This window comes from Pseudomonas sp. 2hn, assembly GCF_019646095.1.
GTDB classification, from domain to species: Bacteria; Pseudomonadota; Gammaproteobacteria; order Pseudomonadales; family Pseudomonadaceae; genus Aquipseudomonas; species Aquipseudomonas peradeniyensis.
The window spans coordinates 5,366,423-5,421,329 of record NZ_CP081016.1 but is presented as its reverse complement, the minus strand read 5'-3'; the positions used below and the strand labels follow the sequence as shown (position 1 = coordinate 5,421,329).

Below are 54,907 nucleotides of genomic sequence, written 5' to 3'. Positions count from 1 at the left end.
CCGCGCTGGTCCTGGTGGGCCTGGCGTTCAGCCTGTACCTGGCCACCTCGATGATTTCCTACGAGTGGCGCTGGAACCGTGTTCCGCAATACTTCGCCTACAAGGCCGAGGAAACCCAGCGTGCCGCCAACCCTGGCACGGTCGAGGAAATCGTGGTGTCCGGCGACAACGCCCGGGTCACCCTGAAGGATGAAAGCGGCGACACCCAGGTCGTCGAAGTGGCCAAGGACAGCATGTTGCTGGCCCGTGGCGACGATGTCGCCGAGGGCGATGCCATCGGCGTCAACCGTCACTGGGCCGCCGGCCCCTTGGCCTGGGGCCTGTGGACCACGTTGTGGATCTCGGTGATCTCCGGCGCCCTGGGCCTGGTGATCGGCCTGTTCGCCGGGCTGTGCCGGCTGTCGAACAACCCGACCCTGCGTGACCTGTCCACTGTCTACGTCGAGCTGGTGCGCGGCACGCCGCTGCTGGTGCAGATCTTCATCTTCTACTTCTTCATCGGCACCGTGCTCAACCTGTCCCGCGAGTTCGCCGGGGTGGCGGCGCTGGCGCTGTTCACCGGCGCCTACGTGGCCGAGATCGTCCGTGCCGGCGTGCAGTCGATCGCCAAGGGCCAGAACGAGGCGGCGCGTTCGCTGGGCCTGAACGGCGCCCAGTCGATGCGTCATGTGATCCTGCCCCAAGCCTTCAAGCGCGTGCTGCCGCCACTGGCCGGGCAGTTCATCAGCCTGGTCAAGGACACTTCGCTGGTGTCGGTGATTGCCATCACCGAGTTGACCAAGAGCGGCCGCGAGGCCATCACCACCTCGTTCTCGACCTTCGAGATCTGGTTCTGCGTGGCGGGCCTGTACCTGCTGATCAACCTGCCGCTGTCGCACATTGCCAGCCGGCTCGAGCGGAGGCTTGCGCAAAGTGATTGAAGTCCGTGACCTGCTGAAAGTCTTCGACACCCGTGGCCAGGTAGTGCGCGCGGTGGACAACGTCACCACCCAGGTGGCCAAGGGCGAGGTGGTGGTGGTGCTGGGGCCTTCGGGCTCGGGCAAGTCGACCTTCCTGCGCTGCCTGAACGGCCTGGAGCATTTCGACGAGGGGCATGTGTCCATCGGCGGTTTGCAGCTGGACGATCCGAAAACCGATATCAACGCCTATCGCCGGGAAGTCGGCATGGTGTTCCAGCACTTCAATCTGTTCCCGCACATGACCGTGCTGGAGAACCTGTGCCTGGCGCAGAAGGTGGTGCGCAAGCGCAACAAGGCCGAGCGCGAAGCCAAGGCCCGGGCGTTGCTGGAAAAGGTCGGTATCGCGCAGAAGGCCAACGAGTATCCTTCGCGCCTTTCCGGCGGGCAGCAGCAGCGAGTGGCCATTGCCCGGGCCCTGGCGATGGACCCGAAGGTGATGCTGTTCGACGAGCCGACCTCGGCGCTTGATCCGGAGATGGTCGGGGAGGTGCTGGATGTGATGAAGACCTTGGCCCAGGAAGGCATGACCATGGTCTGCGTGACGCACGAGATGGGTTTTGCCCGGGAAGTGGCGGATCGGGTGTTGTTCTTTGACCACGGGAAGTTGCTGGAAGATTCGCCACCGCAGGCGTTCTTTGCTGCGCCGAAGGATGTGCGTGCGCAGGCGTTCTTGCGGCAAGTTCTGTGATTGTGTTTAGACCTGCGTAAACCGTGGGTGCAATGTATGTGGTCAAACTGTTCAGGCCTCTTGCTATATGTTGGCGAGGGGTCTGATCACTGAAATAACACCACCCTCCAATCAAGAAACGCTCATCTCTTGATCTTGATCTTGATCTTGATCTTGATCTTGATCTTGATCTTGATCTTGATCTTGATCTTGATCTTGCTTCTAAGTGCGCGATAGTTCAGGCGCCGCCAATTGCGACTTCAGGAGGCCGAGCGGAGTTCTTGCGGAGGGAGGTGACGGGCATGGATGCCCGTCAAGCGCTGCGCCCCAGGATGGGGCGTTCAGCGCGGTCCTCCCGGGAGCAAGAACGGAGCGAGGGAACCCCGGAGCGAAGCGTAGGGGCCGGATGAATGGAGCGAGGATTTTTTGGTGACTTTTTGATCCTTCAAAAAGTTACCCGCCGTAAGGGCGGAAAGGTGACTTCGCGTCACCATCGCGAATGAATGCGCATATAGCTTTCAAAACACATGCTTTAAAAGTCAAAGTCAAAGTCAAAGTCAAAGTCGGTCGGCGCTGGTTTTAATGGTTGTAAGCGCATTCATTTGCGATGTCGACGCATAGTCACCTTTTCGCCCTTACGGCGAGTTCCTTTTTGAAGGATCAAAAAGGAACCAAAAAATCCTCGCTCCATTCATCCGGCCCTCCGCTTCGCTCCGGGTTCCCTCACTCCGGCCTTGCTCCCGGGAGGACCGCGCTGAACGCCCCATCCTGGGGCGCAGCGCTTGACGGGCATCCATGCCCGTCACCTCCCTCCGCAAGACCTGCGTTCGGCCTCCTGAAGTCGCGAAGTTACGGGCGGCGCCTGGGATGGCGCAGCTGTCGCTAGTGAGCTGCGGTGTTAATCTTCTGATCGCCAAAGCCAAAGCCAAAGCCAAAGCCAAAGCCAAAGCCAAAGCCAAAGCCAAAGCCAAAACCAAAGCCAAAGCCAAAGCCGTCGGTCTGGTTTCAGGTCCTGGCTATCTGGGCACGCCTGCAAGGCTTAAAGATTGAACCGCCCCACCATGCCCCGCAACTGCTGCCCCAACTGCTCCAACTCCCCACTCGAAACCGCAGTCTGTTCACTGGCCGCCCGCGTCTGCTCCGACACATCCCGCACATTGATCACGCTACGGTTGATCTGCTCGGCCACCACGCTCTGCTGTTCACTGGCCGTGGCAATCTGCTGGTTCATTCCCTGGATCGTCGACACCGTCTCGGTAATCTGCCCCAACGCGGCGCCGGCCTTGCGGCTGAGCTCGACGCTTTGCCCGGTCAGGCGCTTGCTGTCGTCCAACAGACCGGTCACCTCATCGGTGCCACGGTGCAGGTTGTCGATCAGCAACTCGATCTCCTCGGTCGACTGCTGCGTACGCTGGGCCAGGCCGCGCACCTCGTCGGCCACCACGGCGAAACCGCGCCCGGCCTCACCGGCCCGGGCCGCCTCGATGGCAGCATTGAGCGCCAGCAGGTTGGTCTGCTCGGACACCGACTTGATCACATCGAGAATCGAGCCGATGCGCTGGCTTTCACCGGCCAGGTGCCCCATGGCCGCCAGGCAGTGGTCCATCTGCCCGGCCAACTGCTCGATACGGGCAATCGCCTCGGCCACCACCTGGTCGCCCAGCTGTGCCTGATGGTCGGCAGCGGTGGCCGCCTGCGAGGCCTGCTCGGCGTTCTGCGCGACCTCCTGCACCGTGGCGCTCATCTGGTTCATGGCCGTGGCCACCTGGTCGGTCTCCTCTTGTTGCTGGCCAATGCGCTCGCGGGTGTCCACGCTGGCGCCGGCCAGCGCCGTCGCGGCCCGGGACAGGTGACCGACACCCTGGTCGATGCCGCCGAGCAGCTCGCGCAGGCTCAAGGTCATCTCACGCATGCTCGTCTGCAACTGGCCCATCTCGTCGCGGCGCTGCACCGTCTGCACCTGGCTGAGGTCGCCACGGGCGATGCGCGCGGCCTGGGCCAGCACCTGGCGCAGGGGCTGGGTGACCTGCCGGGTGATCAGCCAGGCGGCCAGGATGCCGAACACCAGCGCCAGCGCAGCCACGCTGGTCAGCAGCGAACGGTCGGCCAGGGCCTCGTTGTCGCGCTGCTCGACCTTGCGCTCGCTCAGTTCACGGCTCACCGCCTGCAGTTCATCGCCCATTTTCTCCATGCCGTCCTGCAACTGCTCGACCTTGAGCGCGGTGTCGCGGTATTGGCGCAGGGTGTCGCGGTAACGGTCCAGTTCCACCTGTGGGCGTTGGGTCAGCGTAGCGGGCAGCTCCAGTGGTGCGATGGCCCGCAGCAACTGACCCAGGCTGGTGTCCGCCGCCTGCAGCGCGGCATCGCCCATGCTGGCGAAACTGTCCCGGGGCGAGAAGGCATAGGCCGGCACCAGGCTTTGCTGGCTGGCGGATTCGATATGGCGGCCCAGGGTATCCATGAGACCGACCACGCCGCCCTGCCGATCATCGCCCGGCAGCTTCAGCAAGGCCTGGGTCTGCAGCTCGTCGATCACGGCTTCGAGCACGCCTGCCTGCGCCTGCATCGCTGCACGCAAGCCTTCGCGGCTGTCCACGGTGCTCTGCAGGCTGGCGAAGTCGGCCTTCAGGCGCTGCAGCAACTGGAGTTTCTGGTTCAGCATCTGTCGTGACGTATCGACGCCGCTGCGTTGCAGCAGCAGGGTCAGGCGGTCGTGCAACTGCTCCAGGATGGTCGCGATGCGGGTCTTGCTGACGTCGTCGGCGAGTACCCGGTAGGTGATGCGCTCGGCGCGCAGGTCACGGGTCAGGTCGTCGAGTTGGCCGATGTCGCCGAGCTGCTCCGAGCGCTCGATGGCGCCGTCCAGGGCGCTCCAGCCGCTAAGGGTGGTGGCCAGGGTGAGCAGCAGCACCACGGCAAAACCCAGGGCGAGCTTGAGCCCGACGCCAAGGTTGCCGAGCTGGCGGTCAAGGTATCCGAACATGGCAGGTCTCCGTCCAATTGAGAAAAGGCCATGGCGGCAGAATGCCGCCATGGCCCTTGCTCATCGGCCGGAAGTCCGTCGGACTGGACCTGCAAATTGAGTAGGAAAATTCGCGGCGGGCTGAAGGGCAGTGCCTACAGCCCGCAAGCCTTGAATTAGAGCCTGAAGCGCCCCACCAGGCCCTGCAGATGCGTCCCCAGTCGGGCCAGCTCGACGCTGGAGCTGGCGGTCTCCTCGCTGGCCGCCGAGGTCTGGTCGGAGATATCGCGCACGTTCATCACGCTGCGGTTGATCTCTTCGGCCACGGCGCTCTGCTGCTCGGCGGCGGTGGCGATCTGCTGGTTCATCGACTGGATCGACGACACGGTGCGGGTGATGGTGCCCAGCGAGTCGCCGGCGCGGCGGGTCAGTTCGACACTGCTGTCGGTCAGGGCGCGGCTGCTGTCCATGACGCTGGCCACCCGTTCGGTGCCGTTCTGCAGGCTGGCGATCAGCTCCTCGATCTCCTCGGTGGACTGCTGGGTGCGCTGGGCCAGGCTGCGCACCTCGTCGGCGACCACGGCGAAGCCACGGCCCGCCTCGCCGGCGCGGGCGGCCTCGATGGCGGCATTGAGCGCCAGCAGGTTGGTCTGCTGGGCCACCGACTTGATCACATCGAGCACGCTGCCGATCTTGTCGCTCTCGGCCTTGAGCTGGCTCATCGCTTCGCTGGAATTGACCACCTCGCCGGCCAGGCGCTCGATCTGGCTGATCGCCTCGCCCACCACCTTGTCGCCTTCGCGGGCCTGCTGGTCGGCCATCAGCGCCGCTTCCGAGGCTTGCTCGGCGTTGCGCGCCACCTCCTGGACCGTGGCGGCCATCTCATTCATGGCGGTGGCGACCTGGTCGGTCTCGACCTTCTGGTTGTTGACCCCGGCGCTGGTCTGCTCGGTGACCGCCGACAGTTCCTCGGCGGCGCTGGCGATTTGCGTCACGCCGTCGCCGATGCCGCCGATCAGCTCGCGCAGGCCCTGGGTCATGCGCTGCATGCTGGCCTGCAACTGGCCCAGTTCGTCGCGTCGATCGGCCTTGAGGTCCTGGCGCAGGTCGCCGCCGGCGACGCGCTCGGCGGCGGCGAGGGTCTGGCGCAGTGGCACGATGATCTGCCGGGTGATGGCGAAGGCGGCCAGCACCCCCAGCACCAGGGCCAGGGCGGTGGCGCCGGCCAGCAGGGTCTTGGCCTGCTGGGTGCCCTGGTCGCGCACGGTGGTTTGCGAAACGGTCATTTCCTGGCTGGCGGTCAGCAGCAGCTGGCCTTGCGCGGACATGCGCGTCAGCGCCTGCTCGCTGGCGGCCTGGGCGTTGCCGAACTGGTTCACCGCGTCGCGGTAGGCGGCCAGTGCGCCAGCGGCGTCGTCGAGGCTGGCGGCGAACTCGGCCGGAAGCTTGCCCGGCAGCGCCTTGAGCACGGTCATGGCCTGGTCGATGGCGCCGAGGGCGGTCTGCTGGAACTCGGCCTTGCCGCTGTAGGTGTAGCCGCGCACCTGGAAGCGCGCCTGTTGCAGCAGGGCGGCGACCTGCACCACCTCCTGGTACTGCTGGATATCGCTGCCCTGCAGCAGGCGCTGCTGGACCTTGGCAATCAGCTCGGCGGCCTTGTCGGCGCTGTCGCCCAGGGTGGCGCGGCTGGCCTCGCGGCGCTGACCGGCCTGCTTGAGCTCGGCGAATGCCTGCTGGTACTGGCGCACGGCATCCTGCTGCTTGTCCAGGCGCTGGCGGTCGGCGGGGAGTTCGATCTGGCCGAGCATGAACTGCACCTGGCGCTCGAGGTTGGCCAGGGCCTTTTCCATTTCCGCCACGGCGGCGTCGTCTCGGTTGCGCTCATAGCCCAGGCGGGCCAGGCGCAGGTCCTGGGTGTACTGGTGGATCACCGAGATGTTGCCGAGCTTGTCGCCACGGCTGGTGACGCTGTCGATGCCCAGCCAGCCGGTGAAGGTGATGCCGAGGGTGAGCAGCAGCACCAGGCCGAAGCCGATCCCCAACTTGCGATTGACGCTTACATTTCCCAGTGACTGGGCAAACCAACGGTACATAGACGACTCCCCGGCGCGTGGCAGTGCGGATTATTGTTCTGTTGCACAGGCCATCGGCGCGGGGCGGGGAAACTTGATGGTAAAAACCTGACTCTTGTGTCAGAAAATTCGCGAGAGCAGGGCGGTGACCGCCGTTTCCACCCGCAGGATACGATCGCCCAGTTGCACCGGGGCCAGTCCGGCCTTGCCGAGCAGTTCGACCTCGTAGGGGATCCAGCCGCCTTCGGGGCCGATCGCCAGGGTCACTGGGCCTTCCACGGCGCGCGGGCAGGCAGGGTAGGGGCCGGGGTGGCCGACCAGGCCCAGGGTGCCTTCGGCGATGGCGGGCAGGCGGTCTTCGACGAAGGGCTTGAAGCGCTTCTCGATGATCACCTCCGGCAGCACCGTGTCACGGGCCTGCTCGAGGCCGAGAATGAGGTTTTCGCGGATGGTTTCGGGCTGGAGGAACGGCGTCTGCCAGAAGCTCTTTTCGACCTTGTAGCTGTTGACCAGGATCAGCCGCGGCACGCCCAGGGTAGCGACCGTCTGGAACAGCCGGCGCAGCATCTTCGGCCGCGGCACGGCCAGCACCAGGGTCAGCGGCAGCTTGGCCGGCGGCGGCTGGTCGAAGGCCACCCGCAGTTCGGCCTCGTGGCCTTCGAGGCGGATGACCTCGGCCTTGCCCATCAGGCCGCCGATGCGCCCGACGCGCAGGCTGTCGCCCACCGCCACGCGGTGGATCTCCTGCATGTGGGTGAAGCGGCGATCGGCCAGGACGACACGGTCGGCCGACACGAAGTCGGCCTCTTCAAGAAGCAACAGGTTCACGGTTGGGTCGCAGGCGGCTGGTCGTTGTGGTCGTTGCTCGCTTCGTCCGGCTCGTGGCTGCGCTTGCGGATCAGGCTGCCGCACAGCACGCCGACCTCGAACAGCATCCACATGGGCACGGCCAGCAGGGTCTGGGAGAAGATGTCCGGCGGGGTGAGGATCATGCCGACCACGAAGCAGCCGATGATCACGTACGGGCGGATCTTCTTCAGGTACTGCACGTCGACCACGCCGATCCACACCAGCAGCACCACCGCCACCGGGATCTCGAAGGCGACGCCGAAGGCGAAGAACAGGGTCATGACGAAGTCGAGGTAGCTGGAAATGTCGGTCATCATCGACACGCCCTCGGGGGTGGCGCTGGCGAAGAAGCCGAAGATCAGCGGGAACACCAGGAAGTAGGCGAAGGCCATGCCGGCATAGAACAGGAAGATGCTCGATACCAGCAGCGGGATGGCGATGCGCTTTTCGTGGCGGTACAGGCCCGGGGCGATGAAGCCCCAGATCTGCTGCAGGATGAACGGGATCGCCAGGAACAGCGAGACGATCATGGTCAGCTTGAACGGCGTCAGGAACGGCGAGGCCACGTCGGTGGCGATCATCGTCGCGTTGGCCGGCAGGTGCGCGCGCAGCGGCGCCGAGACCAGGGTGTAGATCTGCTGGGCGAAGGAGAACAGCCCGGCGAAGATCAGGAAGATGGCGGCGACGCAGCGCAGCAGGCGGGTGCGCAGTTCGGTCAGGTGCGAGACCAGCGGCATCGGCTGGTCATGTTCCGGATTCTCGCTCATGGGGCTCGTGGCGGTTGGGGCGGCTCGGAGGGTGGCGTCGCGGTCGGCTGCGTGGGGGCGGCTTCGACGGCGGGTGTGGCGGGCGTTTCAGCGCTGGCCGGCGGCTGCGCCGGTGGCGTCAGCGGATTGAGGATGCGCTTGGCCTCCTGCTCCATCTGCAGGATGTGCTCGTTGTGCAGCTGGCGGCGGATGTCGTCGGCGCCGATCTCGCGCTCGACCTCCATCTTGATCGCGTTGAAGCTGCGCTTGAGGCGGCCGATCCACAGGCCCGCGGTGCGCGCGGCCCCCGGCAGGCGCTCGGGGCCGAGCACCAGCAGGGCGACCAGGCCGACGAGCAGCAGCTCGCTGAAACTGATGCCGAACATGGGTCAGTCTTTCCGCTGCGGCTCTTGGACCGGCTGGGCCTGGCCCTCGATGGTGTGGCCCTGGGCCTGCTGCGCGGTGTTCTGCACCGGCGGAACCGGTTGCGCCGGCGGCGGGGTCTGCTCGGCGGGCTTGGTTTCTTCTTCGTTCATGGCCTTGCGGAAGCCCTTGATCGATTCGCCCAGGTCGCTGCCGAAGTTCTTCAGTTTCTTGGTGCCGAACACCAGCACCACGACGACCAGCAGGACGATCCAGTGTTTCCAGTCAAAAATGCCCATTTCAAGCTCCTGAAAATGTGTGTCTGTCTTTCGGACCCTGGGCTGCGTTGCAGCCTTTCGCGGCACAAGGCCGCTCCTACACAGGGTATTGCGAATCTGTCAGGCGACGCGGGCCCCTGTAGGAGCGGCCTTGCGCCGCGAAAGGGGCGCAACGCGCCCCCGCAATTATTCAGGCAGAAGGCTGACGCGCAGCCTTCTCGTCATGCCCGGAAAGCCCGAACCGACGCTCCAGCTCGTCAAGCACCGCCTGCGGATGCTGGCCCAGCGCGCTGAGCATGACCAGGCTATGAAACCACAGGTCTGCGGTTTCATAGATGACATCGCTGTAATCCTTGCTGGCGGCGGCATCCTTGGCGGCGATGATGGTCTCGATGGACTCTTCGCCGAGCTTCTCGAGGATCTTGTTCAGGCCCTTGTGATACAGGCTGGCCACGTAGCTGCTGTCCGGCGCCGCGTGCTTGCGTTCTTCCAGCACCTCGGCGAGGCGGTTCAGGGTGTCGCTCATGTCAGTGTCCTGCGCTGTAGATGGCGTCCGGATCCTTCAGGACCGGGTCGACGGTTTTCCACTGGCCGTCCTCGAAGACGCGGTAGAAGCAGCTTTCACGGCCGGTATGGCAGGCGATATGGCCCAGTTGCTCGACCATCAGGATGATCACGTCGGCGTCGCAGTCCAGGCGCATCTCATGCAGTTTCTGCACATGGCCCGACTCTTCGCCCTTGCGCCACAGCTTGCCCCGCGAGCGCGACCAGTAGATGGCGCGATGCTCGGCGGCGGTCAGGGCGAGGGATTCACGGTTCATCCAGGCCATCATCAGCACGCGCCCGGTCTTGTGGTCCTGGGCGATCGCCGGCACCAGGCCATCGCTGTTCCACTTGATCTCGTCCAGCCAGTCTTTCATCGTCGACTCCAAACCGGGCCCGCTCCCGTACCGAGCCCCTTTGCGCTAGTGTGCCAGCCGGCGGCGCGGCTGGCTATCGGCGCACGATCAGGTACAGGCCTGCGGCCAGCATCAACCATGCGGGCCAGGCGGCCGGGGCGCTGAGGCTGACGGCACCGGCGGCCAGGGTGGCGCCGCCGCCGAGCAGGCCGGCGCCGAGCAGGCGCAGCGCCCAGTTGTCGCCGGCACGGCGCCGCTCGGGCAGTTGCGCATCGTGCAGGTGAGGTTGCGACAGGCGTTCGAGCAGGTCGCGGGTCATGTCGGCCAGGTGTGGCAGCTGCTCGGCCTGGCTGTACAGGTTGCCGATCACCGCCTTCGGGCTCATGCGCTCGCGCATCCAGCGCTCGAGGAACGGCTTGGCGGTGCTCCACAGGTCGAGGTCGGGGTACAGCTGGCGGCCCAGGCCTTCGATGTTGAGCAGGGTCTTCTGCAGCAGCACCAGCTGCGGCTGGACTTCCATGTTGAAGCGCCGGGCGGTCTGGAACAGGCGCATCAGCACCTGGCCGAAGGAGATGTCCTTGAGCGGCTTTTCGAAGATCGGCTCGCACACGGTGCGGATCGCCGCCTCGAACTCGTTGACCTTGGTCTGCGCAGGCACCCAGCCCGAATCGATGTGCAACTGGGCCACGCGGCGGTAGTCGCGCTTGAAGAAGGCGATCAGGTTGCGCGCGAGGTAGTCCTGGTCCTCGGCCGTCAGGCTGCCGACGATGCCGCAGTCGATGGCGATGTACTGCGGGCTCCACGGCTTGACCGTGCTGACGAAGATGTTGCCCGGGTGCATGTCGGCGTGGAAGAAGCTGTCGCGGAACACCTGGGTGAAGAACACTTCCACCCCCCGCTCGGCGAGCATCTTCATGTCGGTGCGCTGGTCGGCCAGGGTGGCCATGTCGGTGACCGGCACGCCGTAGATACGCTCCATCACCAGCACCTTGGGACGGCAGAAGTCCCAGTACACCTGGGGCACGTACATCAGCTCGGAGCCTTCGAAGTTGCGTCGAAGCTGGCTGGCGTTGGCCGCCTCGCGCAGCAGGTCGAGCTCGTCGTAGATGGTCTTCTCGTAGTCGCCGACGATCTCCACCGGGTGCAGGCGGCGGGCATCGGCCGAGGCCCGCTCGGCGGCCTTGGCGATCAGGAACAGCCAGGCCAGGTCCTGGGCGATGACCGGCTTGAGGCCTGGGCGCACCACCTTGACCACCACTTCCTCGCCGCTTTTGAGGCGCGCGGCGTGGACCTGGGCCACCGAGGCCGAGGCCAGCGGCTCGACGTCGAAGCGGCTGAACACCTCGGCCACCTTCGCCCCGAGCTGTTCCTCGATCAGCGCCACGGCGTGCTGCGGGTCGAATGGCGGTACCCGGTCCTGCAGCAGCATCAGCTCGTCGGCGATGTCGGTGGGCAGCAGGTCGCGGCGGGTGGAGAGCAACTGGCCGAACTTGATGAAGATCGGCCCCAGGTCCTGCAGCGCCAGGCGCAGGCGTGCGCCGCGGCTCAGCTCCAGGGGCTTGCGCGGCAGCCAGCGCCAGGGCATCAGCAGGCGCAGGCTGGCCAGCCACCAAGGCAGCAGGGGCTGTTCGAACAGCAGGTCATCGAGGCGGTAGCGGATCACGACGCGCTGGATGCGCAACAGACGGCGGACGGCGAGCAGCTTCATGCGTTATCGCTGGTATCAAGAATGTGGGCGAGGCGGCGCAGGCGCGCCTCGAGACGTTCGATGTCGACCTTCAGCGCATCGAGCTCGCTGAACGCCGCTTCGGCTTCGCGTTTGCCGACCAGGGTACGGGATTCCTCGGCCAGGTACTCGGAGAGGTTCTCGCCGAAGCGGGCCAGGCCCTGGCGGGTCCAGCGCGCGCGCAGGCGCAGGTGGCCGGCGATCAGCGCGGTGGGCACCGGGCCCAGCCAGCGTTGCAGCTCGTACTCCCAGTCCAGCTCCAGGTCCTGCACGATGCCGAACAGGTCGAGCAGCACGGCGCTGTCGCCATGCAGTTCGACCTGAGGGCTGTGCAGCACGGCGGTCTTGTCCTTGGCCAGGGCCAGCTGCGCCAGGCGCCCGGCGGGGGCGCGCAGGGTGCAGTCGACCTCGCCCTCCCAGTGGGCGGCGAGCATCAGGCCTTCCTCGTCGGGCAGCACGAACAGCTTCAGGGCCGGCTGCACGCAGTCGATCTCGATCACCCGGCCCTCCAGCGCCGCCAGGCGTGGGAGGGCGGTGCTGTCCAGGCGCAGGACACGGTTGAGCCCGTGCTCGGCGCTGGCGAGCAGGCCGGCCAGGAGCATCAGGGCTTGATCCCCCGGTGCACGGCGACGATGCCGCTGGTCATGTTGTGGTAGGTGACGCGGTCGAAGCCGGCCTCGACCATCATGCTCTTGAGCGTTTCCTGGTCGGGGTGCATGCGGATCGATTCGGCCAGGTAGCGGTAGCTTTCCGAGTCGTTGGTGATCAGCTTGCCGGCCAGCGGCATGAAGGCGAACGAGTAGGCGTCGTAGGCCTTGGACATCAGCTTGTTGGTCGGCTTGGAGAACTCCAGGATCAACAGGCGGCCGCCGGGCTTGAGCACCCGCAGCATGGAGCGGATGGCTTCGTCCTTGTGGGTCACGTTGCGCAGGCCGAAGGCAATGGTCACGCAGTCGAAGTGGTTGTCCGGGAACGGCAGCTTCTCGGCGTCGGCCTGGACGAACTCGATGTTGCCGGCAACACCACGGTCGAGCAGGCGGTCACGGCCGACCTTGAGCATCGAATCGTTGATGTCGGCCAGCACCACCTGGCCGGTCGGGCCGACCAGGCGCGAGAACTTGGCGGCCAGATCGCCCGTGCCACCGGCGATGTCCAACACCCGGTTGCCGCTGCGCACGCCGGACAGCTCGATGGTGAAGCGCTTCCACAGGCGGTGCATGCCGCCGGACAGCACGTCGTTCATCAGGTCGTACTTGGCGGCCACCGAGTGGAACACCTCGGCGACTTTCTTCGCCTTCTGGCTCTCCGGCACATCCTGGTAGCCGAAGTGGGTAGTGGGTTCGGCGTGGTCGCCTTTGCGCTGGTCGGTCATATCGCTTCACCAGAAAAAAATTACGGCCATTCTAGGGGCTGCGGGCGGATTTGTCTTGGCGGGGTGTGTCATGCAGAGGGGGCGGGCATAATGGCGATTATGTATTCATATCCAGGATCACCCGCATGACCCAGATCAGCGTCGAACGCAAACACTCCCTCGGCCGTGACGCCGCCCGTGCCAAGGCCGAGGCGCTGGTCGACAGGCTCAGCCGCGAATACGACCTCAAGGCCACCTGGAATGGCGACCGCGTCGATGTGACGCGCAGCGGCGCCAACGGCAGCGTGCACATTGGCGAGGACACCATCCGCGTCGAGCTGAAGCTGGGCATGATGCTGTCGATGATGAGCGGCAGCATCAAGGGCGAGATCGAGCGGGCGCTGGACAAGGCGCTGGCCTGACACTGCGCGCTCCTTGCTGTTTACGGGCGCGGGCCTTGTGGGAGCAGGTATTGTGGGAGCGGGCTTGCCCCGCGATAGCGCCAGCCCGGGCAATAGCTATCGCGGGGCAAGCCCGCTCCCACGCAAACGCTGCATGACCTCACCTTAGGATGAGGATTCTAATTTTTCCGCCTACCTTCACGCTCAAGCCCTGCCTCCCAGGGCAGTTCCTCCCTCCCCTTGAACGAGCATGAGGTGCAGAGCATGGCCAAAGTGAATCTCAAGCAGAAAGACGACGCCCAAGGCAGTACCCTGGGCGAGGTGCGCGGCTACGCCCGCAAGATCTGGCTGGCGGGCATCGGTGCCTACGCCCGCGTCGGCCAGGAAGGTTCCGACTACTTCAAAGAGCTGGTGAAGGCCGGCGAAGGCGTCGAGAAACGCGGCAAGAAGCGCCTGGATAAAGAGATCGAGGCCGCCAACGGCCATCTCGACGAAGCCACCCAGGAAGTCAGCCGGGTACGCGGCAAGGTCGAGGTCCAACTGGACAAAATCGAGAAAGCCTTCGACGCCCGTGTCGGTCGCGCCTTGAATCGCCTCGGCATTCCGTCTAAACATGACGTTGAGGCGTTGTCCATCAAGCTTGAACAGCTGCATGAGCTGCTCGAGCGCGTCGCGCACAAACCATAAGGAGAGCAGGATGGCTGGCAAGAAGAACACCGAGAAAGAAGGCAGCTCCTGGATCGGCGGAATCGAGAAGTACTCCCGCAAGATCTGGTTGGCTGGCCTGGGTATCTACTCCAAGGTCGACCAGGATGGTCCGAAGCTGTTCGATTCGCTGGTAAAGGATGGCGAAAAGGCCGAGAAGCAGGCGAAGAAAACCGCCGAAGACGTGGCCGAAAGCGCCAAGTCGTCGACCAACTCCCGGGTGTCTGGCGTGAAGGACCGTGCGCTGGGCAAGTGGAGCGAGCTGGAAGAGGCCTTCGACAAGCGCTTGAACAGCGCCATCTCGCGTCTGGGCGTGCCCAGCCGCAATGAGATCAAGGCCCTGCACCAGCAGGTCGACTCGCTGACCAAGCAGATCGAGAAGCTGACCGGTGCGTCGGTGACTCCGATCTCCAAGGCCAGTGCCAGCAAGACCGCGGCCAAGCCCCTGGCCAAGGCGGCAGCCAAGCCTGCGGCCAAGACCGCCGCGGCAAAACCGGCGGCCAAGCCTGCGGCGAAAACCGCGGCAGCCAAACCAGCAGCCAAACCAGCAGCCAAATCAGCGGCGGCCAAACCGGCGGCAAAACCCGCTGCGGCCAAGAAACCGGCCGTGAAGAAAGCGGCTCCGGCCAAGCCTGTGGCAGCCAAGCCGGCCGCTCCGGCGCCTGCCGCCACCGCAGCTCCGGCCCCGAGCGCGGCCCCGGCCAGCAGCACGCCGTCGGCACCGGTGAACGCGGCCACCCAGGCCTGACACCGCGTCGCCCTGATCGCGGGGCAAGCCCGCTCCCACGAAGCCTGTACAGGACGCGTGGGGGTGGGCTTGCCCCGCGATCGTTTCAGCCTTCCAGATACCGCATCGCCAACTGCTCCGCCGCGCTGCGCGCCGGTGCCTGCAGATGTGGCGCCACCAGCATCATCACCTGGTATACCACCACCCCCACGTCGCCCTCGCGCCCCAGCACCCGCTGGTAGTCCAGCGAGCACATCAGGGTCAGGGTGATCTGCTCCACCAGTTGCCCCAGCGCCTGGGTCTCACTGGTCACCTGGCCCTGGCCCTTGAGGCTGGCCAGCAACGCGGCCAAGGTGCGCTTGAGGGCGTTGATCAGGCTGCGCATGCCCCGCGCCAGCTTGGGCAGGCGCCCGGTGAGGTTGGACAGGTCCTGGAACAAAAAGCGGTACTGGGCCATGCGCTCGACGATCAGGTGCAGGAACAGCCAGTAGTCCTCGGCGTCCAGGCGCACATCCAGGGGCGGATCGAGCAGTGGCATCAGCTCCTCTTCGAAGCGCTCGAACAGGCCGATCACCAGCGGTTCCTTGCCGTGGAAGTGGTAGTACAGGTTGCCGGGGCTGATCCCCAGTTCGTTGGCGATCTCCAGGGTCGAGACGTTCGGCTCGCCCTGGCGGTTGAACAGCTGCAAGGCACATTCGAGGATACGGTCGCGGGTCTTCATCCGGTCAGCGCGCCAATACGTAGCTGCCCGGCGCGGGGCCCAGCGGTGGGTAGGTGGCGTTGCCCAGTTCCTCACGGGGTGTCTTCAACGTACCTGAGCGCTCGGTGATCCATTCCAGCCACAGTGGCCACCAGCTGCCGTCGCGGCGCTGGGCATCGTGGAACCAGGCCCGTGGGTCGCTGGAGAGCTTGGGGTTTTCCAGGTAGTAGGCCTTGGGGTTGCCGGGCGGGTTGATGATGCTCTGGATATGGCCGCTGTTGGCCAGGATGAATCGCCGATCGCCGCCGAGCAGCAGGGCCGAGCGGTAAACGGCGTCCCATGGTGTGATGTGGTCGTTGCTGCCGGCGACGGTGAAGCTGTCCAACCCGACCTGCTTGAGGTCGATCGGCGTACCGCACACTTCCAGCCCTTCGGGGAAGGTCAGCGGGTTGAGTTTGAAGAAGTCCAGCAGGTCGCCGTGCAGGGCGGCGGGCAGGCGGGTGTTGTCGGCGTTCCAGTAGAGAATGTCGAACGCCGGTGGGGTCTTGCCCATCAGGTAGTTGTTGACCCAGTAGTTCCAGATCAGGTCGTTGGGGCGCATCCAGGCGAAGATCCGCGCCACTTCGCCGCCGTCGAGCACGCCGCGCTGGTACGAGCGGCGCTTGGCCGCCTCCACGGTCTGCTCGTCGGCGAACAGGCTGGCTGGGCTGTCGAACTGGCTGTCGAGCAGGCTCACCAGGTAAGTGGCGCTGCGCACCTTGCGCAGCTGTTTCTTGGCATGCAGGTGGCCTTGCAGGGCTGCCATGGTCAGGCCGCCGGCGCAGGCGCCCATCAGGTTGGGATCGCGGCTGCCGCTGATGCTGCGGCAGGCGTTGAGCGCTTCCTCCAGGGCCTGCACGTAGCTGGACAGGCCCCATTCGCGGTGACGCGGGTCAGGGTTGCGCCAGCTGACCATGAACACCTGCAAGCCCTGCTTGAGCATGTACTGGACGAAACTGTTGGTCGGGCCCAGGTCGAAGATGTAGAACTTGTTGATCTGCGGCGGTACCACCAGCAACGGCCGGGCGTACTGTTTCTCGCTCATGGGCTTGTACTGGATCAGCTCCAGCAGCTCGTTGCGAAACACCACCGCGCCGGGGGTGGCGGCCAGGTTGCCGCCGACCTCGAAGGCCCGTTCGTCCACCTGGCGCGGCAGGCCGTCGTTGTGGCGCAGGTCGTCGAGCAGGTGGCTGACCCCGCGCAGCAGGCTCAGGCCGCCGGTATTGAACAGCTCCTTGACCGCCAGGGGGTTGAGCAGCGAGTTGCTGGGGGCGAAGGCATCGCTGACCAGGTTGAACAGGAACTGTGCCCGGGCGCGATCATCGTCGGCCAGGCTGCTTTCCTCGATCCACAGGCGGGTCTGCTTCTGCCAGGCCAGGTAGGCCTGCAGGCCGCGACGGTAGAACGGGTTCTGGCTCCAGGTCGGGTCGCTGAAGCGCGTGTCGCGGGGATGGGGCTGATAGCCGCTGTCGCCGATCAGCACGCGGCCCAGTTGGCCGCCCAGGCTCAGCAGGTGGTGGGCGGTGTGCAGCGGGTTGCGCAGGCTGATCCTGCCGACCTGGCGCAGGGTCGAGATGAGGTCGCGACCGCGCAAGCCGGTGATGGCGTTCTGCACGTTCATGCTGGTGACGGGCACCGGTTTGTCTTTCATGCCAACACTCCATCGTTTAGCAATCGGACCGATCGCGGGGCAAGCCCGCTCCCACGCCAGCTTTTCCGGGGCGGTGGGTGCGGGCTTGTCCCGCGATCGGCATCAGGTGCGCGCAGCGGGCCGGGGGTGCATGACCGCGCGTTGGCGTTCCTGCTCGAGGAATTTCATGATGATCGGCGCGACGGCCTCGGCCCGGGTGATCAGGAACAGGTGGCCGTCGTCGATTATGTGTAGCTGGGCATTGGGAATTCGCCAGGCCAGCAGGCGCATGTTGATCAGGGGGATCAACGGATCGTCGTCGCCGGCCAGCACCAGGGTGGGCTGGTGGATCTTGTGCAGCCAGTGGATGCTGGTCCAGCCGAGCCCGGCGAACAGCTGCCAGTAGTAGCCCAGCTTGCCGCCCGAGCGGACCTTGGAGGCGTGGTGCATGGCCAGATCCGGGTCGCGCCGGAAGCCGCCGCCATAGATCAGCGGGGCGATGCGGATCACATGGGAGGGCTGCACGTAGCGCCGTGGGCTGGCCATCATCCACAGCACCTTGGGCTTGCCCGGCACCATCACCGCGCCGGCGGCTGTGGCGGCCAGCACCAGCTTCTTGCAGCGCTCGGGGTAGTCGTGGGCGAACTGCTGGGCCAGGGCGCCGCCCCAGGACACGCCGATGACATTGACCTGGCCGTAGTCCAGGTAGTCGAGCATGCGCGCGGTCAGCTTGGCCAGGCCGGGAAAGCGGTAGGGGTGGCGGGGCGTCGACGAGCCGCCGACCCCGGGCACGTCGAAGGCGATGACCTCCAGGTCCGGGTCCAGTGCCTCGATGAACGGGAACACCAGCTCGAGGTTGGCGCCGATGCCGTTGAAGATCAGCAGCGGCGTCAGGTGTGGCTTGCCCGGGCGGACCGCGGTGCGGATGGACTGCTCGTCCAGCTCTACGGTCCTGAAGATGTACGGTTGCGGCATGCGCGTGACTCTGTGGTGAAGGTAGCGCCGCGATGCACCGACAGGCCCATCGCGGCGGTTCGGTTCAACGCTCGTGCACGTATGTTCCCGGTGCGGCCTCGCCTGCGGTATAGGTGCGGTTACCCAGCTTTGTAGGCGCCTTCTTGAGTTCGCCGGCGCGCTCGCCCAGCCAGGCCTGCCAGTGCAGCCACCAGGAGTCGGCATGCTTGATGGCGTTCTCCTGCCAGGCCACCGGATCGTCCGGGCGGTCCTCGCCGGTCATGAAGCGCGCCTTGGGGTTGCCCGGCGGGTTGAGGATGCTCTGGATATGGCCGCTGTTGGACAGCACGAACTCGATCTTGCCGCCGAACAGGTGCGCCGAGCGGTAGCACGACTGCCACGGGGTGATGTGGTCGGCGGTGCCGGCGACGCTGTAGATGTCGCAGTCGACCTTCTTCAGGTCGATGGCGGTGCCGCACACTTCGAGGGCGTCGGAGCGGGTCAGCGGGTTGTTCTTGAACATCTCGATCAGGTCGCCGTGGAAGGCGGCCGGCAGGCGGGTGGTGTCGTTGTTCCAGAACAGGATGTCGAACACCGGCGGCTCGTTGCCGAGCAGGTAGTTGTTGACCCAGTAGTTCCAGATCAGGTCGTTGGGGCGCATCCAGGCGAACACCTTGGCCATGTCGCTGCCTTCGAGCACCCCGGCCTGGTAGGAGTGGCGCTTGGCCGCCTCCAGGGTCTGCTCGTCGACGAACAGCGCGACCTGGGTGTCGACGGTGGTGTCGAGCACGCTCACCAGCAGGGTGAGGGCGTTGACCTTCTTCTCGCCGAGCGCGGCGTAGTGGCCCACCAGCGCGGTGCAGGTGATGCCGCCGGAGCAGGCGCCGAGCATGTTCAGGTCCTTGCTGCCGGTGATCGCCAGCACCGCGTCGACCGCCTCCTTGAGCGCGTCGATGTAGGTCGACAGGCCCCACTCGCGCTGGGCCTTGGTCGGGTTGCGCCAGCTGACGATGAAGGTCTGCTGCTGGGAGCGCAGGCAGAAGCGCGCCAGGCTCTTTTCCGGGCTCAGGTCGAACACGTAGAACTTGTTGATCTGTGGCGGCACCACCAGCAGCGGACGGCTGTGCACCTGCTCGGTGATGGGGCTGTACTGGATGAGTTCCAGCACATCGTTGCGGTACACCACCGAGCCTTCGCTGGTGCCGAGGTTCTTGCCGACCTCGAAGGCCTCCATGTTCACCTGGCTGGGCATGCCGCCGTTGTTGACGATGTCCTTGGCCAGGTTGGACAGCCCGTCGAGCAGGCTCTTGCCGCCGGTCTCGAAGAAGCGCTTGACCGCGGCGGGGTTGGAGAGGGTGTTGGTGGGGGCCATGGCCTCGGTCACCAGGTTGATGACGAACTGCCCGCGGCTGATGTCCTGGGGCGACAGGTCGCTTTCGCCGATCCAGTCGTTGAGCTCCTTGCGCCAGGCCAGGTAGGTCTGCAGGTAGCGGCGGTACAGGGGGTTCTTGCTCCATGCCGGGTCGGCGAAGCGACGGTCGTCGCCTTCGGGCTGCAGGGCCGACTTGCCCAGCAGCACGTTTTTCAGCTCCAGGCCGAAATGCGCCACGTGCTTGGCGCTGTGCAGGGGCTGGCGTACCGCCTGGCGCAGCACAGTGCGCGCCGATGTCAGCAGATCCTTGCGGCGAATGCCGATGACCGGGTTCAGCCCCAGGGTGTTTTCCGAGGCCTGCCGCTGCAACTCATCGTTGTTCTTGTTACTCATCTACGACGCTCCGTTGTCCTGAGACGAGTACCGGCGTGCTGTGACAGCCCGGTACTGCTACTCGGGTGACCAGTGATAAGGAACAGCGGTGCTGCGACCGGATGCGTGCCGATGATGAGCTGCGTGGGTTTCTGCGTGTGAAGACAACCTGCTTTCGCTCGCGACCTCTACATACCGGCCTGGCCCTGCCTGCCATCAAGGCAATGCAGGGAACTTGCCAGCTCCATTGGTTACCCGACTTTCGTGTAATGCGCAAGACAGCCAATCTTTGGCAGTCATCAAGGCATTCAAGCAGATGAGATTAGAAAATGCGCTCTAAAGCCTGCGAGCCTTGAGCTAGAGCATCAATTTCACCACCGATTCGGATGGGTCGCGGGATTTGCCGGCCTTGTGCAATTCGTCGAGGTAATCGGCCCACAGCTGCTCCTGGCGCAGGCATAACTGCTCAAGGTACTCCCAGGTGAACAATCCGGAGTCATGGCCGTCGTCGAAGGTCAGTTTCAGTGCATATTGACCGGCTGGTTCCAGGCCGCTGAGACCGACGTTGATCTTGCCAAATTGCAGGATGGGGTTGCCGTGGCCCTGGACCTCGGCGGAGGGGGAGTGCACGCGCAGGAATTCGGCGGGCAGGTGGTAGACCTCGCCGGGGGCGTAGGTGAGGGTGAGGGTCTTGGAGGCTTTGTGCAGGTTGATGGCGGTGGGTAGGCGGGCCATGGGCGAATCTCTCTTTGGCTTCAAGCTGCAAGCTTCGAGTGATTCCAGGCATTGTGCAAGGGGGCTGCTCGCAGCCCATTCGCGGCACAAGGCCGCTCCTACAAGGAGAATGCAATCCCCCTGTAGGAGCGGCCTTGTGCCGCGAATGGGCCGCGCAGCGGCCCCCAGCGGTCTTACAGGATGTAACGCGACAGGTCTTCGTTCTGCGCCAGCTCACCCAAGTGGCTGTTCACATAGGCGGCGTCGATGTGGATCGGCGTCTCGTCGTGGGCGCTGGCCAGGTCGCCGGCGCTGAACGACACCTCTTCGAGCAGGCGCTCAAGCAGGGTATGCAGGCGGCGGGCACCGATGTTCTCGGTCTTCTCGTTGACCTGGTAGGCGATTTCGGCCAGGCGCTTGAGGCCTTCGTCGGCGAACTCGATGTTCAGGCCCTCGGTCTTGAGCAGGGCGCTGTACTGTTCGGTCAACGAGGCGTGCGGCTCCTTGAGGATACGCTCGAAGTCTTCCGGGGTCAGCGCCTTGAGCTCGACACGGATCGGCAGGCGGCCCTGCAGCTCGGGTACCAGGTCGCTCGGCTTGCTCAGGTGGAACGCGCCCGAGGCGATGAACAGGATGTGGTCGGTCTTGACCATGCCCAGCTTGGTGTTGACGGTGCAGCCCTCGATCAGCGGCAGCAGGTCGCGCTGCACGCCTTCACGGGAGACATCGGCGCCGCCGACATTGCCGCGCTTGGCCACCTTGTCGATCTCGTCGATGAACACGATGCCGTGCTGCTCGACCGCTTCCAGGGCCTTGGCCTTGAGCTCTTCCTCGTTGACCAGACGGCTCGCTTCTTCGTCGCGGACCATCTTCAGCGCTTCCTTGACCTTCAGCTTGCGGGTCTTGCGCTTGCCCTTGCCCATGTTGGCGAACAGGCTCTGCAGCTGGTTGGTCATCTCTTCCATGCCGGGCGGCGCGGCGATCTCGACGCCCATGTTCTCGGCGACTTCGATCTCGATTTCCTTGTCGTCCAGCTGGCCTTCGCGCAGGCGCTTGCGGAACAGCTGGCGGGTGTTGGAGTCGGCACTGCTTTGCTGGGCTTCCTCGCTGAAGCTGCTGACCCGCGCCTGCGGCAGCAGGGCGTCGAGAATGCGGTCTTCGGCGGCGTCCTCGGCGCGGTGGCGCACGCGGACGATTTCCTGCTCGCGCAGCATCTTCAGCGCGGCGTCGGCCAGATCGCGGATGATCGACTCGACGTCACGGCCAACGTAGCCGACTTCGGTGAACTTGGTCGCTTCGACCTTGATGAACGGCGCATTGGCCAGCTTGGCCAGGCGGCGGGCGATCTCGGTCTTGCCGACACCGGTGGGGCCGATCATCAGGATGTTCTTGGGCGTCACTTCGGCACGCAGCTCGGCTGGGAGCTGCATGCGCCGCCAGCGGTTGCGCAGGGCAATGGCGACGGCGCGCTTGGCGTCATCTTGGCCGATGATGTGGCGGTTGAGTTCGTGGACGATTTCGCGGGGGGTCATGGACATGATGAATGTGGTCCTCGAGCAGAGTAATCAGTGTGGAAAAGTCCCGCTGGGAGCGGGGCGCCAAAACAACTGATTCACTCGGCCAGGTCCTGCTCCTCGATGGTCAGGTTGTGGTTGGTGAACACGCAGATGTCGCCGGCGATGTTCAGGGCGGCCTCGGTGATTTCACGGGCCGACAGGTCAGTCTTGTTCAGCAATGCGCGGGCAGCGGCCTGGGCGTAGCCACCGCCGGAACCCATGGCGATTAGGCCGTCCTCGGGTTCGACCACGTCGCCGTTGCCGGTGATGATCAGGGAGGCGTCCTTGTTGGCCACGGCCAGCATGGCTTCCAGGCGGCTCAGGGAGCGGTCGGTACGCCATTCCTTGGCCAGCTCGACGGCAGCACGCACCAGGTGGCCGGAGTGTTTCTGCAGCTGGGCTTCGAAGCGCTCGAACAGGGTGAAGGCATCGGCGGTGGCACCGGCGAAGCCGGCGATGACCTGGCCGTTGTACAGGCGACGGACTTTCTTGGCGTTGCCTTTCATCACGGTGTTGCCGAGGGAAACCTGGCCGTCGCCGCCCATGACGACTTTGCCGTTACGGCGGACAGAAACGATGGTAGTCAAGGGAGAGTCTCCACGCAGCGGGGCGAAAATGCCTGATGCAGACTCATATGGGGGGAGGGGGGAAGGATTTCAACCGCAGGGGATGAGCGGCGAGCAAGACAGGATGTTTCCGAAACGATCGCGGGGCAAGCCCGCTCCCACGCGAGCGCGTGGGAGCGGGCTTGCCCCGCGATGGGCGTTACTCAGGCCTCAAAGCAGACGTGCCCGTCGACCAAGGTATAACGCACCGCGCCCGGCAGGCAGTGGCCGATGAACGGGCAGTTCGCGCCGCGAGAGAACCACTGCTCGCCGGCAACAGTGGACGCTTTCGGATCGAACAGCACCAGGTCCGCCGCGCCACCCACCTTCAGCTCGCCGGCTGGCAGGCGCATCGCAGCGGCCGGGCCGCTGCTCAGGCGCGCCAGCAGGGTCGGCAGGTCGAGCAGGCCGTCCTCGACCAGGGTCATGGCCAGCGGCAGCAGCAGTTCGACGCTGCTGATCCCCGGCTCGGTGGCACCGAACGGCGCCAGCTTGGCATCACGCTCGTGGGGCTGGTGATGGCTGGAAATCGCCTGGATCACCCCGGACTTCACCGCCTCGCGCAGGCCGTCGCGGTCGGCGGCGGTGCGCAGCGGCGGTTGCACGTGGTACAGGCTGGAGAAGTCGCGCAGCGCTTCATCGGTGAGGATCAGCTGGTACAGCGCCACGTCGGCGGTGACCGGCAGCCCCAGCGCCTGGGCCTGGGCGATCAGCCGGGCGCCGCGGGCGCTGGTGATCTGGGTGAAGTGGGCGCGCACGCCGGTCTGCTCGACCAGCAGCAGGTTGCGGGCCAGGGCGACGGTCTCGGCGGTTTCCGGAATGCCCGGCAGGCCGAGGAAGCTGGCCATCGGGCCTTCGTGGGCCAGGCCGCCTTGCGACAGGTCGCGGTCCTGGGAGTGGAACACCACGGTCAGGTCGAAGGTCGCCGCGTATTCCAGGGCTCGGGCCAGGGTGCGGTTGTTGGGGATTTCCTTGAGGCCGTTGCCGAAGGCCACGCAACCGGTGTCGCGCAGGGCCACCAGTTCGGCCAGTTGCTCGCCTTCCAGGCCCTTGGTCAGGGCGCCGATCGGGTAGACCTTGCTGTTGGCCGCCTCGCGGGCGCGGTCGAGGATCAGTTCGGCGACCGCCGAGGTGTCCAGCACCGGCTTGGTCTGCGGTGGGCAGCACAGGCTGGTGACACCGCCGGCCACGGCGGCACGGGTTTCGCTGGCGATGTTGCCCTTGCGGCTGTAGCCCGGCTCGCGCAGGGATACGCCGAGGTCGACCAGGCCCGGGGCGGCCACCAGGCCGTCGGCCTGGATCGTGCGGCTGGCGTCGAAGCCGGCCGGCGCCGCGCCGATGGCGGCAATACGGCCGCCGTCCAGGTGCAGGTCGGTGATGCGGTCCAGGCCGCTGGCAGGATCGATGACCCGGGCGCCAATAATGCTGATGGTCACTGGGCGTTCTCCTGGTCGAATTGACGTTGCGCGTTCTGTCCGCTCATGGCCATGGACAGCACGGCCATGCGCACGGCGATGCCATAGGTGACCTGGTTGAGGATCACCGAGTGCTGGCCGTCGGCCACCGCCGATTCGATTTCCACGCCGCGGTTGATCGGGCCCGGGTGCATGACGATGGCATCCGGCTTGGCCCCGGCCAGGCGCGCGGTGGTCAGGCCGAACAGGCGGTAGAACTCGCCCTCGCTGGGCAGCAGGCCACCGGCCATGCGCTCGCGCTGCAGGCGCAGCATGATCACCACGTCGACGTCCTTGAGGCCTTCGGCGAGGTCGGTGTAGACCTTCACCCCGTACTGCTCGATACCGATCGGGATCAGCGTCTTCGGGCCGATCACGCGGATGTCCGGGCAGCCCAGCGCCTTGAGCGCGAGCATGTCCGAGCGGGCCACCCGCGAGTGCAGGATGTCGCCGACGATGGCCACGGAGAGGTTTTCGAAACCGCCCTTGTGCCGACGAATGGTGAGCATGTCGAGCATGCCCTGGGTCGGGTGGGCGTGGCGGCCGTCACCGCCGTTGATCACTGCCACGTCCGGGCACACATGCTCGGCGATGAAGTGGGCGGCGCCGGAATCGGAGTGGCGCACGACGAACATGTCGGCGGCCATGGCCTCCAGGTTGCGCAGGGTGTCGAACAGGGTCTCGCCCTTGCTGGTAGAGGAAGTCGACACGTTCAGGCTGATCACGTCGGCCGACAGGCGCTGGGCGGCCAGTTCGAAGGTGGTGCGGGTACGGGTGGAATTCTCGAAGAACACGTTGCACACGGTCTTGCCGCGCAGCAACGGGACTTTCTTCACGGCCCGGGCGCCGACTTCGAGGAACGAGTCGGCGGTGTCGAGGATCTCGGTGAGCAGTTCGCGGGGCAAACCGTCGAGCGAGAGGAAGTGGCGCAGCTGGCCCTGGTCATTGAGCTGCAGCGGGCGCTTGGCGTCGAATGGCGTCATCGCGGGGGACTCTTAAAGGGCGGAAGCGGGAGCGAGGTCCTGGCGCTCGAGGGCGAGCGGCGTGGGTCCGGTCAATTTTACCCGTTCATGGGCGGCCAGGGACAGGGTGGCGCCGAGTACATTCGGCCGGATTGGCAGTTCGCCGGCATCCAGGTCGAGCAGGCAGGCCAGGGTCACGCTGGCCGGGCGGCCATAGTCGAACAGTTCGTTGAGGGCGGCGCGGATGGTGCGCCCGCTCATCAGCACGTCGTCCACCAGCACCAGGTGCTGGCCTTCGATCTCGAACGGCAGCTCCGAGGGGCGCACCTGCGGGTGCAGACCGTTCTGGCTGAAGTCGTCGCGGTAGAAGGATACATCCAGGGTGCCCAGCGGGCCCTGGTCGCCCAGCTCGGCCTGCAGGGCCTGGGCCACCCACACGCCGCCGGTGCGGATGCCGATGAAACGCGGCTCGCTGATGCCACGGCGGGCCAGGTGGGCGCGAAGGTCGACGGCCATCTGCCGGATCAGGTCGGCGGGATTGGGTAGGCTCATTGCGTGCTCCTCGGAAGGCGGGCGCCGGCTCCAGCCGGCGGCAAAGCGGATTTAAGTGTTGGCCTCCAGCCAGCCTTGCAGCAGCAGGGCGGCGGCGATGGCGTCGACCGGGTTGTCGCGGTAGCTGCCGTGGCGCCCGCCCCGGGCCATCTGCTCGCCCTTGGCCTCGAAGGTGGTCAGGCGTTCGTCATGAGTGTGCACCGGCAGGTTGTAGCGGCCGTGCAGGCGTCGGGCGAATTTCTCGGCGCGCTCGCTCATCTCGCTGGGCGTGCCGTCCATGTTCAGCGGCAGGCCGACGACGATGGCGTCGGGTTTCCATTCCTTGATCAGCTTCTCGACCTGGTTCCAGTCCGGCACGCCGTTCTGGGCCTTGAGCGTGCACAGTTCGCGGGCCTGGCCGGTGATCACCTGGCCGACGGCCACGCCGATCTGTCGGGTGCCATAGTCGAAGCCCAGCAGCAGACGCAGTTCGGCCATCAGGCGTGGCCCGCCTGGCTGGTCAGCAGGCTGAGGTTGATCCCCAGGCTCGCAGCGGCGGCGCCCAGGCGCTGGTCGCTGGCCAGGCCGAAGATGATCTCGGGGTCGAAGGGGCAGTTGAGCCAGGCGTTGTCGGCCAGCTCCGCTTCCAGCTGGCCGGCTTCCCAGCCCGCGTAGCCCAGGGTGATCAGGCTCCTGCGCGGGCCGTCGCCGGCGGCGATGGCGAACAGCACGTCCTGGGAAGTGGACAGCGACAGGCCCTCCAGCTCGACCGTGGCCTGGTAGCTGCGGTCGTTGCTGTGCAGCACGAATCCGCGGTCGGTCTGCACCGGGCCGCCCTGGTAGATCGGGATGTGCAGGGTGCTGGCGGGCGGCTCGTCGTTGGGGCGCAACTGCTCGAGGATGTCGGCCAGGTTCAGCTCCTGCGGGCGGTTGACCACCAGGCCCATGGCGCCGTGGGCATTGTGCTCGACGATGTAGGTGAGGGTCTGGGCAAAGTTCGGATCGGCCATGTGCGGCATGGCGATCAGGAACTGGTGCTTTAGGTAGCTGGGGGCGAGGGTCTTCATGTCCGCTAGTGTGGCGCCAGGTGGCGGGGCTGGCAAGGTGCGCGAGTGGCTGTCGGTGCCCCTTGTAGGAGCGGCCTTGTGCCGCGAAAGGGCTGCGTAGCGGCCCCAGGATCTTGGCCTCGTGCAGAATCGCCGGGGCTGCTGTGCAGCCCTTTCGCGGCACAAGGCCGCTCCTACAGGGGCCAAGCAAGCCTTGCCGTCAGTTGCTCGACAGCTTGTCCCCGCGTGCAAAGCGCCAGGTGCGGATGATCTCCAGGCGGTCGAACTCCGCCAGGTCGCCGGTGAACGGCGCGAACGGCGCCGCCAGGCGTACGATGCGCTGGGCCGCCTGGTCCAGCACTGGCTGGCCCGACGATTCCAGCACCAGTACTTCGTACAGCGAGCCGTCGCGGTTGATCGACACCATCATCCGCAAGCTGCCGTACATCTGCTGGCGCCGGGCCTCTTCGGGGTAGTTGAGGTTGCCGATGCGTTCGACCTTCTTGCGCCATTCTTCCTTGTACCAGGCGCCCTTGTCGCGCAGGGTCGAGGCGGCGTTCAGGCGATGGATGCGCGGGCGCTTGGCATACAGCTGCTGCTCATGGGACAGCTCGGCCTCGAGGCTGGCGATCTGGCTGGACAGCTGCGAGCTGTCGAAGTCCGGCACCTTGGCTTCGGGCTTGGGCTGCGGCTTGCTTTCCTTCGGCTTGGGCTCGACCTTCTGGGTTTTCGGCGCCTGGGTGGCGACCACCGACTTCGCCGGTGCAGGCGGCGTTTCCGGTTTCGCGGCCGGTGGCGGGGTGATCTTGTTGATCTTGCTGTCGTGGAACGGCGCGACCTCGGTGGTCTTGGGCACCGCCTTCTTTTCCAGGGTGCCGCTGCCCTGCTGGTTTTCCTGGGCCTGGAAATCGGCCTTCTCGGGCGCTTTTTCGCTCTTGAAGGTAGCCAGGGTGATGTCCATGGTGTGGCGGATGTCGGCCGGCTTGACCACGGTGAAACCCACGCCGAGGATCAGCGCCAGGTGCACCAGGGCGGCCAGGAACAGGGTGAAACCGAGCCGGTCCACCGGGCGAACGCGGGGTGGCAGCAGGTCGGCGGGGATGTCGGCAGGCAGCGTCATCAGGTATCCAGCAACCGCGAAACAGGGCGCAGGTCAGCGAAAAAGGACCGGCATCATACCCCACTCCGCGGGTTTGCCGCGTGTCGGCGGTCAGCGCGCCTGCAACTGGCGATCAATGGCGTCCATCAAGCGGCCGCCGATGTCGGTGTTGTAGGCTGCGTCGATTTCGCGGATGCAGGTCGGGCTGGTGACGTTGATCTCGGTGAGGTAGTCGCCGATCACGTCCAGGCCGACGAACAGCAGGCCCTTCTCGCGCAGGGTCGGGCCGACCTGGGCGGCGATCCAGCGGTCGCGCTCGCTCAACGGCCGGGCTTCGCCGCGTCCGCCGGCGGCCAGGTTGCCGCGGGTCTCGCCGCTGGCCGGGATGCGCGCCAGGCAGTAGTCCACCGGCTCGCCGTCGATCATCAGGATGCGTTTGTCGCCGTCCTTGATCGCCGGCAGGTAGGCCTGGGCCATGATCTGCTGGGCGCCGAGCGCGGTCAGGGTCTCGAGGATCACCGACAGGTTGGGATCACCGGCCCGGTGACGGAAGATCGAGGTGCCGCCCATGCCGTCCAGCGGCTTGAGGATCACATCGCCATGCTCGGCGGCGAAGGCGCGGATGATGTCCGGGCGGCGGCTGACCAGGGTCGGCGGCGTGCACTGCGGGAACAGCGTGGCAAACAGCTTCTCGTTGCAGTCGCGCAGGCTCTGCGGGCGGTTGACCACCAGCACGCCTTCGGCCTCGGCCTGCTCCAGCAGGTAGGTGCTGTAGACGAACTCCATGTCGAAGGGCGGGTCCTTGCGCATCAGGATCACGTCCAGCTCGGCCAGCGGGCTGTCCTGTTCCTCGTCCAGCTCGAACCAGCGGGCCGGGTCGGCGAACACCTTGAGCGGGCGCATCCGCGCGCGGGCCTTGCCCTGGGCCTGGTACAGGTCGCGCTGTTCCATGTAGAACAGGCTCCAGCCACGGGCCTGGGCGGCCAGCAGCATGGCCAGCGAGCTGTCCTTTTTGTAGGAGATGGACGCGATGGGGTCCATGACAATCCCGAGGCGAACGCTCATGGGGTAGTTCCTCTTGGCGGCGGGTGGCCGCGATGGCACGAAAGAAAAGTGGCTCAGGGTGGCGCCGGGCGCGCCCACGGTCAAGGGGCGGGCGGATGGAATGGCCCTCGGGACTGTGTTAAAAAGGCCAGGCACATGGCCTGCACGGCCTTTTGGCGAATTCGCTCCCAGGCAGAAGCGCAACTATGGAACAACCCCTGAAGGTGATGGTGATCGACGACTCCCGCACGATCCGCCGCACCGCGCAGATGTTGCTCGGTGAGGCCGGCTGCGAGGTGATCACCGCCAGTGACGGCTTCGATGCCCTGGCCAAGATCGTCGACCACAAGCCCCGGATCATCTTCGTCGATGTGCTGATGCCGCGCCTTGACGGTTACCAGACCTGCGCCATCATCAAGCACAACAACGCGTTCAAGGACACCCCGGTGATCCTGCTCTCTTCACGCGATGGCCTGTTCGACAAGGCCCGCGGCCGGGTGGTCGGCTCCGACCAGTTCCTGACCAAACCGTTCAGCAAGGAAGAACTGCTCGACGCGATCCGTGCCTGCGTGCCCGGCTTCGTCGCGCAGGACCCACACGCACCCTGACGCCGCCCTCGCCGGACGGCGTCTCTATTTCCTGATGGGGAAACAGCATGGCCCGAATTCTGATTGTCGACGACTCGCCGACAGAGATGTACAGATTGACCGAATGGCTGGAGAAAAGCGGCTATGGGGTGCTCAAGGCCGACAATGGCGCCGACGGCGTGGCCCTGGCCCGCCAGGAGAAGCCCGATGCCGTGCTGATGGACATCGTCATGCCCGGCATGAACGGCTTCCAGGCTACCCGGCAACTGAGCAAGGACCCGGAAACCAGCGCCATTCCGGTGATCGTGGTGACCACCAAGGACCAGGAGACTGACCGTATCTGGGCCCAGCGCCAGGGCGCCCGCGATTTCCTGACCAAGCCGGTGGAGGAAGAGGCGCTGATCGCCAAGCTGAAAGAAGTGCTCGGCGCTTGACCACCCGCCCCCAGGGCGCGTCGCTGACCGCCTTCGAGCTGTTGCTGGACATCGACCGGCGCTGCCGCCTGCTGGTGGCCGACCAGCCACCGCAGGACACCCGCCTGCAGCAGTGGAGCGGCATCGGCTTTCGCATTGCCGGGCAGTGGTTCGTCGCACCCATGGGCGAGGTTGCCGAGGTGCTGCGCGAGCCCCGCAGCAGCCGGGTGCCGGGCGTGCAGCCGTGGGTTCGCGGGGTGGCCAACCTGCGTGGGCGGCTGTTGCCGGTGATGGACCTGTGCGCGTTCTTTGGCCTCGGCCCGGCGGCGACGGGCAAGCAACGGCGGGTGCTGGTGCTGGACCACGAGGAGCTGTTCGCCGGGCTGCTGGTGGACGAGGTGGTCGGCCTGCAGCACTTCGTCCTGAGCAGCCTCGAGCTGTCGCCGCCGCAGCCGCTGATTCGCGCGGCCGCGCCCTTCGTGCAGGGCCATTTTCCCCGTGAACGCAACTGGGCGATCTTCAGCCCGTTCGCCCTGGCCCAGGCCCCGGGTTTTCTCGATGTGGCGTTGTAGAGGATTTTCGACGTGAACAAGCCAGGACCTTCAGTTGCCACCGCCGGCGTCTCGCCGGCCGCCGTGGCCCAGCGCCCGCGCAGCACCGCGCAGATCACCGTGCTGTTCGTGGTGCTGATCCTGTCGATCGTCCTGCTGTTCGCCAACTTCGCCTACCTCAACACCCAGGCCAACCACGACAAGCAGTACATCGGCCATGCCGGCGAGCTGCGCGTGCTGTCCCAGCGCATCGCCAAGAACGCCACCGAGGCGGCGGCGGGCAAGGCGCTGGCGTTCAAGCTGCTCAGCGATGCGCGCAACGACTTCGAGCGGCGCTGGAGCTACCTGCGCGAGGGTGACAAGACCACCGGCCTGCCCGCCGCGCCGGTGACGGTGCGCGACGAGATGGACGCGGTGCGCCAGGATTGGGAGAACCTGCGCAAGAACACCGACACCATCCTCGCCAGCGAACAGACCGTGCTGTCGCTGCACCAGGTCGCGGCCACCCTGGCCGAAACCGTGCCGCAACTGCAGGTCGAGTACGAGAAGGTGGTGGAGATCCTGCTGCAGAGCGGCGCGCCGGCCAACCAGGTGGCGGTGGCCCAGCGCCAGTTGCTGCTGGCCGAACGCATTCTCGGCTCGGTCAACACCGTGCTCGCCGGCGACGAGACCTCGGTGCAGGCCGCCGATGCCTTTGGCCGCGATGCCAGCCGCTTCGGCCAGGTGCTCGAAGGCATGCTCGCCGGCAACCCGACGATTCAGGTCACCCGGGTCGAGGACGCCGATGCCCGGGCGCGGCTGGCCGAGATCGCCGAGCTGTTCCAGTTCGTTTCGGGCTCGGTGGACGAGATCCTCGAGACCTCGCCCGAGCTGTTCCGCGTGCGCGAGGCCGCCGGCAACATCTTCAGCCTGTCGCAGACTTTGCTCGACGAGGCCTCGCACCTGGCCAACGGCTTCGAGAACCTGGCCGGCGGGCGCACCCTGGACACCGTCGGCGGCTACGTGCTCGGCCTGCTGGCGCTGGCCTCGATCATCCTCATCGGCCTGGTGATGGTGCGTGCCACTCACCGCCAGTTGCGCGAGACCGCCGAGAAGAACGAACGCAACCAGCAGGCGATCATGCGCCTGCTCGACGAGATCGAGGAGCTGGCCGACGGCGACCTGACCGTCACCGTGTCGGTCACCGAGGACTTCACCGGCGCCATCGCCGACTCGATCAACTATTCGGTCGACCAGCTGCGCGACCTGGTGGCCACCATCAACCACAGCGCCGAGCAGGTCGCCGCCGCCGTGCAGGACACCCAGAACACCGCCCGCCAGCTGGCCAAGGCCTCCGAGCACCAGGCCGAGCAGATCAGCGAGGCCTCCGAGGCGGTGGGCGACATGGTCGAGTCGATCGACCGGGTCTCGGCCCACGCCTACGAGTCGGCCAAGGTGGCCGAGCGCTCGGTGGCCATCGCCAACAAGGGTAACGAGGTGGTGCACAACACCATCCACGGCATGGACAACATCCGCGAGCAGATCCAGGACACCGCCAAGCGGATCAAGCGCCTGGGTGAGTCCTCCCAGGAGATCGGCGACATCGTCAGCCTGATCGACGATATTGCCGAACAGACCAACATCCTCGCCCTCAACGCGGCGATCCAGGCCTCGCTGGCCGGCGAGGCCGGTCGCGGCTTCGCCGTGGTCGCCGACGAGGTGCAGCGCCTCGCCGAGCGATCCTCCTCGGCGACCCGGCAGATCGAGGCGCTGGTACGGACCATCCAGGTCGACACCAACGAGGCGGTGATTTCCATGGAACAGACCACCGCCGAAGTGGTGCGCGGCGCGCGCCTGGCGCAGGATGCCGGGGTGGCCCTGGCGGAAATCGAGGGCGTTTCGCAGACCATGGCCGAACTTATCCACAGCATCTCCGACGCCGCCCAGTTGCAGACCTCCTCGGCCGGGCAGATTTCCCACACCATGGCGGTGATCCAGCAAATCACTGCGCAGACCTCCGCCGGCTCCGGCGCCACCGCTGACAGCATCCGCCACCTGGCGCGCATGGCCAGCGAGATGCGCCGCTCGGTGTCCGGCTTCACCTTGCCCAAACCGGTGGAGCGCTCGTGAACGAGGCGAACCTGAACGCGCCCGGCGAGCGTCACGACACAGTGGCCCTGGCCTGGACCAAGGCGCCGATCCTCGATTGCCTGGGCCAGGCACGCCAGGCCCTGGAGCGCTTCTCGGCGGAGCCGGGCGACCTGTCGATGCTGGCGTTCTTCGTCGACAACCTGCACCAGGTCCACGGCTGCCTGCACATGCTCGCGCTGCCGGGCGCGATGCGCCTGGCCGAAGAGCTGGAGCTGCTCGGGCGGGCCATGGCCGACGGCCAGGTGAGCCCGCGTGGCGATTGCCTGGGCGCGCTGTTCCGCGGGCTCGAGCAATTGCCGCCGTACCTGGACCGCCTGCGTGGCGCGCGCCACGACCTGCCGCTGGTGGTCATGCCGCTGCTCAACCAGCTGCGGGTCTGCCGCGGTGCCGAACCCCTGGCCCAGGGCAGCCTGCTGGGTGACCTGGGGCAACGGCTGGCCGGTGCGGCGGACCTGGCCAACCTCGACCTGTCCCTGGGTAGCTGGCGCGACCACATGCAGGCCGGCCCCGGGCGCGATGCGCTGCGCTCGGTGGTGATGGCCCTGTGCGACGACCTGATGCGCATCAAGGACCGCCTCGACCCCTTCGTCGGTGGCGAGCGCTCGCCCAGCGAGCCACTGGAGGCGCTGCTGCCGCCCTTGCGGCACGTGGCCGATACCCTGGCGGTGCTGGGCTTCCAGCAGCCGCGACGGGTGATCATCGACCAGGTGCTGGCGTTGCAGGCACTGGTCGAAAAAGACGGCGGCGTGGACGAGGCGGTGCTGATGGATGTCGCCGGGGCACTGCTGTATGTCGAGGCCACCCTCAACGGCATGGTCGGTCCGCTGGAGGAAATCAGCCCCGGCAGCCTGCCCGGCTCGGACCTGGCCGAAATCCGCCAGCTGGTGCTCAACGAATCGCTCAACGTGCTGCAGCAGGCCAAGGACCTGATCGGCGATTGCCTGGAGTCCGACTGGTCACGCCAGCGTCTGCAAGCCCTGCCCGGGTTGCTGCAACAGGTGCGCGGGGCGCTGGCGATGCTGATGCTGCCTGCCGCCGCCGAGGTGTTCGCCGGTTGCGCGGGCTATGTGCAAGGCTGGCTGGTGCACCTGGAGGAGGAGCCGCAAGCGGACGAACTGGCGCACCTGGCCGATGCCCTGAGTGCCGGCGAGGCCTGGCTGCAATGGCGGGTGGCCGATCCGCTGGCCGACGCCCAGCGCTTCATCGACATGGCCCACGCCAGCCTGGCCGCGCTGGGCGTGCAGTGCGTGCGCGACACGTCAGCTGCGGGCGGTGAGCAGGCGCTGGACGGCATCGACGATGAGTTGCGCGAGGTGTTCCTCGAAGAGGCTGGCGAGCTGCTGCCGGAAATCGAGCGCCAATGGCTGCGCTGGCGAGCCGACAACGGCCTGCGCGAGGCGTTGATCGAGGTGCGGCGGGCACTGCACACCCTCAAGGGCAGCGGGCGGATGGTCCATGCCGAAGCCGTGGCCGAGCTGGCCTGGGGCGCCGAGCACCTGCTCAATCGGGTGCTGGAAGGGCGCATCGTGCTCAGCGCCGAAGGCTTGGTGGCGCTGCAGCAGGTGTTCGTGCGCCTGCCCGACCTGCTCGCTGATTTCGCCGCCAGCCAATTGCCGCCCACGGCCGAGATCGAGCAGCTGGCCGGGCACCTGCATGCGTTGGCGCTCAACGACACACCGGCCAGCGCCAGTATCGATGGCCTCGATCCGCACTTGCTTGAGATCTTCCGCAACGAGGCCCAGGGCCATTTGGCCGGGCTCGACGGGTTCCTGCAGACGGTCGACGGCCGGGGCAGCGCGGTCAACGACAGCCTGCAACGCGCCCTGCACACCCTCAAGGGCAGCGCCGCCATGGCCGGCGTGATGCCGGTCGCGGAACTGGCCACCGCCCTCGACCGCCTGGTGCGTGAATACAAGGGGCACCAGTTGCCCCTGCAAGTGGCCGAGATCGAACTGCTGGAGGCGGCGCGCGCGCTGTTCCATCTGGGCCTGGCCCAGCTGGGCAGCACGCCGCTGGCGCCGATCCCAGGGGCCGCCGGGCTGATCGAACAGGTCGGGCAGACGGTTGACGCCCGGTTGGCCCAACTCCAGGCCGAGCCGCATCCGCCGCGCCGGCTCCGACGCGATCCGCAGCTGACGGCCACTTTCTTGACCATGGGCATGGATATCCTGCTCGATGCGGAGGCGCGGCTCGCCAACTGGCAGGGCGACCCCGCGCAACACCATGAGTTGCACCTGCTGCTCGAGGAGATGACCACCCTCGGTCACGGCGCGCACCAGGCCGAGTTGTGGCAGGTGGATGAGATCTGCGAAGGGCTGCTCGACCTGTACGGTGCGGTGGAGGAGGGCAGCCTGGCCGTCACGCCGCGCTTCTTCGCCGTCGCCCGGCAAGCCCATGAGGCGCTGCTCGACCTGTTCGACGAGATAGCCGCCGGCCAGGACCCGAATCCCCGGCCCGAATGCCTGGCGGCCCTGCATGGCCTGCTCGATGATGCCCTCGACCCTGCAGCATTGGGTTTGGTCGGGGCGAACGGTGTCACGGTGCTTACGGCGCCAGGCGAGTTGCCGGACCCGGCGGTGGTCGAGCTGTTCCTCGAAGAGGCCGGGGATATCCTTGACGGTGCCGACCAGGCCTTGCGGCAATGGAAGGCCGATCCGGACAGCCTGTCGCCGCTGTCGGCGCTGCAGCACGATGTGCTCACCCTCAAGGGCGGGGCACAGATGGCGGCGATCGGCGCCGTCGAGGTGCTGGCCCAGGAGCTGGCGCTGCTCTACGAAGGCTTGGTGGACCGCCGGCTGGGTGCCAGCCCGGCACTGTTCGAGCTGCTCCGGCGCAGCCATGACGCCCTGGCCGAAATGCTGCGCAGCCTGCGCGAGGGCCAGGCACCGCTGTCGGCGGTGGCGTTGCTGGGCGAATTGCGCGAGTTCCGCCACAGCGCCCCGCCTCCCGTCGCCTCCGAGCCGCAGGACGACAACGAAGAAACCGAGGGCGACAAGGAGCTGCTGGAGGTTTTCCTCGAAGAGAGCTCCGATATCCTCGAGAGCGCCGCCGAGTCCCTGGCGCGCTGGCAGGCCGACCCGCGCAACACGGTCGAGGTGGAGAACCTGCTGCGCGACCTGCACACGCTCAAGGGCGGCGCGCGCATGGTCGAGATTGCCGCTATCGGCGACCTTGCCCACGAACTGGAGTTCCTCTACGAATTGCTGGCCGCCGGGCGCCTGCCGTCGACGCCGGCCCTGTTCAGCCTGCTGCAGAACTGCCATGACCGTCTGGCGCACATGCTCGATGCGGCGCGCCTGGGCGAGCCGCTGCATGCGGCCACGGCGCTGATCGACTACATCCGCAACTTTTCCAGCGCCGCCCTGACTGACAGCGCCGCTGGCCAGCCCCAAGCCGAAGTCGCTCCCGCCGAGACCCCGGCCGCCGCCCCCGAGCGGGCGGGTGACATGGTCAAGGTCGATGCCGAACTGCTCGATGACCTGGGCAACCTGGCCGGTGAGCACTCGGTGATCCGCGGGCGCATCGAGCAGCAGGTGAATGACGCCCAGTTTGCGCTGAACGAGATGGAAACCACGCTGGAGCGCATGCGCGACCAGCTGCTGCGCCTGGACATCGAGACCCAGGGGCGGATTTCCAGCCGTCACCAGTTCGAGGGTGACGCCTATGACGATTTCGACCCGCTGGAGATGGACCGCCATTCCCAGCTGCAGCAATTGTCGCGGGCGCTGTTCGAGTCCACCTCGGACCTGCTCGACCTGAAGGAAACCCTGCTGCAGAGGGCCCAGGAAGCCTACAGCCTCCTGCAGCAGCAGGCACGGGTCAACAGCCAGCTGCAGGAGGGCCTGACCGCCACCCTGATGGTGCCATTCGAGCGGCTGGTGCCCCGTTTGCAGCGGGTGGTGCGGCAGGTGGCCAGCGAGTTGGGCAAGCAGGTCGAGCTGGTGGTCGGCAATGCCGAGGGCGAGCTCGACCGCAGCGTGCTCGAACGCATGGTCGCGCCGCTGGAACACATGCTGCGCAACGCCGTCGACCATGGCCTTGAGGCCCGCGAGGCGCGCCTGGCGGCCGGCAAGCCGGAGCAGGGCACCATCCACCTGAACTTGCTGCACGAAGGCGCCGACATCGTCATCGAGATGAGCGACGACGGCGCAGGGGTGCCGCTGGAGGCGGTGCGCAACAAGGCGATCAAGCGCGGCCTGCTCGATCCGCAGGCGCGCCTGAGCGACCACGAGATCCTGCAGTTCATCCTGCGCCCCGGGTTCTCCACGGCCGAGAAGATCACCCAGATCTCCGGGCGCGGCCTGGGCATGGACGTGGTCCATGAAGAGGTCAAGCAACTGGGCGGCTCGATGAGCATCGAGTCCAGCCCCGGCAAGGGCGCGCGTTTCCTGATCCGCCTGCCGTTTACCGTGTCGGTGAACCGGGCGCTGATGGTGCACGTGGAAGACGAGCAGTACGCCATCCCGCTGAACACCATCGAGGGCATCGTGCGTGTGCCACCGGCGGAGCTGGAGGCCTGCTACCGGCTCGACCCGCCACGCTACAGCTATGCCGGCCACGATTACGCGCTGCGCTACCTCGGCGACCTGCTGCAGGGCGGCGGCCAGCCCGGGCTGCTAGGCCAGAGCGTGCCGCTGCCGGTGCTGCTGACCCACTCCCATGAGCAGTCGTTCGCCATCCAGGTCGACAGCCTGTCGCCCAGCCGCGAGATCGTGGTCAAGAGCCTCGGCCCGCAGTTCGCCGCGGTGCCGGGACTGTCCGGCGCCACCCTGCTGGGGGACGGGCGGGTGGTGCTGATTCTCGACCTGCTCGGCCAGTTGCGCGGGCAGCAACGGCGCCTGGCGCGGCTGCCGGGCGTGGCCGAGGGGGCGCATGGGCTGACTGGCCCGGTGCCCCGGCGGCCGTTGCTGGTGATGGTGGTGGACGACTCGGTGACCGTGCGCAAGGTCACCAGTCGCCTGCTCGAGCGGCACGGCATGAGCGTGCTGACGGCCAAGGACGGCGTCGATGCCATGGCGCTGCTCGAAGAGCACCGTCCGGATGTGTTGTTGCTGGATATCGAGATGCCGCGCATGGACGGCTTCGAAGTGGCCACGCGGATCCGTCGCGATGAGCGCCTGAGCCAGCTGCCGATCATCATGATCACCTCGCGTACGGGCCAGAAGCACCGCGACCGGGCCATGGCCATCGGCGTCAACGACTACCTCGGCAAGCCGTACCAGGAATCGGTGCTGCTGCAGAGCATCGCCCACTGGAGCCGACCCCATGCTTGAACATATCGCCGGTCAGCGCAGCAGCCTGACCGGGTTGCTGCTGCCCCTGGGTGACCGCACCCTGGTGTTGCCCAACGTGGCAGTGGCCGAACTGATCGGTCACCGTGTCATCGCCTGTGAACCGGGGGAGCCGGCCTGGCACCTGGGCTGGGTCGACTGGCGCCAACAACGGTTGCCGCTGATCGGCTTCGAAGCGGCCTGCGGCGGGCAGACCCCCTGCGGCGAGCGGGCGCGGGTGGTGGTGCTCAACGCCCTGGGGGATACCGGGTTGCGTTATCTGGCATTGCTGCTGCAGGGGATCCCGCGCTCGTGCAAGCTCGACAGCCAGCTGAATTATGTCGATGTGCCGTTGGCGGGGCTGGAGCTGGCGGCAGTGCAGGTGGGTGAACAGGTGGCGCGGGTGCCTGACCTGGCGGGGTTGGAAAGATTGGTGCGTGACGCGCAACTGCAACCTGTAGCCGATTAGGATGGTGTCTGGGCGGGCCCTATCGCGGGGCAAGACCGCTCCCACGACAAGGTGTGGGAGCGGCCTGTCAGGAATCCGAGCGGCGTAGCGAGGTCTTTGCTTGCATGTACCATGGTGAACGTTTCAACGCCTGGACCCACCTGGTCGGTGCGGTCCTGGCCTGCATTGGCGCGGTCTGGCTGATTGTCGTGGCCGGCCTGCAGGGCGATCCCTGGAAGATCGTCAGCTTTTCCATCTACGGTTTCACGCTGCTGTTGCTCTACAGCATCTCCACCCTCTATCACAGCACGCGAGGACGAGCGAAACGCGTCATGCGCAAGCTCGACCACCTGTCGATCTATCTGCTGATCGCCGGCAGCTACACGCCATTCTGCCTGGTGAGCCTGCGTGGGCCGTGGGGCTGGAGCCTGTTCGGGGTGGTCTGGGGGCTGGCGCTGATCGGCATGCTGCAGGAGATCAAGCCGCGCTCGGAGGCGAGGATCCTGTCAATCGTCATCTACGCACTGATGGGCTGGATCGTGCTGGTGGCGGTCAAGCCGCTGCTGCACAGCCTGGGCGGCGCCGGCTTTGCCTGGCTGGCGGCCGGCGGCGTGTTCTACACCGTCGGCATCATTTTCTTCGCCTTCGATAGCCGGTTCCGCCATTGGCATGGCATCTGGCACCTGTTCGTCATTGCCGGCAGCCTGATGCACTTCGTCGCGGTATTCTTCTACGTGCGTTAGTTAGAAATCGCCCCACAACTGCTGGGCCACCGACAACGCCACCACCGGCGCGGTCTCGGTGCGCAGTACCCGTGGACCGAGGCGGGCGGCGTGGTAGCCGCTGGCCTTGGCCTGCTCGACTTCCGCATCGCTCAGGCCGCCTTCCGGGCCGATCAGGAAGGCCAGCTTTGCTGGTTTTTCATGGCTGGTCAGCGGTTCGGCCACCGGGTGCAGCACCAGCTTGAGGTCGGCCTCGGTGCCCTTGAGCCATTCGACCAGGGTGACCGGTGGGTGGATCACTGGCAGGGTCGAGCGACCGCACTGTTCGCAGGCACTGATCGCCACCTGGCGCCAGTGGGCCAGGCGCTTGTCGGCACGCTCGTCCTTCAGGCGCACTTCGCAGCGCTCGCTGACGATCGGGGTGATTTCGTTGACACCCAGTTCGGTGGCCTTCTGGATCGCCCAGTCCATGCGCTCGCCGCGGGACAGGCCCTGGCCGAGGTGAATGTGCAGCGGCGAGTCGGCCTGGCCGGGGAGAGCCTGGTCGAGGCTGACGCGCACGCTTTTCTTGCCCACCTCGAGCAGTTGGCCGAGGTATTCCTGGCCGCTGCCGTCGAACAGCTGTACGGCGTCGCCGGCGGCCATGCGCAGCACGCGGCCGATGTAGTGGGCCTGGGCTTCGGGGAGCTCGTGCTCGCCAAGGCCAAGCGGGGCGTCGATGAAGAAGCGGGAGAGTCTCATGGTTCTACTCGGAATCTAATTAGGGGCATCGCCCCTGTAGGAGCGGCCTTGTGCCGCGAAAGGGCCGCAAAGCGGCCCCGGCGGTTTCTGCTGCGAAGCTGAAAACCTGGGGCTGCTCCGCAGCCCTTTCGCGGCACGAGGCCGCTCCTACAGGGGGCCGTGTGAAGGCATGGGCCTAGCCCGGATCGCGGAAATCGGGGTGGAAATCGGCGGGTACCGCCACGCTGACGCTGTCGCGGGTGGCAATGTCGATCCCTTCGCTGGCCACCTCGGCCAGGAAGTCGATCTGCTCCGGGGTGATCACGTAGGGCGGCAGGAAGTACACCACGCTGCCCAGCGGGCGCAGCAGCGCGCCACGACTCAGGGCATGTTCGAAGACTTTCAGACCGCGGCGCTCCTGCCAGGGGTAGGCGGTCTTGCTGGCCTTGTCCTGGACCATCTCGATGGCCAGGGCCATGCCGGTCTGGCGGATCTCGGCGACATGGGCGTGGTCGGCCAGGTGCGCGGTGGCGCTGGCCATGCGCGCCGACAGGGCCTTGTTGGCCTCGATGACGTTGTCCTGTTCGAAGATGTCCAGGGTCGCCAGGGCCGCGGCGCAGGCCAGCGGGTTGCCGGTGTAGCTGTGCGAGTGGAGGAAGGCGCGCAGGGTCGGGTAGTCGTCGTAGAAGGCCTGGTACACCTTGTCGGTGGTCAGGCAGGCGGCCAGTGGCAGGTAGCCGCCGGTCAGGGCCTTGGACAGGCACAGGAAGTCCGGGCGGATGCCGGCCTGCTCGCAGGCGAACATCGTGCCGGTGCGGCCGAAGCCCACGGCGATTTCGTCGTGGATAAGGTGCACATCGTAACGGTCGCAGGCCTCGCGCAGCAGCTTGAGGTACACCGGGTGGTACATGCGCATGCCGCCGGCGCCCTGGATCAGCGGCTCGACGATCACCGCAGCGATGCTGGCGTGGTGTTCGGCCAGGGTCTGCTCCATGGCCGCGAACATGTTCCGTGAGTGCTCCTCCCAGCCCATGCCTTCGGGGCGCAGGTAGCAGTCCGGGCTCGGCACCTTGATGGTGTCCAGCAGCAGCGCCTTGTAGGTCTCGGTGAACAGCGGCACGTCGCCCACCGACATCGCCGCGATGGTCTCGCCGTGGTAGCTGTTGGTCAGGGTGACGAAGCGTTTTTTCTGCGGTTTGCCGATGTTCTGCCAGTAGTGGAAGCTCATCTTCAGCGCCACTTCGATGCACGACGAGCCATTGTCGGCGTAGAACACCCGGTCGAGACCCGCCGGCGTCATCGCCACCAGGCGCTCGGAAAGCTCGATCGCCGGCTGGTGGCTGAAACCAGCCAGGATCACGTGCTCGAGCTGGTCGACCTGATCCTTGATGCGCTGGTTGATGCGCGGGTTGGCATGGCCGAAAACATTGACCCACCAGGAGCTGACCGCGTCCAGGTAGCGCTTGCCCTCGAAGTCCTCGAGCCACACGCCCTCGCCGCGGCGGATCGGGATCAGCGGCAGCTGCTCGTGGTCTTTCATCTGGGTGCAGGGGTGCCACAGGACCTTGAGGTCGCGTTGCATCCACTGATCGTTGAGGCCCATGGGCACTTCTCCTGGCGTTACGGCTCGGTTTGACCGCGTAAGCCTAAGCAATGCCGTACGGCAGGACAACCGTTGGGACGCGGCTACCTCATTGAAGCTGGACCAGCGACCATTGCAGCTCACGCAGGCGCACGACGGAGCGTGGCCATGTGCAGATGGTCAGGCTCAAGACAGGGCGATCCAGCGTGTGCACGTGGCGGCCGTATTGGCCCGGGCCGCGCACAAATACGCTCTCGCCGTCATAGAGTTCGAGCCAGTACGCTTGGCTGATGCCCTTGCCGAATCTGCAGATGTCCAGCTCGAACGACAGGCCATGGACGAGGCGACCGAAATCGATCGTGACGTCGCATTCACCCAGCAGGGTCAATTCCTTGGCCATTTGCCATTCGTCGGTGACGTAATTCTCGATTTCTACCTGACCTTGGGTACGCATGCTCCAGGCTGACGTGGTGTTCCAGTTCAGTTTCGCTTGGGGCGGTGAGAGGATGAGGTCGAATGGCGCTATGCAAGGCACGATCTTGTCCATTTGGGTGTTGGCCTGATCGCAGCTTGCTGTCGTGGTGGCGTGAGGTACAACTGACAAAATTACCAGTTGCCAAAAGCACTTGATGTCACTGCGGTGGCAGGGTCGGCAGAGGTGACGTATTCTTAACGCATCTCTCCCGGGGCATTCTTCCCCGTCTCTTCTATCGCTTCTCTAACCGGAGTTCGCCATCATGGCTGCTGCTTGGGTGCGCCTGTGCGCGTTGGTATTGATCGGGGTGTCCAGCGGTGCCGCGCTGGCCAAGGACAAGACGGCGATCGTCGTCGGTGGTGGCCTGGCAGGCCTGACAGCAGCCTATGAGCTGCAGGCCAAGGGCTGGCAGGTCACCCTGCTGGAAGCCAAATCGGGCATGGGTGGGCGTTCGGGGCTGGCCACCAGCGAGTGGATTGGCAACAGCAAGACCCAGCCGGTGCTCAACCAGTACCTGGAGCGGTTCAAGGTCGGTACCCTGCCAGCACCGGAGTTCGTGCGTAACCCCGGCTACCTGATCGACGGCGAGTATTTCAGCGCTGCCGATCTCGCCACCAAGCAACCGGCTACCGCCGAGGCCCTCAAGCGTTATGAGAAGACCCTCGACGACCTGGCCCGCTCCATCGAGGACCCGCTGAACCCGGCGGCCAACAGTACCCTGTTCGCCCTCGATCAGATGAACGTGTCCACCTGGCTGGACAAGCTGCAACTGCCGGCAACCGCCCGTCAGCTGGTCAACCAGCAGATCCGCACTCGTTACGACGAGCCATCGCGCCTGTCGTTGCTGTATTTCGCCCAGCAGAGCCGCGTCTACCGCAACGTCAGCGATCGCGACCTGCGCGCCGCGCGTCTGCCAGGCGGCAGCCCGGTGCTGGCCCAGGCCTTCGTCAAGCAACTCAAGACCATCAAGACCAGCTCGCCGGTCACCGCCATTGTCCAAGACAAGGACGGGGTGACGGTCAAGGTCGGTGCCGTCGGCTACCAGGCCGATTACCTGGTCATGGCCGTGCCGCTGCGGGCCCTGGCCAGGATCCAGATGACTCCGGGCCTGGACAACCAGCACCTGACCGCGCTGAAGGGCACCAACTACGGCTGGCGCGACCAACTGATGCTCAAGTTCAAGAACCCGGTATGGGAAAGCCGTGCGCGCATGTCCGGCGAGATCTTCTCCAACACCGGCCTGGGCATGCTGTGGATCGAGCCGGCGCTCAAGGGTGGCGCCAACGTGGTGATCAACCTGTCCGGCGACAACGCTCGCTTGCTGCAGGCCTTCGGTGACAAGCAGATGGTCGACCAGGTGCTGATCCGCCTGCACGCCTTCTACCCGCAAGCCCGTGGCGCCTTCACCGGTTACGAAGTGCGCCGTTACAGCACCGATGCCGGCATGGGGGGCGCCTACCTGGCCTACGGCCCAGGACAAATCAGCAAGTACTGGCGTCTGTGGGAGCGTCCGGTCCAGCGCATCGCCTTTGCCGGCGAGCATACCGACGCACTCTACCCGGGCACCCTCGAAGGCGCCCTGCGCAGCGGCCAGCGCGCCGCGGGCCAGGTCCAGGACCTGGCTGCGGGCAAGTCCTTCGACCCGGCCAAGGTCGCGCCGGTTGCCGCCGCAGCCGCCGCCGGAGCGGCGGGTGCGGTGGCGACGAAGGACAAGGGCGGGTTCTTCTCCAACCTGTTCGGTGGCGGTTCCGACAAGGCTCCGGCCAAGGCCGAGCCTGTGAAGGTCGAGGAGGCCAAGCAGGACAAGCCGGGCTTCTTCTCGCGCCTGTTCGGTGCTGCTGACAAGCCAGAGGTCAAGACCGCGCCGATCGCCAAGTCCGAGGAGATCGCCCCGGCGCCTGCACCCGCCCCCGCCCCGGTCGCCCCGGCACCTGTGGCCAAGGAGGAAGCGGTTAAACCTGCCGCCACCAAGCCTGCTCCAGCCAAGCCCGCGGCCAAGCAGGCACACAAGCCCGCTGCCAAGCCGGCGCCGGCGAAGAAGGCCACCGCCAAGTCGGAACCGACCAAGAAGCCAGTGGTCGACAGCCAGGCCAAGGCCGGCTGATCTCGCTATAGCCGCCATCGCGGGCCCCCGCGATGGCGTCGGCACATCCAAACGACTATCGTTAATGTTTCCTTAATAGGAAGCTTGCAGACTAAATATCGGATTTTTAGATAATCCGAAGCAATTTTTTACGCTTTTATTCGATGCATTACGCGCTAGTCTTGTGCGCAGCTTTCACGGGGAATACGCCAACATGCAACTGCGCAACTCATCTTCCCGCTATGGCCTGGTCAGCATCGTCCTGCACTGGGGCGTGGCGCTGGCGGTCTTCGGCCTGTTCGGCCTGGGCCTGTGGATGGTCGGCCTCGACTACTACAGCCCATGGCGCAAGTCCGGGCCTGATCTGCACAAGAGCATCGGCCTGGTGTTGCTGGCCGCCATGCTGCTACGCGTGCTCTGGCGTTTCATCAGCCCGCCACCGCCGGCACCGGCCAACCATGGCAAGGTCACCCGCCTGGCCGCCAAGCTGGGCCACCTGGCGCTGTACCTGGGCCTGTTCGCGGTGATGGTCGCCGGCTACCTGATTTCCACCGCCGACGGTGTCGGCATTCCGGTGTTCGGCCTGTTCGAGGTGCCGGCGCTGATCAGCGACCTGCCTGACCAGGCCGACACCGCCGGGGTGATCCACCTCTGGCTGGCCTGGGGCCTGGTGATTTTCGCGGTACTGCATGCCCTGGCGGCACTCAAGCACCATTTCATCGACCGTGACGCGACCCTGACCCGCATGCTGGGCCGCAAAGCTTGACTCTCAACCTCAATTGCAAAGGAAGGAAGTAAGGATGTTGAAAAAGACTTTTGCCGCTCTGGCGCTCGGTACCGCCCTGATCTCCGCCGGCCAGGCCATGGCCGCCGAATACAAGATCGACAAGGAAGGCCAGCACGCGTTCGTTGACTGGAAGATCAGCCACCTGGGCTACAGCTTCATCCACGGCACCTTCAAGGACTTCGACGGCAACTTCACCTGGGACAGCGCCAAGCCCGAGGCCAGCAAGATCAGCGTCGACCTGAAGACCGCCAGCCTGTGGTCGAACCACGCCGAGCGTGACAAGCACATCGCCAGCGCCGACTTCCTCGATGTGAAGAAGTACCCGCAGGCCAAGTTCGTCTCCACCGCCGTCAAGTCGACCGGTGAGAAGACTGCCGACGTTACCGGCGACCTGACCCTGCACGGCGTGACCAAGCCGGTCACCTTCAAGGCTGTGTTCAACGGTGAAGGCAAGGACCCGTGGGGTGGCGAGCGTGCTGGCTTCAACGCCAAGACCACGCTGAACCTGAACGACTTCGGGATCAAAGGCCCAGGCCCGACCTCCCAGACCCTGGACCTGGATATCAGCGTCGAAGGTGTGAAGCAGAAGTAATTAGCGTTAGCTGAAAGACCGAGGGGCCGCTACGCGGCCCTTTCGCGGCACAAGGCCGCTCCTACAGGTACTGCGCTAAGCCAAAGGGCTGCACTGAACCTGTAGGAGCGGCCTTGTGCCGCGAAAGGGCTGCATAGCAGCCCCTCGGTGTTTCGATCAGCCCTTGCGGGTCAGCAACGCCGGACGCTCACCGCGTGGGCGGCTCGGCAGGTCGTCCAGTTGCTCGGGCGTCGGGTAACGGTCGAGCTTGGATTCCTTGCGAATGATCACCGGCGCGCTCTGCGACTCGCGCGGGTTACGCACGGCTGGTTCCTGGCGAGCCGATTCGTCACGGCGGTTACGGCCGCCGTTGTTGTCACGACGAGCACCGCCATTGCTGCCACCACCGTTGCGCGGGCGTTTTTCACCCGAGCCCTGGCCTTGGCGCTGTTGGCCATTGCCACGACCTTGACCTTGCGCCTGACCACCGCCGCTGCGTTGGCCTTGCCCTTGACCTTGTCCGCCATTGCCACCTGGGCGACGGTTGCGCCCATGGTTCTTGGCATTCTGGTAAGGGCTGACGTAGTCGGCGCGGTTGCCGAAGTTATCCACATCGTCGTCCAGGAACTCTTCCGGGTCACGATCGGCGGGAGCCAAAGGGATGGCCTTCTGGCCCTGTGCAGCCTGCTGCTGGCGTGGCTTCTTGTCACGCGGCTTGCGCTGCTGCTGGCCTTGCTGCTGCTTGTCGCCGGCCTTTTCCTTGTCGGCCTGCTTCTCGCCCGCAGGTTTGTTGCGGCCTTTGTCCTTGCCCTTGTCCTTGCGTCCGCCACTGCCTTCCTTGCCGCCTTCGCCGCGAGGTTGCTGGTTGCGGCCACCGCGGCCAGTGTTCTGCTGGCGCTCGCGGACTTCCGGCTTCTCGGCCTCGACCTGGGAGGCGTCGAAGCCCATCAGGTCGCCATCCGGGATCTTTTGCTTGGTGACGCGCTCGATGCTCTTGAGCAGCTTCTCTTCGTCCGGGGCGACCATCGAGATGGCCTCGCCCGAGCGACCGGCACGGCCGGTGCGGCCGATGCGGTGAACGTAGTCTTCCTCGACGTTGGGCAGCTCGAAGTTGACCACGTGAGGCAACTGGTCGATGTCCAGGCCGCGGGCGGCGATGTCGGTGGCGACCAGCACGCGCACGGTGTTGGCCTTGAAGTCGGCCAGGGCCTTGGTGCGGGCGTTCTGGCTCTTGTTGCCGTGGATCGCCGCGGCAGTCAGGCCGTGCTTCTCGAGGTACTCGGCCAAGCGGTTGGCGCCGTGCTTGGTGCGGGTGAACACCAGTACCTGCTCCCAGGCACCCAGGGTGATCAGATGCGCCAGCAGGGCACGCTTGTGGCTGGCCGGCAGGCGGTAGACGCGCTGCTCGATGCGCTCGACGGTGGTGTTCGGCGGCGTGACCTCGATGCGCTCGGGGTTGTGCAGCAGCTTGTCGGCGAGGTCGGTGATGTCCTTGGAGAACGTCGCCGAGAACAGCAGGTTCTGGCGCTTGGCCGGCAGGCGCGCCAGCACTTTCTTGACGTCGTGGATGAAGCCCATGTCGAGCATGCGGTCGGCTTCGTCCAGCACCAGGATTTCGACCCGCGAGAGGTCGACGCTGCCCTGGCCGGCCAGGTCGAGCAAACGACCCGGGCAGGCGACCAGGACGTCGACGCCCTTGGCCATGGCCTGGACCTGCGGGTTCATGCCGACGCCGCCGAAGATGCAGGCGCTGATGAAGTTCAGGTCGCGGGCATAGACCTTGAAGCTGTCATGCACCTGGGCGGCCAGCTCGCGGGTCGGGGTCAGCACCAGCACGCGCGGCTGGCGCGGGCCGTGGCGTTGCGATTTGTCGGGGTGGCCACCCGGGAACAGGCGCTCGAGGATGGGGAGCGCGAAGCCGCCGGTTTTACCAGTACCTGTCTGGGCGGCGACCATCAGGTCGCGACCTTGCAACACGGCGGGAATGGCCCGCTGTTGCACCGGAGTGGGCTGGGTGTAGCCCGCTGCCTCGATAGCGCGGACAAGAGCCTCGGAGAGACCGAGGGAAGCAAAGGACATGGGCAATCCTGTTCTCGTGGGGGCTGGGCCCGATGGGGTGTTCTGCCTGGCGCGACGGGCATCGGAGGGATGCGATCGCGTCCGGTCCAGCTGGGCGTTCACGGCGCATCCTGGATGCCTGCAGGCGGCGCGCAAGGTGCGCTGCTGCGGGTCGAGATGCCTGTTGCGAGGCCGAGCGTCCGGGCGTGAGCCTGGCGGGAAGGCCCGAGTATAACAGAGCAATCAGGGTGTGCTGCGTTCCTGCTGCTCAACGGCGAAAGGAAAATCCCGATTGCCCAGGTAGCGGGCGTTGATCGCCGCATAGGCCGGCTCCTGCTTGAAGCGTCGCAGTTCATCGCTGAACGCCTGTGCCAGCTGCTCGCGGCCGGGCTTGCGGGCCAGCCCCAGGTACTGCGGTCGGCGGCTGATCACCAGGGGCAGCGCCTCGACGGTCTGTTCCAGGCCCAGCTGACGGCTGACATAGCGGCCAACCCGGCGGTCGGTCACCAGCAGGTCGATGCGCCCGAGCGCCAGCTTGCCGAAGTTGGCCTCGTGGCTGGGCGCAGGCTCGCGGCGGAACAGCGGCGATTCGGCGAAGCTGCCGTCGTAGACATAGCCCGGCGAGGTGCCCACGGTCAGCCCAGCCAGGTCTTCGAGGCGCTCGACCGGGTGGGGGCGTGAGCGGGCCTGGTAGAGGACGAACTCGACCTCTGACATGGGCTCGTCCGGGTAGACCAGGTAACCCTGGCGCGAGTCGACCCGGAAAATATCCATCACCGCGTCCGCCAGGCCCTGCTCGATCATGGCCAGGCAGCGCCGCCAGGGCAGGAACTGCCATTGCACCTCGACGCCCAGACGCTTGAACACCTCGTTGGTGACTTCGTAGTCGATGCCTTTGGGCTGACCGTTTTCCTGGTAGAGGTACGGCGCCCAGTCGTCGCTGACGATGCGCAGGCGTTCGGCATGGGCCAACGGGCTCAGGCCGGCGAGCAGCAACAGCAGGAAAGGGAGGATGAGCGTGCGCATGGCGGGAGAGTACGCTGCGAACCCGGGCAAGGCCAGTGAACACTGGTCGCGGGGGCCTGCGGCACAAGCGCGAATGAACAAGGCTTTGACCTGCGCCAAAGCCTTGTCCACGACCATCAGCGTGGCAGCTTCAGGTTATTCCAGATCGCCAGGCTCGGCTCGGCCTGGTTGAGCGTGTAGAAGTGCAGGCCCGGTGCGCCGCCTTGCAGCAGTTGTTCGCACATGCGGGTGATCACTTCCTCGCCGAAGGCCTGGATGCTGGCGGTGTCGTCGGCATAGGCTTCCAGCTGCTTGCGGATCCAGCGCGGGATCTCGGCGCCGCAGGCATCGGAGAAACGTGCCAGCTTGCTGTAGTTGGTGATCGGCATGATGCCGGGCACCACCGGGATGTCCACGCCCAGTTGCTGCGCGCGCTCGACGAAGTAGAAGTAGCTGTCGGCGTTGAAGAAGTACTGGGTGATGGCGCTGTCGGCGCCGGACTTGACCTTGTGCACGAAGTTGGCGAGATCCGTCTCGAAGTTGCGCGCTTGCGGGTGCATCTCCGGGTAGGCGGCGACCTCCAGGTGGAAGTGGTCGCCGGTTTCCTGGCGGATGAACTCGACCAGGTCGCTGGCGTAGCGTAGCTCGCCGCTGGCCATGCCCATGCCCGACGGCAGGTCGCCACGCAGGGCGACGATGCGCTTGATGCCGGCGGCCTGGTACTCGGCGAGCAGGGCACGCAGGTCGTCCTTGCTGTCACCCACACAGGACAGGTGCGGAGCAGCAGGGACCTTCACTTCGCTTTCCAGCTGCAGCACGGTGTTCAGCGTGCGGTCGCGGGTCGAGCCCCCGGCACCGTAGGTGCAGGAGAAGAAGTCCGGGTTGTAGCTGGCCAGCTGGCGGGCGACGCCCATCAGCTTCTCGTGGCCGGCGTCGGTCTTGGTGGGGAAGAACTCGAAACTGTAGCGGCGTTCTTGTGACATCTCTCGTTCCTTCGGTGGCGCGCCCGGGGCGGCTACCTGCAAATAAAAGCCAGGACGGTTGGGGCCGGCCTGGCTCGGACATCGGTTCGACGCGTTGCCAGCCAGCGCCAGGGCGATTGCCCGGCGCTGGCGCCGCTGCTTAGTAGCGGTAGGCGTCCGGCTTGAACGGACCTTCGACGGTCACACCGATGTACTCGGCCTGCTGCGGGGTCAGTTGGGTGACCACGCCGCCGAAGCCGCGGACCATCTCCAGGGCCACTTCCTCGTCCAGCTTCTTCGGCAGCACTTCCACGGTCAGGCGCTCGGCCTTCTTGGCGGCTGGCAGTTCGGCGAACTTCTGCTCGAACAGGAAGATCTGCGCCAGGACCTGGTTGGCGAACGAGCCGTCCATGATGCGGCTTGGGTGGCCGGTGGCGTTGCCCAGGTTCACCAGGCGGCCTTCGGCCAGCAGGATCAGGTAGTCGTCGTTCTGCGGGTCGAACACGCCAGCACCGGTGCGGTGGATCTTGTGCACCTGTGGCTTGACCTCTTCCCATGCCCAGTTCTTGCGCATGAAAGCGGTGTCGATCTCGTTGTCGAAGTGGCCGATGTTGCAGACCACGGCGCGCTTCTTCAGGGCCTTGAGCATGTTGGCGTCGCAGACGTTGACGTTACCGGTGGTGGTGACGATCAGGTCGATGCGGCCCAGCAGGTCCTTGTTGATGCCGGCTTCGGTGCCGGTGTTGATGCCGTCCTTGAACGGCGAGACCACTTCGAAGCCGTCCATGCAGGCCTGCATGGCGCAGATCGGGTCGACTTCGGTGACCTTGACGATCATGCCTTCCTGACGCAGGGACTGGGCCGAGCCCTTGCCCACGTCGCCGTAGCCGATCACCAGGGCCTGCTTGCCCGACAGCAGGTGGTCGGTACCGCGCTTGATGGCGTCGTTCAGGCTGTGACGGCAGCCGTACTTGTTGTCGTTCTTGCTCTTGGTGACCGAGTCGTTGACGTTGATCGCCGGGACTTTCAGCTCGCCCTTGGCCAGCATGTCGAGCAGGCGGTGCACGCCGGTGGTGGTCTCTTCGGTCACGCCGTGGATCTTGTCCAGCATGGCCGGGTATTTCTTGTGCAGGATTTCGGTCAGGTCACCGCCGTCGTCCAGGACCATGTTGGCGTCCCATGGCTGGCCGTCTTTCAGGATGGTCTGCTCGATGCACCACTCGTATTCCTGCTCGGTTTCACCTTTCCAGGCGAACACCGGGATGCCGGCGGCGGCGATGGCGGCGGCGGCCTGGTCCTGGGTGGAGAAGATGTTGCACGACGACCAGCGTACTTCGGCGCCCAGGGCGACCAGGGTCTCGATCAGCACGGCGGTCTGGATGGTCATGTGGATGCAGCCGATGATCTTCGCGCCCTTGAGCGGTTGCTCGGCTTGGTACTTGCGGCGCAGGCCCATCAGTGCCGGCATTTCCGATTCGGCGATGATGACTTCCTTGCGGCCCCAGTCGGCCAGGGAGATGTCGGCGACCTTGAAGTCGGAAAAACCAGCAGGCGTGTTTACAGCGCTCATTGAGAGCCTCCATTCGTAGTGTGCGAATGGGCGCCGTTGTGCGTTGAGCGTTCGCTTGCGCGAACAACGCCCCAACCGAGCCTGACAGGACGAACCTGCTGCAGCGCCCCTCGGCTGGGTGGCGGGATGGTCACCACTGCGGGGGACCATGTGAAACGGCAGGGATTATAGCCGCGGGCGTGTGACACACCCAAGACTTTCTGTCGATTAATCGAGACGATAGTCGATGTTCAATGGAGGGTGACCCAGCGGTCTGCCATCATTAGCCCATGTGAGCCAGGCAGGTCAGGAGTACAGATGAACTTTCACACCCGCAAATGGGTAAAACCCGAAGACCTCAACCCCAACGGCACCCTGTTCGGCGGCAGCCTGCTGCGCTGGATCGACGAGGAGGCGGCAATCTATGCCATCGTCCAGCTGGGCAACCAGCGCGTGGTGACCAAGTACATTTCCGAGATCAACTTCGTCAGCGCCTCGCGCCAGGGCGACATCATCGAGCTGGGCATCACCGCCACCGAGTTCGGCCGCACCTCGATCACCCTCAAGTGCGAAGTGCGCAACAAGATCACCCGCAAGGCGATCCTGACCGTCGACAAGATGGTCTTCGTCAACCTGGGCGAGGATGGTCAGCCGGCGCCGCACGGGCGGACCGAGATCAAGTACATCCAGGATCAGTTCCCGGACAGCGCCGTGGAGTGAGACCGGCGTTCGGCTCTTCGCGGGTAAACCCGCTCCCACAGGTCCTTCGGCGCCCTTGAAGGTTCTGCCATGCTGTGGGAGCGGGTTTACCCGCGAAGCAGCCAGCTCGATGCGTCAGGCTTGTTGGCTTACGCCTTTGACCACCTTCCCGACCGTCAGGCCCTGCACCAGGATCGACGACAGCACCACGATGTAGGTGATCGACAGCAGCAGGTCACGCTCATCGCCCTGTGGCAGCGACAGCGCCAGTGCCACCGACACGCCACCGCGCAGGCCTCCCCAGGTCAGCACGCGGATGGTGCCCTGCGGCACGGTCCGCCAGCGTCGCAGCAACACGATGGCCGGCGCCACGGTCAGCAGGCGCGAGGCCAGCACCGCCACCGCCAGCACGCCACCGGCCGCCAGGTGCAGCCAGTTGAACGGCAGCAGCAACAGCTCCAGGCCGATCAGGGCGAATAGCAGCGCGTTGAGCATGTCGTCGATCAGCTCCCAGAAACCGTCCATGTAGCGGCGGGTCATGTCGTTCATCGCCAGGTTGCGCCCAAGGTTGCCGATGATCAGGCCGGCCACCACCATGGCGATTGGCGCCGACACATGCAGCTCGTAGCACATGGCCGAGCCGCCGATCACCAGCGCCAGGGTCAGCATGACCTCGACCTGGTACTGCTCGACGCTCTTGATCATGCGATAGGTGGCATAGCCGATCAGGCCACCGAAGGCGATCCCGCCGATGGCTTCGCGGGCGAAGAGGATGGCGGTGTCGGTGACGCTCGGCGTCTCGCCCAGCTGGATGATGCCCAGCAGCACGGTGAACACCACCACCGCGGTGCCGTCGTTGAACAGCGACTCGCCGACGATGGTGGTCTTCAGCGGCTTGGAGGCGTTGGCGGTACGCAACGCGCCGAGCACGGCGATCGGGTCGGTCGGCGAGATCAGCGCGCCGAACAGCAGGCAGTAGATCAGCGGCACGTTCCAGCCGAACAGGGCGAACACCCAGTGCGCCAGGTAGCCGATCACCACGGTGGCGATCAGCACCCCGATGGTGGCCAAGAGGCCGATCGGCCAGCGGTAGCTGCGCAGGTCGGCGAGGTTGACGTGCAGGGCGCCGGCGAACAGCAGGAACGACAGCATCCAGTGCATCAGCAGGTCGTTGAAGTCGATCTGGTTCATCAGGCCTTCGACGCGCTCTTCCAGGCCAGGGAAGCCGATCAGGCTCAGGCCCTGCAGCATCAGGGAGAACAGCAGTGCGGTGACCATCACGCCGATGGCCGGCGGCAGGCCGATGAAGCGGTAGTTCACATAGGTGAGGAGGGTGGTGAGGCAGATAAACGCGGCAACTAATTCAAGCATCCCGAATCCTGTAACAGTGGCTTCCAAGTCGTTTCCCGAGTGACTCGGGCAGTTCTTTGATGACCTGGCGCGGGGTTCGGGACACACCTTATGACCCGAAATACCGAATTCGTTCCTCAAAACAGATTGCAGATACTTTGTGGGAGCACGCGTTATAGTGCGTGCAGCCGCCTGGTCATTGCGCAAGGAGCCCCGCGTGCTGGCAACCTCCCTGGTACTGGTCGCAGCCCTGCTCCACGCGACCTGGAACACCCTCATCAAGTTCAGCGGCGAACGCCTTCTGGTGATCGCCAGCATGGACCTTGTGGCACTGGTCTTCGCCGTTCTGGCGGTGGCGTTCGTCGAGTTTCCCCAGGCCGGCATCTGGCCCTGGCTGCTGGCATCGGCACTGGCCGAGCAGCTCTACCGTTACCTGCTGATCAAGGCCTATCGCGTCGGTGACCTGGGGCTGGTCTATCCGCTTATGCGCGGCCTGTCGCCGTTGGTGGTCCTGGGCCTGACCCTGGCTTTTGCCGGCGAGTCGCTCAGCCAGCAGCAGATCATCGGCATCCTGCTGATCCCTTGCGGCATGGTCTGCCTGCTGTGGCAGGGCGGTGGGGGTGATCGCCTACCCTGGTCGATGCTGCCGGTGGTGGCGCTGATTGGCCTGTGCATCGGTTGCTACACCTGGTTCGATGGCCAGGCCGTGCGCCTGTGGGGCAAGCCCTGGGATTACCTGGTGTGGCTGACCCTGCTCAGTGCCTGGCCGTTTCCGTTGCTGGCCGGCGTCGCCCGCCGCGCGCAGTTCGCGCTGTTCTGGCGCACCCAGTGGCGCCTCGGGCTAGCCGTGGGGCTGTGCGTGCTGCTGAGCTACGCTCTGGTGCTGTGGGCCATGCACCTGGGGTCGGTGGCCGAGGCGGCGGCGCTGCGCGAGCTGAGCGTGATCCTCGTGGTGCTGCTGGGCATGCGCTACCTTAAAGAACCTTTTGGCGGGCCGAGACTCCTAGCTTGCGGGCTGGTCCTGGCCGGCATGCTGGTGATGAAACTGTGAACCGATCCTCTGTGAACAAGGAGTCCTGTAGATGACCGTTGCCCTGTGGTGCATTCTCGTCGCGCTGGTCCTGCCGCCGCTGTGCGCATTGATCGCCAAGCTCAGCAGCGGGTACTTTGGCCTGCGCGCCAATCACGACCCGCGTGCGTTCCTGGACAAGCTCGAAGGGCTGCCCCGGCGTGCCCATGCAGCGCAGTTGAACGGCTACGAGGCGTTCCCTGCGTTTGCCGCGGCGGTGCTGGTGGCCGACATCGTCGGCAATGCCGAGCAGGTGACCCAGGATGTGCTGGGGGTGGTGTACATCACCAGCCGGCTGCTCTACATCATCTGCTACCTGGCGGACTGGGCGGTGCTGCGTTCGCTGGTGTGGTTCGTCGGGATGGCGCTGATTGTGTCGTTCTTCGTCGTATCGATTTGAATGCATCGCGGGGCAAGCCCGCTCCCACGCAATCATCGTGGGAGCGGGCTTGCCCCGCGATAGCGCCTGTCAGGGTACTTTCGGCACTTCGGGCAAAGGCTGCCCCTTGGGCCACAGCATCCAGATCTGCCCCTGCTGCTTCATGTTCCCCGCCAGCTCGCCGGCCTCGGGGCCGGTGCCCCAAAACAGGTCTGCGCGCACTTCGCCGGTGATGGCGCCGCCAGTGTCCTGGGCGCCGACCGGGCGCACCACCGGGCTGCCGTCCGGGCGGGTGGTGGCCAGCCAGAGCAGGCTGCCCAGAGGAATCACCTTGCGGTCGATCGCCACGCTGTAGCCTGCGGTCAGCGGCACGTTGAGCGAGCCGCGCGGTCCCTCGTTGCTGTCCGGGCGGGTGCTGAAGAACACGTAGCTCGGGTTGCTCGCCAGCAGCTCGGGCACACGTTGCGGGTTGGCCTGGGCCCAGGCGTGGATGCTGCCCATGGTCACCTCTTCCTTCGGCAGCTGCCCCTGCTCCACCAGCCAGCGGCCGATCGGTCGGTACGGGTGGCCGTTCTGGTCGGCGTAGCCCAGGCGCAGCTGGCGGCCGTTCTCCAGCTGGATACGGCCCGAGCCCTGTATCTGCAGGAACTGCAGGTCCATCGGGTCGGTCAGCCAGGCCAGCACCGGCGCCTTGGCGCCGTCGCGGTTGATCAC

Annotated in this window: 53 protein-coding genes, 2 pseudogenes and 1 riboswitch (2 of these 56 cut by a window edge); of the genes and pseudogenes, 19 read left to right on the top strand and 36 right to left on the bottom strand. The window is 65.9% G+C overall.

Annotated features, from left to right (window positions below; all coding sequences use genetic code 11):
- The 3 genes from K2O50_RS24485 to K2O50_RS24475 all read left to right on the top strand — a co-directional run.
- Positions 1 to 920, top strand: partial view of an amino acid ABC transporter permease gene (locus tag K2O50_RS24485; RefSeq protein ID WP_050707268.1) — the 3' portion only. Its footprint begins 43 nt before the window's first position; only the last 920 of its 963 coding nucleotides appear in the window; its start codon lies off the left edge, out of view; the stop codon is at positions 918 to 920.
- On the top strand, positions 913 to 1,647 hold the full coding sequence (locus K2O50_RS24480; protein WP_050707283.1) for an amino acid ABC transporter ATP-binding protein: 735 nt from the start codon (positions 913 to 915) through the stop codon (positions 1,645 to 1,647). Before K2O50_RS24485 ends, K2O50_RS24480 begins: the two co-directional genes overlap by 8 nt.
- An 846-nt stretch (positions 1,648 to 2,493) precedes the next feature.
- Positions 2,494 to 2,676, top strand: a complete 183-nt coding sequence (locus K2O50_RS24475) for a hypothetical protein (RefSeq protein ID WP_220690041.1) — start codon at positions 2,494 to 2,496, stop codon at positions 2,674 to 2,676.
- Here K2O50_RS24475 and K2O50_RS27035 read toward each other — a convergent pair.
- The 13 genes and pseudogenes from K2O50_RS27035 to ubiE all read right to left on the bottom strand — a co-directional run bounded on the left by K2O50_RS27035 (position 2,666) and on the right by ubiE (position 12,893).
- Positions 2,666 to 3,370 (bottom strand): methyl-accepting chemotaxis protein, encoded by a 705-nt coding sequence (locus tag K2O50_RS27035; protein WP_371263163.1) that lies wholly within the window; start codon positions 3,368 to 3,370, stop codon positions 2,666 to 2,668. The genes K2O50_RS24475 and K2O50_RS27035 overlap by 11 nt on opposite strands.
- Before the next feature lie 198 nt (positions 3,371 to 3,568).
- Positions 3,569 to 4,609: pseudogene (locus K2O50_RS27030) on the bottom strand (methyl-accepting chemotaxis protein); the annotation flags it as partial.
- 155 nt (positions 4,610 to 4,764) lie between these two features.
- Positions 4,765 to 5,469 (bottom strand): methyl-accepting chemotaxis protein, encoded by a 705-nt coding sequence (locus K2O50_RS27025; RefSeq protein WP_409077836.1) that lies wholly within the window; start codon positions 5,467 to 5,469, stop codon positions 4,765 to 4,767.
- A 198-nt stretch (positions 5,470 to 5,667) separates the two neighbouring features.
- Positions 5,668 to 6,681, bottom strand: a pseudogene (locus tag K2O50_RS27020) (methyl-accepting chemotaxis protein); the annotation flags it as partial.
- Positions 6,682 to 6,780: 99 nt separating this feature from the next.
- Positions 6,781 to 7,488, bottom strand: a complete 708-nt coding sequence (locus tag K2O50_RS24460) for a 16S rRNA (uracil(1498)-N(3))-methyltransferase (RefSeq protein WP_050707264.1) — start codon at positions 7,486 to 7,488, stop codon at positions 6,781 to 6,783.
- Positions 7,485 to 8,276, bottom strand: coding sequence for a twin-arginine translocase subunit TatC (gene tatC, locus K2O50_RS24455; RefSeq protein WP_028688376.1), 792 nt, complete (start codon positions 8,274 to 8,276; stop codon positions 7,485 to 7,487). The genes K2O50_RS24460 and tatC overlap by 4 nt, the downstream gene beginning before the upstream one ends.
- Positions 8,273 to 8,641 carry a Sec-independent protein translocase protein TatB gene (gene tatB / locus K2O50_RS24450; RefSeq protein ID WP_050707263.1) on the bottom strand — a complete coding sequence of 123 codons (369 nt, stop codon included), beginning with the start codon at positions 8,639 to 8,641 and terminating at the stop codon, positions 8,273 to 8,275. Before tatB ends, tatC begins: the two co-directional genes overlap by 4 nt.
- Positions 8,642 to 8,644: 3 nt before the next feature.
- Complete coding sequence (locus tag K2O50_RS24445; protein ID WP_028688374.1) at positions 8,645 to 8,917, bottom strand: twin-arginine translocase TatA/TatE family subunit; 273 nt, start codon at positions 8,915 to 8,917, stop codon at positions 8,645 to 8,647.
- Between the two features lie 169 nt (positions 8,918 to 9,086).
- Entirely contained in the window at positions 9,087 to 9,422 is a 336-nt protein-coding gene (locus K2O50_RS24440; RefSeq protein ID WP_050707262.1) for a phosphoribosyl-ATP diphosphatase, read from the bottom strand.
- A gap of 1 nt (position 9,423) precedes the next feature.
- Positions 9,424 to 9,816 (bottom strand): phosphoribosyl-AMP cyclohydrolase, encoded by a 393-nt coding sequence (hisI, locus tag K2O50_RS24435; protein ID WP_050707261.1) that lies wholly within the window; start codon positions 9,814 to 9,816, stop codon positions 9,424 to 9,426.
- A 73-nt stretch (positions 9,817 to 9,889) separates the two neighbouring features.
- Positions 9,890 to 11,503 (bottom strand): ubiquinone biosynthesis regulatory protein kinase UbiB, encoded by a 1,614-nt coding sequence (gene ubiB / locus K2O50_RS24430; RefSeq protein WP_050707260.1) that lies wholly within the window; start codon positions 11,501 to 11,503, stop codon positions 9,890 to 9,892.
- Positions 11,500 to 12,123: an SCP2 domain-containing protein gene (locus tag K2O50_RS24425; RefSeq protein WP_050707259.1), complete on the bottom strand. Its 624-nt coding sequence runs from the start codon at positions 12,121 to 12,123 to the stop codon at positions 11,500 to 11,502. Before K2O50_RS24425 ends, ubiB begins: the two co-directional genes overlap by 4 nt.
- Positions 12,123 to 12,893, bottom strand: a complete 771-nt coding sequence (gene ubiE, locus K2O50_RS24420; protein WP_050707258.1) for a bifunctional demethylmenaquinone methyltransferase/2-methoxy-6-polyprenyl-1,4-benzoquinol methylase UbiE — start codon at positions 12,891 to 12,893, stop codon at positions 12,123 to 12,125. Before ubiE ends, K2O50_RS24425 begins: the two co-directional genes overlap by 1 nt.
- 125 nt (positions 12,894 to 13,018) lie before the next feature.
- Between ubiE and K2O50_RS24415 the strand changes: the two genes are divergently transcribed.
- From K2O50_RS24415 to K2O50_RS24405, 3 genes are all read left to right on the top strand, one after another.
- On the top strand, positions 13,019 to 13,294 hold the full coding sequence (locus tag K2O50_RS24415; protein ID WP_050707257.1) for a polyhydroxyalkanoic acid system family protein: 276 nt from the start codon (positions 13,019 to 13,021) through the stop codon (positions 13,292 to 13,294).
- Positions 13,295 to 13,537: 243 nt separating this feature from the next.
- On the top strand, positions 13,538 to 13,960 hold the full coding sequence (locus K2O50_RS24410) for a phasin family protein (protein ID WP_050707256.1): 423 nt from the start codon (positions 13,538 to 13,540) through the stop codon (positions 13,958 to 13,960).
- Between the two features lie 10 nt (positions 13,961 to 13,970).
- Positions 13,971 to 14,726, top strand: a complete 756-nt coding sequence (locus K2O50_RS24405) for a phasin family protein (RefSeq protein ID WP_050707255.1) — start codon at positions 13,971 to 13,973, stop codon at positions 14,724 to 14,726.
- Positions 14,727 to 14,811: 85 nt separating this feature from the next.
- On the opposite strand, the gene K2O50_RS24400 is transcribed toward K2O50_RS24405, so the two are convergent.
- From K2O50_RS24400 to gshB, 14 genes are all read right to left on the bottom strand, one after another.
- The gene (locus K2O50_RS24400; protein WP_050707254.1) at positions 14,812 to 15,426 is read right to left on the bottom strand and encodes a TetR/AcrR family transcriptional regulator; all 615 of its coding nucleotides are present in this window, start codon (positions 15,424 to 15,426) and stop codon (positions 14,812 to 14,814) included.
- A gap of 4 nt (positions 15,427 to 15,430) precedes the next feature.
- Positions 15,431 to 17,095: a class II poly(R)-hydroxyalkanoic acid synthase gene (phaC, locus tag K2O50_RS24395; protein ID WP_050707253.1), complete on the bottom strand. Its 1,665-nt coding sequence runs from the start codon at positions 17,093 to 17,095 to the stop codon at positions 15,431 to 15,433.
- Between the two features lie 102 nt (positions 17,096 to 17,197).
- Complete coding sequence (phaZ, locus tag K2O50_RS24390; protein WP_050707252.1) at positions 17,198 to 18,049, bottom strand: poly(3-hydroxyalkanoate) depolymerase; 852 nt, start codon at positions 18,047 to 18,049, stop codon at positions 17,198 to 17,200.
- A 64-nt stretch (positions 18,050 to 18,113) separates the two neighbouring features.
- The gene (gene phaC, locus K2O50_RS24385; protein WP_050707251.1) at positions 18,114 to 19,793 is read right to left on the bottom strand and encodes a class II poly(R)-hydroxyalkanoic acid synthase; all 1,680 of its coding nucleotides are present in this window, start codon (positions 19,791 to 19,793) and stop codon (positions 18,114 to 18,116) included.
- 336 nt (positions 19,794 to 20,129) lie between these two features.
- Positions 20,130 to 20,507, bottom strand: coding sequence for a gamma-butyrobetaine hydroxylase-like domain-containing protein (locus tag K2O50_RS24380; protein WP_046853917.1), 378 nt, complete (start codon positions 20,505 to 20,507; stop codon positions 20,130 to 20,132).
- Positions 20,508 to 20,680: 173 nt separating this feature from the next.
- A complete protein-coding gene (gene hslU, locus K2O50_RS24375; RefSeq protein WP_050707250.1) occupies positions 20,681 to 22,024 on the bottom strand; it encodes an ATP-dependent protease ATPase subunit HslU in 1,344 nt (447 codons plus the stop codon).
- A 74-nt stretch (positions 22,025 to 22,098) separates the two neighbouring features.
- The gene (gene hslV, locus K2O50_RS24370; protein WP_011536056.1) at positions 22,099 to 22,629 is read right to left on the bottom strand and encodes an ATP-dependent protease subunit HslV; all 531 of its coding nucleotides are present in this window, start codon (positions 22,627 to 22,629) and stop codon (positions 22,099 to 22,101) included.
- A gap of 182 nt (positions 22,630 to 22,811) precedes the next feature.
- The gene (locus tag K2O50_RS24365; RefSeq protein WP_050707249.1) at positions 22,812 to 24,083 is read right to left on the bottom strand and encodes a dihydroorotase; all 1,272 of its coding nucleotides are present in this window, start codon (positions 24,081 to 24,083) and stop codon (positions 22,812 to 22,814) included.
- Positions 24,080 to 25,084, bottom strand: a complete 1,005-nt coding sequence (locus tag K2O50_RS24360) for an aspartate carbamoyltransferase catalytic subunit (RefSeq protein WP_050707248.1) — start codon at positions 25,082 to 25,084, stop codon at positions 24,080 to 24,082. The genes K2O50_RS24365 and K2O50_RS24360 overlap by 4 nt, the downstream gene beginning before the upstream one ends.
- 12 nt (positions 25,085 to 25,096) lie before the next feature.
- Positions 25,097 to 25,615, bottom strand: coding sequence for a bifunctional pyr operon transcriptional regulator/uracil phosphoribosyltransferase PyrR (gene pyrR, locus K2O50_RS24355; protein WP_050707247.1), 519 nt, complete (start codon positions 25,613 to 25,615; stop codon positions 25,097 to 25,099).
- A 51-nt stretch (positions 25,616 to 25,666) separates the two neighbouring features.
- The gene (gene ruvX, locus K2O50_RS24350; RefSeq protein WP_028688357.1) at positions 25,667 to 26,092 is read right to left on the bottom strand and encodes a Holliday junction resolvase RuvX; all 426 of its coding nucleotides are present in this window, start codon (positions 26,090 to 26,092) and stop codon (positions 25,667 to 25,669) included.
- Positions 26,092 to 26,661: a YqgE/AlgH family protein gene (locus tag K2O50_RS24345; RefSeq protein WP_050707246.1), complete on the bottom strand. Its 570-nt coding sequence runs from the start codon at positions 26,659 to 26,661 to the stop codon at positions 26,092 to 26,094. The genes ruvX and K2O50_RS24345 overlap by 1 nt, the downstream gene beginning before the upstream one ends.
- A 199-nt stretch (positions 26,662 to 26,860) precedes the next feature.
- Positions 26,861 to 27,760, bottom strand: a complete 900-nt coding sequence (locus tag K2O50_RS24340) for an energy transducer TonB (protein WP_050707245.1) — start codon at positions 27,758 to 27,760, stop codon at positions 26,861 to 26,863.
- Between the two features lie 90 nt (positions 27,761 to 27,850).
- A complete protein-coding gene (gshB, locus tag K2O50_RS24335) occupies positions 27,851 to 28,804 on the bottom strand; it encodes a glutathione synthase (protein ID WP_050707244.1) in 954 nt (317 codons plus the stop codon).
- 185 nt (positions 28,805 to 28,989) lie between these two features.
- Between gshB and pilG the strand changes: the two genes are divergently transcribed.
- From pilG to trhA, 7 genes are all read left to right on the top strand, one after another.
- Entirely contained in the window at positions 28,990 to 29,391 is a 402-nt protein-coding gene (gene pilG / locus K2O50_RS24330; protein WP_050707243.1) for a twitching motility response regulator PilG, read from the top strand.
- A gap of 47 nt (positions 29,392 to 29,438) precedes the next feature.
- Entirely contained in the window at positions 29,439 to 29,804 is a 366-nt protein-coding gene (gene pilH / locus K2O50_RS24325; RefSeq protein ID WP_028688352.1) for a twitching motility response regulator PilH, read from the top strand.
- The gene (locus tag K2O50_RS24320) at positions 29,801 to 30,355 is read left to right on the top strand and encodes a chemotaxis protein CheW (protein WP_050707242.1); all 555 of its coding nucleotides are present in this window, start codon (positions 29,801 to 29,803) and stop codon (positions 30,353 to 30,355) included. The genes pilH and K2O50_RS24320 overlap by 4 nt, the downstream gene beginning before the upstream one ends.
- A 63-nt stretch (positions 30,356 to 30,418) precedes the next feature.
- Positions 30,419 to 32,443, top strand: coding sequence for a methyl-accepting chemotaxis protein (locus tag K2O50_RS24315; RefSeq protein ID WP_156329677.1), 2,025 nt, complete (start codon positions 30,419 to 30,421; stop codon positions 32,441 to 32,443).
- On the top strand, positions 32,440 to 37,737 hold the full coding sequence (locus tag K2O50_RS24310; RefSeq protein ID WP_052896125.1) for an Hpt domain-containing protein: 5,298 nt from the start codon (positions 32,440 to 32,442) through the stop codon (positions 37,735 to 37,737). The genes K2O50_RS24315 and K2O50_RS24310 overlap by 4 nt, the downstream gene beginning before the upstream one ends.
- Complete coding sequence (locus tag K2O50_RS24305) at positions 37,730 to 38,203, top strand: chemotaxis protein CheW (RefSeq protein WP_050707240.1); 474 nt, start codon at positions 37,730 to 37,732, stop codon at positions 38,201 to 38,203. Before K2O50_RS24310 ends, K2O50_RS24305 begins: the two co-directional genes overlap by 8 nt.
- 104 nt (positions 38,204 to 38,307) lie before the next feature.
- Entirely contained in the window at positions 38,308 to 38,925 is a 618-nt protein-coding gene (trhA, locus tag K2O50_RS24300) for a PAQR family membrane homeostasis protein TrhA (RefSeq protein WP_050707239.1), read from the top strand.
- On the opposite strand, the gene K2O50_RS24295 is transcribed toward trhA, so the two are convergent.
- The 3 genes from K2O50_RS24295 to K2O50_RS24285 all read right to left on the bottom strand — a co-directional run bounded on the left by K2O50_RS24295 (position 38,926) and on the right by K2O50_RS24285 (position 41,753).
- Positions 38,926 to 39,645 carry a 16S rRNA (uracil(1498)-N(3))-methyltransferase gene (locus K2O50_RS24295; protein ID WP_050707238.1) on the bottom strand — a complete coding sequence of 240 codons (720 nt, stop codon included), beginning with the start codon at positions 39,643 to 39,645 and terminating at the stop codon, positions 38,926 to 38,928. It abuts the gene before it with no gap.
- Positions 39,646 to 39,820: 175 nt separating this feature from the next.
- Entirely contained in the window at positions 39,821 to 41,227 is a 1,407-nt protein-coding gene (locus K2O50_RS24290; RefSeq protein WP_050707237.1) for an adenosylmethionine--8-amino-7-oxononanoate transaminase, read from the bottom strand.
- Between the two features lie 88 nt (positions 41,228 to 41,315).
- Positions 41,316 to 41,753 (bottom strand): hypothetical protein, encoded by a 438-nt coding sequence (locus tag K2O50_RS24285; RefSeq protein WP_156329676.1) that lies wholly within the window; start codon positions 41,751 to 41,753, stop codon positions 41,316 to 41,318.
- Between the two features lie 190 nt (positions 41,754 to 41,943).
- Here K2O50_RS24285 and K2O50_RS24280 point away from each other — a divergent pair, with 190 nt between their 5' ends.
- The 3 genes from K2O50_RS24280 to K2O50_RS24270 all read left to right on the top strand — a co-directional run bounded on the left by K2O50_RS24280 (position 41,944) and on the right by K2O50_RS24270 (position 45,143).
- On the top strand, positions 41,944 to 43,785 hold the full coding sequence (locus tag K2O50_RS24280) for a flavin monoamine oxidase family protein (protein ID WP_220689949.1): 1,842 nt from the start codon (positions 41,944 to 41,946) through the stop codon (positions 43,783 to 43,785).
- Positions 43,786 to 43,978: 193 nt separating this feature from the next.
- The gene (locus K2O50_RS24275) at positions 43,979 to 44,530 is read left to right on the top strand and encodes a cytochrome b (protein ID WP_050707234.1); all 552 of its coding nucleotides are present in this window, start codon (positions 43,979 to 43,981) and stop codon (positions 44,528 to 44,530) included.
- Between the two features lie 34 nt (positions 44,531 to 44,564).
- Positions 44,565 to 45,143: a YceI family protein gene (locus K2O50_RS24270; protein WP_050707233.1), complete on the top strand. Its 579-nt coding sequence runs from the start codon at positions 44,565 to 44,567 to the stop codon at positions 45,141 to 45,143.
- Positions 45,144 to 45,299: 156 nt separating this feature from the next.
- On the opposite strand, the gene K2O50_RS24265 is transcribed toward K2O50_RS24270, so the two are convergent.
- From K2O50_RS24265 to ahcY, 4 genes are all read right to left on the bottom strand, one after another.
- Entirely contained in the window at positions 45,300 to 47,201 is a 1,902-nt protein-coding gene (locus tag K2O50_RS24265; RefSeq protein WP_220689948.1) for a DEAD/DEAH box helicase, read from the bottom strand.
- A gap of 222 nt (positions 47,202 to 47,423) precedes the next feature.
- The gene (locus K2O50_RS24260) at positions 47,424 to 48,206 is read right to left on the bottom strand and encodes an ABC transporter substrate-binding protein (protein WP_050707231.1); all 783 of its coding nucleotides are present in this window, start codon (positions 48,204 to 48,206) and stop codon (positions 47,424 to 47,426) included.
- 116 nt (positions 48,207 to 48,322) lie between these two features.
- Positions 48,323 to 49,168 (bottom strand): methylenetetrahydrofolate reductase [NAD(P)H], encoded by an 846-nt coding sequence (gene metF, locus K2O50_RS24255; RefSeq protein ID WP_050707229.1) that lies wholly within the window; start codon positions 49,166 to 49,168, stop codon positions 48,323 to 48,325.
- 139 nt (positions 49,169 to 49,307) lie between these two features.
- Positions 49,308 to 50,717, bottom strand: a complete 1,410-nt coding sequence (ahcY, locus tag K2O50_RS24250; RefSeq protein WP_028688336.1) for an adenosylhomocysteinase — start codon at positions 50,715 to 50,717, stop codon at positions 49,308 to 49,310.
- 21 nt (positions 50,718 to 50,738) lie between these two features.
- Positions 50,739 to 50,835: riboswitch (S-adenosyl-L-homocysteine riboswitch) on the bottom strand.
- A 179-nt stretch (positions 50,836 to 51,014) separates the two neighbouring features.
- Between ahcY and K2O50_RS24245 the strand changes: the two genes are divergently transcribed.
- On the top strand, positions 51,015 to 51,416 hold the full coding sequence (locus tag K2O50_RS24245; RefSeq protein WP_050707228.1) for an acyl-CoA thioesterase: 402 nt from the start codon (positions 51,015 to 51,017) through the stop codon (positions 51,414 to 51,416).
- 114 nt (positions 51,417 to 51,530) lie between these two features.
- Here the strand turns inward: K2O50_RS24245 and K2O50_RS24240 are convergent, their stop codons facing one another.
- Positions 51,531 to 52,766: a sodium:proton antiporter gene (locus K2O50_RS24240; RefSeq protein WP_050707227.1), complete on the bottom strand. Its 1,236-nt coding sequence runs from the start codon at positions 52,764 to 52,766 to the stop codon at positions 51,531 to 51,533.
- A 196-nt stretch (positions 52,767 to 52,962) separates the two neighbouring features.
- On the opposite strand from K2O50_RS24240, the gene K2O50_RS24235 reads away from it, so the two are divergent.
- Both K2O50_RS24235 and K2O50_RS24230 read left to right on the top strand, forming a co-directional pair.
- A complete protein-coding gene (locus K2O50_RS24235) occupies positions 52,963 to 53,796 on the top strand; it encodes a DMT family transporter (RefSeq protein WP_050707226.1) in 834 nt (277 codons plus the stop codon).
- Between the two features lie 31 nt (positions 53,797 to 53,827).
- Entirely contained in the window at positions 53,828 to 54,214 is a 387-nt protein-coding gene (locus tag K2O50_RS24230; RefSeq protein ID WP_050707225.1) for an MAPEG family protein, read from the top strand.
- A 69-nt stretch (positions 54,215 to 54,283) separates the two neighbouring features.
- Here the strand turns inward: K2O50_RS24230 and K2O50_RS24225 are convergent, their stop codons facing one another.
- Positions 54,284 to 54,907, bottom strand: partial view of a murein transglycosylase A gene (locus K2O50_RS24225; RefSeq protein ID WP_050707224.1) — the 3' portion only. The gene runs 528 nt beyond the window's last position; the window shows 624 of its 1,152 coding nt (coding positions 529–1,152); its start codon lies off the right edge, out of view; the stop codon is at positions 54,284 to 54,286.

Excerpts from the sequence above, each read along its gene's own strand:
- K2O50_RS24475 (WP_220690041.1), top strand. The coding sequence starts at position 2,494 with ATGGCGCAGCTGTCGCTAGTGAGCTGCGGTGTTAATCTTCTGATCGCC.
- K2O50_RS27035 (WP_371263163.1), bottom strand. The coding sequence starts at position 3,370 with ATGAGCGCCACGGTGCAGGAGGTCGCGCAGAACGCCGAGCAGGCCTCG.
- K2O50_RS27025 (WP_409077836.1), bottom strand. The coding sequence starts at position 5,469 with ATGGCCGCCACGGTCCAGGAGGTGGCGCGCAACGCCGAGCAAGCCTCG.
- tatC (WP_028688376.1), bottom strand. The coding sequence starts at position 8,276 with ATGAGCGAGAATCCGGAACATGACCAGCCGATGCCGCTGGTCTCGCAC.
- tatB (WP_050707263.1), bottom strand. The coding sequence starts at position 8,641 with ATGTTCGGCATCAGTTTCAGCGAGCTGCTGCTCGTCGGCCTGGTCGCC.
- K2O50_RS24445 (WP_028688374.1), bottom strand. The coding sequence starts at position 8,917 with ATGGGCATTTTTGACTGGAAACACTGGATCGTCCTGCTGGTCGTCGTG.
- K2O50_RS24440 (WP_050707262.1), bottom strand. The coding sequence starts at position 9,422 with ATGAGCGACACCCTGAACCGCCTCGCCGAGGTGCTGGAAGAACGCAAG.
- hisI (WP_050707261.1), bottom strand. The coding sequence starts at position 9,816 with ATGAAAGACTGGCTGGACGAGATCAAGTGGAACAGCGATGGCCTGGTG.
- ubiB (WP_050707260.1), bottom strand. The coding sequence starts at position 11,503 with ATGAAGCTGCTCGCCGTCCGCCGTCTGTTGCGCATCCAGCGCGTCGTG.
- K2O50_RS24425 (WP_050707259.1), bottom strand. The coding sequence starts at position 12,123 with ATGCTCCTGGCCGGCCTGCTCGCCAGCGCCGAGCACGGGCTCAACCGT.
- ubiE (WP_050707258.1), bottom strand. The coding sequence starts at position 12,893 with ATGACCGACCAGCGCAAAGGCGACCACGCCGAACCCACTACCCACTTC.
- K2O50_RS24415 (WP_050707257.1), top strand. The coding sequence starts at position 13,019 with ATGACCCAGATCAGCGTCGAACGCAAACACTCCCTCGGCCGTGACGCC.
- K2O50_RS24410 (WP_050707256.1), top strand. The coding sequence starts at position 13,538 with ATGGCCAAAGTGAATCTCAAGCAGAAAGACGACGCCCAAGGCAGTACC.
- K2O50_RS24405 (WP_050707255.1), top strand. The coding sequence starts at position 13,971 with ATGGCTGGCAAGAAGAACACCGAGAAAGAAGGCAGCTCCTGGATCGGC.
- K2O50_RS24400 (WP_050707254.1), bottom strand. The coding sequence starts at position 15,426 with ATGAAGACCCGCGACCGTATCCTCGAATGTGCCTTGCAGCTGTTCAAC.
- phaC (WP_050707253.1), bottom strand. The coding sequence starts at position 17,095 with ATGAAAGACAAACCGGTGCCCGTCACCAGCATGAACGTGCAGAACGCC.
- phaZ (WP_050707252.1), bottom strand. The coding sequence starts at position 18,049 with ATGCCGCAACCGTACATCTTCAGGACCGTAGAGCTGGACGAGCAGTCC.
- phaC (WP_050707251.1), bottom strand. The coding sequence starts at position 19,793 with ATGAGTAACAAGAACAACGATGAGTTGCAGCGGCAGGCCTCGGAAAAC.
- K2O50_RS24380 (WP_046853917.1), bottom strand. The coding sequence starts at position 20,507 with ATGGCCCGCCTACCCACCGCCATCAACCTGCACAAAGCCTCCAAGACC.
- hslU (WP_050707250.1), bottom strand. The coding sequence starts at position 22,024 with ATGTCCATGACCCCCCGCGAAATCGTCCACGAACTCAACCGCCACATC.
- K2O50_RS24360 (WP_050707248.1), bottom strand. The coding sequence starts at position 25,084 with ATGACGCCATTCGACGCCAAGCGCCCGCTGCAGCTCAATGACCAGGGC.
- pyrR (WP_050707247.1), bottom strand. The coding sequence starts at position 25,615 with ATGAGCCTACCCAATCCCGCCGACCTGATCCGGCAGATGGCCGTCGAC.
- ruvX (WP_028688357.1), bottom strand. The coding sequence starts at position 26,092 with ATGGCCGAACTGCGTCTGCTGCTGGGCTTCGACTATGGCACCCGACAG.
- K2O50_RS24345 (WP_050707246.1), bottom strand. The coding sequence starts at position 26,661 with ATGAAGACCCTCGCCCCCAGCTACCTAAAGCACCAGTTCCTGATCGCC.
- K2O50_RS24340 (WP_050707245.1), bottom strand. The coding sequence starts at position 27,760 with ATGACGCTGCCTGCCGACATCCCCGCCGACCTGCTGCCACCCCGCGTT.
- gshB (WP_050707244.1), bottom strand. The coding sequence starts at position 28,804 with ATGAGCGTTCGCCTCGGGATTGTCATGGACCCCATCGCGTCCATCTCC.
- pilG (WP_050707243.1), top strand. The coding sequence starts at position 28,990 with ATGGAACAACCCCTGAAGGTGATGGTGATCGACGACTCCCGCACGATC.
- pilH (WP_028688352.1), top strand. The coding sequence starts at position 29,439 with ATGGCCCGAATTCTGATTGTCGACGACTCGCCGACAGAGATGTACAGA.
- K2O50_RS24305 (WP_050707240.1), top strand. The coding sequence starts at position 37,730 with ATGCTTGAACATATCGCCGGTCAGCGCAGCAGCCTGACCGGGTTGCTG.
- trhA (WP_050707239.1), top strand. The coding sequence starts at position 38,308 with ATGTACCATGGTGAACGTTTCAACGCCTGGACCCACCTGGTCGGTGCG.
- K2O50_RS24295 (WP_050707238.1), bottom strand. The coding sequence starts at position 39,645 with ATGAGACTCTCCCGCTTCTTCATCGACGCCCCGCTTGGCCTTGGCGAG.
- K2O50_RS24290 (WP_050707237.1), bottom strand. The coding sequence starts at position 41,227 with ATGGGCCTCAACGATCAGTGGATGCAACGCGACCTCAAGGTCCTGTGG.
- K2O50_RS24285 (WP_156329676.1), bottom strand. The coding sequence starts at position 41,753 with ATGGACAAGATCGTGCCTTGCATAGCGCCATTCGACCTCATCCTCTCA.
- K2O50_RS24280 (WP_220689949.1), top strand. The coding sequence starts at position 41,944 with ATGGCTGCTGCTTGGGTGCGCCTGTGCGCGTTGGTATTGATCGGGGTG.
- K2O50_RS24275 (WP_050707234.1), top strand. The coding sequence starts at position 43,979 with ATGCAACTGCGCAACTCATCTTCCCGCTATGGCCTGGTCAGCATCGTC.
- K2O50_RS24270 (WP_050707233.1), top strand. The coding sequence starts at position 44,565 with ATGTTGAAAAAGACTTTTGCCGCTCTGGCGCTCGGTACCGCCCTGATC.
- K2O50_RS24265 (WP_220689948.1), bottom strand. The coding sequence starts at position 47,201 with ATGTCCTTTGCTTCCCTCGGTCTCTCCGAGGCTCTTGTCCGCGCTATC.
- K2O50_RS24260 (WP_050707231.1), bottom strand. The coding sequence starts at position 48,206 with ATGCGCACGCTCATCCTCCCTTTCCTGCTGTTGCTGCTCGCCGGCCTG.
- metF (WP_050707229.1), bottom strand. The coding sequence starts at position 49,168 with ATGTCACAAGAACGCCGCTACAGTTTCGAGTTCTTCCCCACCAAGACC.
- ahcY (WP_028688336.1), bottom strand. The coding sequence starts at position 50,717 with ATGAGCGCTGTAAACACGCCTGCTGGTTTTTCCGACTTCAAGGTCGCC.
- K2O50_RS24245 (WP_050707228.1), top strand. The coding sequence starts at position 51,015 with ATGAACTTTCACACCCGCAAATGGGTAAAACCCGAAGACCTCAACCCC.
- K2O50_RS24240 (WP_050707227.1), bottom strand. The coding sequence starts at position 52,766 with ATGCTTGAATTAGTTGCCGCGTTTATCTGCCTCACCACCCTCCTCACC.
- K2O50_RS24230 (WP_050707225.1), top strand. The coding sequence starts at position 53,828 with ATGACCGTTGCCCTGTGGTGCATTCTCGTCGCGCTGGTCCTGCCGCCG.